We start from the raw sequence: 57,671 nt of genomic DNA on the forward strand, positions 1-57,671 counted from the left end.
GCAGGGAAAGGGCCAGGTCTTGCGTTAACACATTCCCTCTGGGCTGAGAGGATGCTTGAAGGTAAGACCTGACATTCTCGATTCATCTCCTATATCGCCAACCCTAAACGTCGGTCAAGCTCTCTTCGCCGATCATACGGCGAGCGGCGATCAGCGCCCGTGAACTGCAGGACCTTGTGCCGCCTATCGTACTGAGACCCTTTGTCCAGAGACTTTGGGAATGTCCGTCCATGCCGATATTTGATGGAAACCTTTTCCCAAAAGGACCTGGCCGTTATCGAGGCTGACGAGAGGTGTTTCAGGATCAGGACCTTCGCGGGGTCATCCCCGGCCATGGAAGCGAGCTTAATGCAGCTATCATCATCGGGAAGCTCTTCGCCCTGGCACCACCTTGAGACCCTTTGCTCGTCTATATTAAGCCGCGCGGCCAGCTCTCCGTTGTTCCGGATATTTAATTGTTCTTTCAAACTCTGAAGGTATGCGGAAAGATCCTGCATGGCCATGACGTCCTCCTCAAAAATGGTTAGAGCTTCAGTTTGTCCTGCGGCTTGATCCCTTCATTTTCCTTTTTGCGTCATCCTAAGAATACGCCAGAACCCCCGGAAAATCAATCCGCGGATCTTGAAATAAGGGGGTGGGTTTTTGAATCCGAAAAGGAAACTCGGACAGGCCGATTTTCTAATATGTAATCCGGAAAATGGAAAAGACAACGCAGCCAGTCCCCTTTTTTGGCACTGGACGCGCGTGAAGGCGATCTCCATGATCTCCGGCTTCTTCCCGGGCGCGGCTCTTGTCCCGTGCCGGACGATCTTGTCTTTTCCATCGAAGGTGATCGAAAGGGCATGCATGTGGTCTTCCTTGGCCGGCTTGATTGAGGGATTTTGGGCCGCACGTGCGCGGGGCTTTGACACGACCGGCTTATATTGGTTAAAATGAACCCGAGTTGGAAAGAATGACATGACTTCATCAACGGCTTTCAGATGCCATCGTTCCACATGGATAGCCAGCCTGGCGTTCGCGGCGGTGCTCATCCTGTATACGCCGGACATCGGAGCCCAGGTCAAACCGTTCCAGCCGATGCCGCCCGTCCAACCGCCCGAACCCATGCAGCCGGCGCCGGTTGAACCCCTGGGACCGATCCCTCCCGTCCAAGCGCCGGAGCCGATGCAGCCGATGCCTCCCCTCCAACCCTTTCAACCGCTGCCGCCCGCTCAAGCGCCCCAGCCGGTTGATCCGTCCCCTTCCGCGCCGGGTTGAGAGGGTCTTCCGCTGAAAGAACAGGCACGTCAGTGGCCCATCGGAGCCCCGCCGCCCTTGCCCGCCCGCAAAAAGAGAAGAATCGGCAGACAGGCCAGGAACAAAAGGGCCAGCGCTTTGAAAGCGTCCAAATAACTCAACAGCGTCGCCTGTTGCACCGCGTCCTGATAGAGGCCCGCGAGCGTCGGGAGCGAACGGGCCCCGCCGCCGACCAGGGCGCCGAAATGGTTGGCGTAGTCGGGATAGGCCGGGTTCATCGACTGCAGGGATTCGACGAGGCGGCTCTGGTGAAACTGCTCGCGGCGCGTGATCAGGGTCGAGGCGAAGGAGATGCCGATGCTGCCCCCGAAGTTGCGCGCCAGGTTGACCAGCGCCGAGGCGTCGTTGATCTGGTGAGGGCGGACGCTGCGGAAGGCGATGGTGTTGATCGGAATGAACAGGAACGGCAAGGACGCGGCCTGCACCACACGGGCCAGCATGACCACCTCGAACGAAACCCCCAGGTAAAAGTTGGTCATCCACCACAGGCTGGCCCCGCCGACGGTCAGGCCGATGGCGATGAGCAGGCGCAGATCGACCCGGTTGACGAGCTGACCGACGATCGGCAGGATGAGTATGACGCCGAAGCCGCCGGGCGTGATGACCATGCCCGCGGAGACGGCCGGGTAACCCAACAGGCTCTGCACGAAGGCCGGAATGATGTAGGTGCTCCCCAGGAGGGTGAAGCCGAGCATCAACATCAGGCCGAAGGCGGCCGCGAAATCCGGGTTGCGCATCAGGCGCAGGTTGACCATCGAATAAGGATGGCGCAGTTCCCACCAGACCATCAGCACGAACGCCACCGCGGAAATCGACGCCAGCCCCGTGATGAAGCCGGAGGCGAACCAGTCGTCCTGCTGGCCGCGGTCGAGCACGATCTGCATGCAGCCGAGGGCGAGCGCGACGAAGCCCAGGCCCCAGCCGTCGACGGTGCGCGGGCCGGCGGCGGCCCGGGCGCGTTCGTGAATCAGGACCGAGATGAGGCCCACCAGAACGACGCCGACGGGCACGTTGATGAAAAAGATCCAGCGCCAGCTGTAGTTGTCGGTGATCCATCCGCCCAGGGTAGGACCGACGATCGGCGCGACCACCGTGGCGACCCCGTAAACGGCGGTGGCCATACCGCGCTTCTCGGGGGGAAAGGCGTCGGTGAGGATGGCCTGGCCGATCGGCTGCAGGCCGCCGCCGGCGGCGCCCTGCACGGCGCGAAGGAGGATCAGCGTCGCAAGATTGGGCGCCGCGCCGCAGAGGAAGGAACTGGCGGCGAAGCCGGAAATGCAGGCGAGGAAGAAGCGCTTGCGGCCGAAGCGGTTGGCCAGCCAGCCGGAGATCGGCATCACGATCGCGTTCGTCACCAGATAGCTGGTCAGCACCCAGGTCGATTCGTCCTGGCTGGAGGACAGTTCGCCGGCGATGTGCGGCAGCGAAACGTTGGCGATGGAGATGTCGAGGACCTCCATGAAGGCCGCCAGCGCCACCACCGGCGCGATGATCCAGGGGGATATCGCCCCCGCGCTCACGACGGGTTCCGGCCCCGGGTCCCGGCGGCGGGCCGCGCGGAGTCCGGCCGGTTGAGGTTCTCGGCCACGATTTTGCGGATCTCGGCGTCGACGCCGGCGTCCTGGGCCGCGTACACGTCGGTGTTCAAGGCCGTGTGCCAGGCCGGCTTCTGCGACAGCGCGGCGCCGGACGAGTCGCGAATGTCGACGTCGACCTTGGTCGAAAGCCCGAGGAACAGCGGATGCTGCGCCAACTCTTTCGGATCGAGGCCGATGCGGACGGTCAGGCGCTGCACGATCTTGATCCAGTTTCCGGAGGCGTTTTGCGCGGGCAGCACGGCCAGCGAGCTGCCGGTGCCGGCGGTGAGGCCCAGCACCCGGCCGTGGTAATCGGCACGGGAGCCGTACATATCGACCGACACGGCCGCCGGCTGCCCGATGCGCAGGCCGCCGAGCTGCGTCTCCTTGAAATTGGCGTTGATCCACATCGATTCCACCGATACGAGGGCCAGCATCTCGGTGCCCGGCGTCACCTGCTGGCCGAGCTGGACGGTGCGGCGCACGATGTACCCGGACACGGGGGCCACGACGCGCGTGCGCGCCGCGTCCAGCCAGGCGGAGCGCAACACGGCCTCCGCCTGTTTCACGCGCGGATGTGTTTCCGGCGTGGTGCCGGCGATCGCCGCGCGCGTGGCGGCGAGCGCCGCCTGCGCCTGTCCCAGGGCGGCGCGGGCGCTGCTCACCGCGTTTTCATCGTGCTGAAGTTCTTCTTCGGACACGCCGTGCGCGGCGACCAGCGATTGGTCGCGCGCCAGGTCCTGACCGGCCTGGCTCAACCTTGTCTCCTCCGCGCTCACCGTGGCCGCGTCGCGCCGGGCGTTGGCGAACAGCTGCGCCACGTCGCGCACCGTCTGTCCCAGGTTCGCCTCGGCTTCCGCCCGCGCGACCTCGGCGTCGCGCGGGTCGAGCTGGACCAGCAGCTGGCCCTGCCGCACGAATTGGGTCTCGTCGGCGTTGATGGCGACCACCGTCCCGCTCACCCGCGGCGTCAGGCGCACCAGGTCCCCGTTGACATAGGCGTCATCGGTCCCGACGTGGTAGCGGCCGACGGTCATCTGATAGACCCCGTAGCCCGCGCCGGCGATCAGCATGACGGCGAGCAGGACCAACGGCAGGCGGCCGCGTTTGGGCGGCGCCGGCTCCGGGTGTTCGAGTTCACTCATGGGAATTCTCCTGAGAGGTTGCGGCCGGGCCGGAGGCCTCGGGGGCTTTCGCCGGCTCGGAATCGGCCGCAGCCGTCGGCAGCCAAGAAGGGTCGCGGGGGGCGTTCCACCAGCCGCCGCCCAGCGCGCGGAACAACGCCGCGGTGTCGGTGAAGCGCTGAGCGTCGGCCTGCACCCGTGTCAGCGCGGCGTTTTGATATTGCGCTTCGGCGGCCAGGACCTGCAGCCGGTTGATCTTGCCGGCGCGGAATTGCGCCGCCGCCAGGTCGCGGTTGGCGCCCGCGGCCTCCAGCGCGCGCGTGTACGCGGCGTAGCCTTCGGCATCGCGCTGCAGCGCCTGCAACGCGTCGGCCACCTCGACGAAGGCGAGAATCACCGTCCCCCGGTAGATCGCCTGCGCCTGCCGGTAGCGCTCCTTCGCCTCGTCCGCGCGCGCCGCGCGCGTGCCGCCGTTAAGCAAGGGCCCCGTGACGTCGAGACCGAGGGACCAGATGCCGCCCGGCCGGGTGAACAGATCATTGAGCCTGGACGCCTCCTGCGCGTACTGGGCGGAAAGCGTCAGCGAAGGGAAACGGGCGGCCACGGCCACGCCGATCTGCGCGCTGGCCTGGTGCAGGTTGTCCTCGGCCGCGAGAATGTCCGGCCGCTGCCGCACCAGCGCGGACGGCAGCGACACCGGCAGCTCCGCCGGCAGGGTGAAGTCCTTGAGCGTGAGCGCGGGCGCGGCGAATTGATCCGGCGTTTGGCCGACGAGCTGCGCCAGGGCGTTGCGGTACGCGTCCCGTTGCCGTTCGAGCTGCGGTAACGAGGCGTGGGCCGACTCCCATTGGGCCTGCGCCTGCAGCGTGTCCCGGCGCGCGATCTTGCCGGCGGCCTCCAGTTTTTGGGTGAGATCGAGTTGCGCCTGAAAATCGTCGACGAGCGCGCGCGCGACCTCGATATCCGCCTCGCTGGCGGCGTAGTCGAAGGCGGTAACGACCACCCGGTCGACCATCGTGACGTAGGTGTTGAGCGCCTGGTCGCGCGCGCTCGCCGCGGCCGACGCCTGCGACTCGATGGAGCGGCGCACGCCGCCGAACACGTCGAGGTTGTAGGCCAGGTTCAAACCGACGTTGAGCTGGTTGCCGGTGACGTTAAGCGCGCCCACCGGTTCGTAAAGGAAACTCCCGTTGATGTGAGCCCGGGACATCTTGGCGCCGGCATCCAGTTCCGGAAGCCGCGCGCCGGACACCGCCCGAAGCTCGTCCTGCGCCGCGAGCAGGCCGTGGCGCGCGGCTTCCAGGTCGGGATTGTCGGCGAGCGCTTCTCGCACCAGGCCGTTCAGCGCCTCGGAACGGAACAAGCGATACCAGTCGTCGGCCACCTCGGCGCCGTAAACGGCGCTTTGCGCCGCTTCGGCGGGCCTTGTCTTCAGGCCATAGTCCGCGGAGGCCGGCGGCGCCGGGGGCCTGAAATCGGGGCCCAGCGCGGCGCAGGCGGCAAGCGCCAAAGCGGCGGAGGCCGACATGAACGAACGCGCTGCGCCCCTGAATCGGCTCCTCATCGGTCCGTAGGCTCCACGACCGTGTCGATTTTCATCTCACGGCCGTCGGAAGGATCGAGGCCGGGATGGGAAATCCGGGGCCCGGCAAGGTCGGCGTGAACGACCCGCGCTCAGGGTGGATGGAAGGCGCATCTCTTCGATCGGCGCGAGGCGGGACGGGCGAAACCGCGCGTTCGAGCGGCGCACGCCGAAAACGGTACCGGATATTTTCGCCTTTACAATACATGCGGCGGTCTCGCGGCGGTGCCAGGAAATTCTTAAAATGATTCGAGATTCGGCAGGACCGAACGGAAAAAGTTTACTAAAAAACACTCTCATGGGCAAGAAGAATTTTACGGGAAGGCCCGGAGGCGAGACCGCGGACTCAAACCCCGCAGGGGCTCAGGCCCGCCTCTTGGCCACAACGATGACTCCGGGCGTCAGAATGAATTGATGAAAGGTTGCGACGGCGAGCAGGCCGGCCAGCCGGTGGACGATTTTTTCCATCCGGCCTCTTTCAAAGAAGTGAACGCCTTTCAAATTGAAGCCTGTTTTATTCAAGGCCCGTGTGATGCTTTTAATGCTGTAGGAATGGGTCGTATCCCCCAAAACACTCAAATCGCGTCGTTTCAACAACGTCCATCGCAATCCCGCCAGCCAGTTGCGGTTCGTCAGCCGCAGCAACAGGATTCCATCCTCCTTCAAAAGTTCGTTGCACCGGTTCAAAACGTCCAGGGGATTCTCAAAGTAGAAAAAAGAATCGATGAAGGTGATCGCGTCGTACCTTTCGGGAACCTCGAACAGATCTTTGTAAACGCGGAACCCTTTTGTCTCGAGCTTTTCGCGAAGCGCCCCGTTGATCTCCACCCCTTCCGCATCCATCCCCTTCTCGGCCGCCGCCATCATGAGATGGCCGTAGGAACAGCCGACGTCCAACATCGTCGGATTGTTCTTATACCTCAAAACGAGCGACACGATGAATTTGAAAAATTCATTCTTTTTCCGATAATAGGCCCGCTCATTATTCGGAAGCGCATACGCGGCGGCCTTAAGGTGACTCTTAAGCAAGTCGCGGGGCAATGCCTTCGAAAAGAGGTCGCAGGCTTTGCAATAGAAAACGGGCACCGTCACAAAATTTTGAACGCCGTCGAGATATTTCGCGTATCCGCGTTCGGCCATGGGACCCGTACAAACCGGGCAGACCCCCCCGGCCATCAACCGCCCCTCCGAACGCTTCGATCCCCCATCATCCCCGTTTCCGAGCTTCCCGTCCGACAACTCGTGAGCAAGGCCCCTATAAGTATCTTATCTTCCGACCGGATGTCAAGTGAGGAAACCGAAGCGGTCCCCTCCGTCGGCCGGCCGCGGGACGTGCGAAGAAGGCGGCCTCCGGAACGACCGGGTTCATTCGCGGGATCCATGGAACCCCATGGTCCGTGGTCGCCGGCGCTACAGCGAGCGCAGGAAGTTCAGGAGGTCCTGCTTCTGGCTCTCGCCGAGCCGGTTGAAGTTGTCCACGACCGCGTTGGCTTCGGATGGATGGAATTTCTTGTTGCCCCCGCTCTTGTGCGCCCGGATCGCCGCGATCAGGTCGGTGGTGCGGCCGTCATGCAGAAGATAGATGCGCTGGCCCAGGCCCCACAGCGGCGCCGTTCGGAACTCGTCCGGGCCGGCCTGAGCCTGGACGATGTCGTCGGCCAGCCCGGGCCCCATGTTGTGGAGCAACAGGTCCGAGAAGAGGTCGACGTTCTGGTTGGCCAGCGCCGCGACGGCGGTGTCGCCCGTCCGGAGTTGCGGCGTGTGGCAGAGCGCGCAGCCGACGCTCTGAAAGAGGGACCGGCCGCCGGCGATCGAAGAAGCGCCGCCCGGGGTGTCGAGAGACGGTGTCGGCGGGGCCAGGAAGCGCATGAAGGCCGCGAACTTTTCGATGTCGCTGAGGGCATCGACGCCCGCGGCGCCGTCGGCATGGGTGATGTCGTTCGGCACGGGGGCGAACTGGCATTCCGGCGTTTCGTCGCGCTCGGTCTGGAACAGCTCGTTGCTGATCCCCATCTCGACGTTGTACGCCTCCCCCGAGAAAAGCAGCAACGACTTGTTCTGCGCCTTCCACCCGAAGCGCGCGATGGTGCCGTCGTTTCCGTTCGCGTTCGTGGTGCCGTTATCGATGCGGACGCGATGCGGCCGGCCATGGATGCCGAGCGCCGATTTTTGCTGCTCTTCGGCGGCCTGGTTGGCCACGATGGCGCTGTCGGGAATCTGCTCGATCAACCCGGCCCCGAAGGTGGGGGTTGGAATCCGGAAGACCAGGTTGCCTTTCTTGGAGGGGGTCATGAAATCTTCCTGCACAATATCGCAACCGCGCGCGTTGCCGGTCGCATCCATCCGGCCGCTGATGACGAACAGCGCATGCACCCCGCCGTCACGCGTCCCGTCGGGATTGTACTTGAACCGGGCCTCTCGCACCGGTCCGTGGTCCTTCAGGAAGAACGGGACGGAATTGTCGGCGTCGAGGGCCGTTGCCAGGGCCACCTGCGGATTCACGGCCGGACTCGTTCCACCGACATCCGGCTGCGCGTGGCAGCCGGCGCAGCTGTCCAGATTAAAGCGCGGTCCCAGTCCGTCGCCGATGTTTTCCGTTTCCTCGAAATCGGTCTTGCCGGCCTGGAACAGCGCCAATTCAGAGACCGTCAGGCCGGGCAGCGGGCCGCCGCCCGCCGGGGATCCACCTCGGACCCCGGGATCCGCGGCCTTAAAATTCGCGTAGGGAACGCCCTCCAGACTCACCCCCAGCAGAACGGACAGGACCGCAAGCGCCCACTTGGCTCTTCGGATATGCGTCCCCTGACTTCCACTCACGACGGCCGCCGGCCCCGTATGACGCCCGGTCCGGAGTTTTTTCAACAGGTCGTGTGCCATGTTAATACCTCCTTTTGAATAAAAAAAGCCGCCAAAGCGTTTCCCTTTGGCGGCTCGGCGGGCATGGCCCAGGCGATGGGCTGGCTTCGCCAGCCCGAGCGCCTAATCGGCGGTAGCCCCGTCGCTCTGCGTCCCAGGGTTTCCCCTGGTTTGCTCTGAGCAAAGGATAGCCGGGTGTTTTAACGTCCGGCTTCACTCAACGGTTCCAAAAGCATAAAACTTGCCAGACGGATCGGACACGGCCGGAAGACATGCAACTTCCTGAATCTGTTTCGTGTTTATGGAGGGTCTTGGAAAAACCCGGTGAGGGGAAAGGGCTTGAAAATTTTAAAAACTTGAAATGTGATTTTAAAGATTCGAAATCCGCGGACCCGGCCGTGGGTTCGGATCATATGTTGTTGCGTTATCCCCGGGTCGTCGGGACCGGATGAGCCTTCAGGACGGAACGGTCGTACTCCTTCAGAACACGCGCGATGATCCGGTCGGCCGCCGGCTTCAGCTCAAAGTAAGCCAGCCATTTATTCAAGGGGCCTTCGACATCGAAGATGCTTTTGAAGGTGATCCGGGTCTTTCCGGGCCCGTCCGGATCAAATTCAACCCGATCCGTAACATGCTCGACCGGAAGAGGCCTTCCGTCCAGCCAGTCGCCGAGATGCCGATCGGCATAAAGGCGCCCTTCCGTGAAATCGGTGACGAGGATATCGCACACCAGCGTTTGGCCGCCCGGAGCATGAACGATCACCCGACGCCGGGCCCCGATGCCTGTCGTTGCTTCAGAGCCCACGTCAAGCGTTTGAACCATGGGGAAGCGTCGCGACCAGCGCTCCGGTTTCACGAACCACATCCAGGCGCGCTCCGAGGACCGCGAAACCGTGACTTGGGTCCCGAAGCGGTATTCTCCGGGCAAGAACACGAGACCGCCGAGGAAAACGAGGATCGCCCCTCCGGCCAGAACAACCCCCAACCACATCCAGAGTTCCTTCCGCGCGGATGAACGCAACATCATGCCGCCGTCTCAGGGGGCGTCCGCCGAACCGATAATATGGCCCCGACGGTTTTGCCGGTAGCAGGCTTCGGTATGTTCCGTGCAAAACGGTTTCTCTTTGCCGTAACTGATCGTTTTCAGCCGTCCGGGGTCGACCCCGAGCGCGGCCAAATAGTGCTTCACCGCTTCGGCCCGGCGGTTTCCCAAAACCAAATTGTATTCATCCGTTCCCCGTTCATCGCAGTAGCCGCCGATCGTGACCGTCATCGCCCTGTGGGTCTGGAGAACTTTGGCGTCTTCCTGTAACGACTGTTTCGCGTCCTCCCGGATGAGCGCTTTCTCGAAATCGAAGAAGGCGTCTTGGAACCGCGTCGGCAGCGCGACGGTCTGCGCGGACGCCGCCGGGGTCGGGACCGACGGTGCCGGAGAAGCCACCGGACCCGTCTCGGTTCGAGCCGGCGAAACGTCGCCTTTGGCCGCGGTCGTGGTGTGGGCGCACGCGGACACGAGCAGGGCCGCGAACAACGCGAAATTCGCAAAGAAGAATGGCCGTGCGTGAATCATCGAAATCCTCCTTTCCATTACGTCACCGTTTAACGCTTGCCCCGGGGCACTCGAACGATCATCCCGCATATTAATTTGTACACAAAACATCGTATTGAGCATATCAATACATGTCCGCGATGTCAATACCCATTCCGTTCCCGAACTCGAAAACAATGTTTGGGGTGGCACTTTCCCTACTTCTCACTTCCACCCCGTGCGTTTAGGACCGCTTTCAGCAGGGAAGCGCTGTGGCCCAATTGGACATACGCCTCTCCCCTGGTCAGGTCCCGGTTTTCCGCTTTGAGTTTCAGGCCCAGACGGTGCGAGAGGTTGGCGATTCTCGCGACTTCTCTGGCCAGATCTTCCTCAAAACGATCCGGCCTCAAGCGGATTTCATACATGTTCCTTTGAATCTCGCCGATTTGATCCAGGACCTCTCCTTCGACAATGCCGTCATTGACGGAATGATGCGCTTTGTTGAACTCGTCATGGGGAGTATTGTGCAGGGGTTGCGACAAATCGCCGATATAGTGGACGGCAAACGCCATGGGGTACTCCGCGTATTTTCCGGCCGATCGGGTGTTTCGGTATTCCCTCAACGAAGAAATAATCGCCCCGTATAAATGGCCTTCCTCGTCAATAGGATCATTATACCGATCGGCCTGCTCCAGCACGATTTTGGACGTAACATCGGCGTCATGATTATTGTTGAAAAAATGGTTTTTGTCTTCGATCGCCCCGGCTTTTATTTTCGTGACATCGGCGGCCGCGGCGTTGTACCAGTTCGGATAACCCGCGGCCTTGGCGACGGCCAGGTGGGTCTTGTCATGCCAGGCCCAGGATGTCCCGGTCATGAAGTGAAGGGTAAGCCCCAAGAAAAGAAGGCGACGGATACGAAGATTACCCATCCGCAACCGCTCCCCCTTTGTACGATTCGTTATACCGGACCGGCCGGGGAACCCGGCGGGGGTTTCGCATGATCACTCCTTACGCAGCGCCGTGATCGGATCGAGCCGCGCGGCTCTCCGCGCCGGATAGAAACCGAAGAAGACGCCGACGGCGACGGCAAACGAGACGGCGAGCAGCGCCGCCTGCGGAGACGTGGACAAGGGCCAGCCGAGCATCCTCTCGATGAAGAAATCGCCGACGAGGCTGAGGAAGACGCCCAGGACGCCGCCGAAGAGGCTCAGCATGACGGCCTCGCCGAGGAACTGCGTCTGGACCGCCCACGGCGTCGCGCCCACGGCGACGCGCAGGCCGATCTCCGGGGTCCGCTGCGCCACGGAGGCCAGCATCACGTTCATGATCCCGATGCCCCCCACGAGAAGCGAAATCGACGCCACGCAGACCAGCAGCAGCTCCAGCGTCCGGCTTTGCCGGATCCGCGCCTGGATCACTTCATCCGGACGGCGGATGTTGAAGTCGTCCTCCTCGCCGGGCCGGATGTGGTGCCGTTGGCGGATCAACGCCGTAACGGCCCCGATCGCCGGGGCGACGTCCTCCCGGGACACCGCCGAGCACAGGATATCGTCCAGCCACGTGATGCCCTGGCCGTCGATCTTTCTCTGGGCGGTGGTCCAGGGCATCATGACGACGTCGTCCTGATCCGGATCCTTCGCCGCCAACACGCCGATGACCTTGAATAAAGAATCCTGCATCCGGACGATGCGGCCGGTCGGGTCCGCTGCGCCGAACAGCTCCCGGCGCACGGTCTCGCCGAGGACCACGACGCTTTCGATGCGCTTCACCTGGTCCTGCGTGATGAACGAGCCCTCCGCGACCCGCCAGACCTTGATGTCCTGATAGTCGGGAGACACGCCGCGAAAACGGGTGTTCCAGTTGCGGTTGCGGTAGACAACCTGCAGCCGGCCGTCGACATTCTCGGAGACGCGATTGACCCGCGGGATCTCGCGTCGAATGGCTTCCGCGTCCTCAGGCGTGAGCGTGGTCGTTCCGTGGCTGCCGTTGCGCACCCCGTTGATGTTGCGGGAGCCCGCCTCGATCCAGATCGGGTTCTTTCCAAGCTTTTGCAGTTCCGCCTCCGTGCGCTCCGTGCCGGCCCGGCCGATGGCCACCACCCAGATCACGGCCGAGACGCCGACCATCACGCCGAGCGCGGTCAGCCCCGTCCGCATCTTGTGGCGGGCGAGCGCCCGAACGGCCTCCGCGAAGAACAGCCTGGCCCAAAGTCGCAGCCGGATTCCCATGGCGATTCCGAAACTTTATCCTCTCCCCTTCTCGCTTGTCAATGCTTCGACGACTTGAAGCCCGCCGGCTTGGATGACGCTTGGGACGAACGGCGGCCCCGCTCGGGTATTTCGATTCCGAACACTACTTCACAACGAGGCCGCCCGGAGAGCTGAATTGGCGGATGTCGGCGCCCAAGGTGCCGAGCGCGGTCGCGTTTGAACCGCTCATGTCATCCACCCGCACGATGCGGTTGCCCCCGAAATCGGCAATGTAGATCCGGCCGCGCGTGTCTACGAAAATACCCGGCGCCAGGATAGACGGATCAGACCCGCTCCCGTCGCCGAGAGAGGTCCAGCCCGCGCCGGTCATGTCGTCCATCGCCACGATCCGCTTGTTGCCGAAGTCGGCCGCATAAATCTTCCCGGCGGCGGTCACGAACACGCCGCTCGGACCGTTGAACTCGTCGGTCCCGCTGCCGGCGGCGCCCAGGGCGGTCCAATTCGCGCCCGTCATGTCGTCCATTCGCACGATCCGGTCGTTGCCGTAGTCCGCCACATAGATCCTCCCGGCCGCGTCCACAAAAACGCCCTCCGGAAAATTAAACTGGTTCGTCCCGCCGCCGACGGTCCCCAGCGCCGTCCAGCCCGCGCCCGTCATGTCGTCCATCCGCACGATCCGGTTGTTGCCGTAGTCCGCGATGTAGACCTTGCCGGCTCGGTCGACGAAGACACCCTCCGGAAAATTAAACTGATTCGTCCCGCCGCCGACGGTCCCCAGCGCCGTCCAGCCCGCGCCCGTCATGTCGTCCATCCGCACGATCCGGTTGTTGCCGCTATCGGTCACGTAAATCCGCGGCGAGGCGCCGCCTCCGTGGTCGTGGCCGCCGCCCCCTCCGCAACCGGACAACAACCCCATGCCCAGAAGAACACCCAGCAGCCGGACAGCATCCGAACGTTTTATCATCAAGGGAATGGGCCCATCATAATCAGGACACGAGGGGATCAGGACAAATTATTTTATTCTAGGGTTTCCGTCCGGGATTGTTTGAATCCTTCAAAAGATCGATCAAGGCCTCTACAATCTTCGGATCGAACTGGGTCCCGGCGTTTTTCCTCAATTCCGAAACGGCCTCTTCATGGGTCATTCGGGGCTGGTACGGACGGACCGAAATCAGGGCCAGGTAGGCGTCGATCACGCTGAGCACGCGCGCCAGGAAGGGGATTTCTTCCCCCCGCAACCCGTTGGGATATCCTTGACCGTCATACCGCTCATGATGATGAAGCACGACGGGAATGGCGGATTCAAAACGGGCCGATCCTCTGAAGAGCAGCTCGGCGAGGTGGGGATGGGCCCGGATGGCTTCCTGTTCCTCGAACGTCAACGGCCCCCATTTGTTGAGGATGGATTCCGGGACGCTCGCCATCCCGATGTCGTGGAAGAGGCTGGCCCACTGTAAGTTCCGTATATCCTGCTCGCTCAGGTTCAAAGCTTCCGCCATCTTGAGACCCAGTTGAAGGATCTTCTGGCTGTGGTCGCGGAAGTAGGGGGTTCGGGCGTCGATTCGGGCGGCTAAATCGGCCAGGCTCTTCAATATCGGATCCTGTAGGAGGGTTTCCAACCGGGCCTGATCTCTCTGGATCAACGAGACGGGCGTCTCATTGTAGAGGCAACATTGGTTCCGTCCGCCCCCTTTCGCCGTGAAGAGCGCTTGATCCGCCGCATTGATAAGGCCCGAGCGCGTGTTCGCATCGTGGGGGAAGGAGGCAATCCCGATGCTGACCGACAGATGAACCGGTTGCCCCTGCGGGGTCGAAAATTGGGCTTGGTCAACGGCCGTGCGGATCCGCTCGGCCACCAACCGGGCGGCCTCCCGGTTCGTTTCCGGAAGAACAACCGAGAATTCCTCCCCGCCGTAACGCGCCAGCAGATCCACCGGCCGGATGAGTCCGTGAATGACGGTGACCAGGCTTTTCAACATGAGATCCCCCGCGGGATGACCATGGGCGTCGTTGATGAACTTGAAGTGATCCACATCGATCATGAGGAGGGAGAAATCCTTGCCGTAACGGCTGGCCCGACCCACCTCCTGATCCAAATGGCCCTGGAGCTCTCGGTGGTTGAGACAGCCCGTCAGACCGTCGGTGGAGGCGTACTTTTCCATCTCGATCACAAACCGCGCGTTATCGATCGCCGCGGCCGCGTGCACCGACAGGGTCAAAAGGGTATCCACATCTTCGGATGAAAACGGCTTCCCGTTCCGTTTGTTCCCCACCGTTAAAACCCCTCCGATGCGATCCCCGGGCTGGATGAGCGGAACGGAGAGAATTTGGCGGATGGGCGGCTCGTGCGCCGGCGTGGATCTCCAGAGAGGATGTTGATCCGCCGCCTCGATCACCATCGGCTTTTTTTCGATGTAGGCCAAGCCAAACACCCCCGCCAGGGAAACCGGGCCCTTGAGGGCATCGGTTTGAAGATCGATCCCTTCCGAAAAAGCCTGGTGGATTTCGGACGTTTCGGGATGGATCAGTATCAGAACCGCCCCCTGCGTCTCAAACAGTCGCTTGGCCCCGTAAACCAGCCGCTGGGCCAAGACCTCGATCTTTCGTTCCTTCGTGATGGATAGAGAAATCTCGTAGAGACGGCGGGTCCTCAACGAGGTCTCCCGCATATTGGTCTCCAGCCGGTACTTTTTAACGGCGTTCTCGACCACCGCCGGCAGGGTCTCGAAATAATTCTTGGTCTTGGTGATATAATCGGAGGCGCCGACCTTCATGGTCTCGACCGCGATCGATTCGTCGCCCTGGCCCGTGATCATGATCACGGGTGTATTGATCCCCTTTTCCCTCAACCGACGGAGAACATCGAGCCCCGTCATATGGGGAAGATTGTAATCCAGCAGCACGGCGTCAAACGGCGACCGCTCGAGGGCGTCGAGGCAAGCCTGTCCGTCCTGCACCGTCGTGATCCGTGATCCGGGATCTTTCCGACGAAAGGCTCGAAGGATCAACTCGGATTGATCGGGGCTGTCCTCCACCAACAGCAGTCGTATCGATTCCGACGGCATAACGGATTCCTCGGGTCTAGGATGTATGGGTTTCCGGACTCCGGTTCATCACCAACCAATAAAGCTTCAGGGACTGAATTTTGTCGGAGAAGTCTTTAAAATTTACGGGCTTCACGATGAAACTATTGGCCCCCATGCTGTAACTTTTTTGCACTTCTTCTCCGCGGTCCGAGGTGGTGAGCATGACGACCGGAATCATCCGCAGCTCCTCGTCCCCTTTGATTTTTTGAAGGACTTCGAGACCGTTCACTTTCGGGAGGTTGATGTCCAACAAGATCAGCCCGGGACGGGGCGCGTCCTTAAACACCTCCCGTCGGAACAGGAAATCAAGCGCTTCCTGCCCGTTTTTAACCCAGTGGACTTTATTGAGGACGCTTCCGTCCATCAGAACCCGACAGGTAAGCGCGGCGTGGTCCGGGTTGTCTTCAATTAGAAGAATTTCGACCGGCTCGTTCATCAATCAGGGCTCCGCCTCCGTAACGGGTTCTTGAGAAGGGATTCGAAAAAAGAAGGCGGCCCCTTTCCCCTTTTCGGATTCGATCCAGATCTTTCCCCGGGCCGAGTCGATGATCTTCTTGACGATCGCCAGTCCCACCCCCGTCCCCTCCACGTCCACCTCTCGAAGCCGTTGGAAGATGCCGAAAATCAGGTCATGGTAACGGGGATCGATCCCGATCCCGTTATCCTTCACGAAAAACTGGACATAACCGGCTCCCCGCTCTCCACCGATCTCGATGGACGGAGCGGCCGACGGGCCGATAAATTTAATCCCGTTCGTCACCAGGTTCAGAAAAACCTGTCTCAGCTGGATCGGGTCGAAGACCGCTCGCGGAAGCGGCGAATGGACCCTGACCAACGCCCCTTTCCGCTTGATCATTTCCTGGCATTGGCCCAGCACGTCCTCGATCAACCGTTCGGTATCGATGTTCTCGGGTCTCCGGACCCTGCGGCTCGTTCGGGATAGCGCCAGAAGATCTTCAATCAACTGTTCCATAAACGTGGCGTTGGCCATCACGCGCTGAAGATAATGCTTGCCTTGATCATCCAACTTCCCTGAATAGTCTTCCAGCAGAACCGAGGCCATCCCGTGAAGGGAGACGACCGGCGTCTTCAAGTCATGGGAAACGGTATAGACGAACGATTCCAGCTCGAGATTCTTTTCCTTCAATTGCGCCGTTCGTTCCTTGACGCGTGATTCGAGTTCCCGGGTGTAGTTGCGCAATTGTAAAACCATCTCCCTTAATGCGATCTGCAGGGCGGCCATCTCGCGCGGCATCCAGGAACCGGGCCGGGAAGGAAAATCGGAAAAATTTCCCCTCCCCACGGCCGTCGCGACGGCAGCGAGGCGTCGAACCGGCCGGGTGAGGCCGGCCGCCAGCATCGTGGCGAAAGCCAGTCCGGCCAGCAAAGCGACCGCGGCCACCCAAAACGCCTGCTTTCGTGCCGCTCCGGCCTGCTCCTCGAGCACGGACTCCGGCTGATAAACGATGACGGTCCAATTCAGGCCGTCGGACCGTATCCCCACAACGGCCGCACGCATCATGATTCCGTGACTGTCTTTCTCGGAACGATACACCACATCGGGGCCGGAACTGGGTTGGAACAATGGAAAGTTCAAAAGATTTTTCACGGAAAGTCGATACCCCTCATCGGGATGGGCGATGACACGCCCCTGGTCGTCCACCACCGCGACTTGCACCCCCGGCATGCCCTTGATAAATCGATCCGCTGCTTCTTGAATTCCGGTCAGGTCAAGGGACCCTTCCGCAAATCCCAGGATCTTTCCGGCCCCGTTCCGGATGGGCGAAACGATTTGAACATTCGGCACATGGGTGAGTTTCCCCACCTGGGCGCGGGAAATCGAAGTTTTTCCGGTCGTCATCAGTTTTTTATAATAATCCCGGTCGCTGTAGTCGGTACCGGCCGTCGGTCGCCCGTCCTCATCCAAGGGGGGCTCGGAAATCATGGAACGACCGTCACGATCGGCGATGTACATAAAGGAAAAATTTCCGAAAAGGGTTTTCTGCGGAGTGATTAAAGACCGGATCACTTTCGGATTCAATGTACCCAAGGCTTGCACCTGCCCGGCCAGCGTCTCGACCGCTTGAACATGGCTTCCGACATACTTCGATATCTCACGGGCCAGCGATTCCGCCGCGAACGTTCCTTCACTACCGATTTCTTCGAGTTGGACCTTTCTTAAGCGCTGAGCCTCGTTGATGCCCAGGATGAGAACCGGGACGGCCGCGACAATTCCGAAACAAACAAACAGATAGCCCCAAAGCCCGAACCGCCTCTTTTCTTTTTCTCCGGACCGGTCATGGACGGGACCCGACCCGCCGCTCGGCGGACCGGGAAGGTCATCCGATCCGGGTTCCGTGGTGCGGCCGACAAGTTCGACCTCCGTTTCGGGGTTGTTCCCATCCATCTGGTTTTGGGTTTTCATCAAGACAGCACAAGTTAAATCTATCATTTTTCAGCGGATTGTCAACCTTTGGATGCGATCGGCGAAGCCGGCTCCGGGCCTTGAAGCGGCGGCCTTACAAGGACCGTTCGCCGGTATACTCAAACCGGTGAAATTGAATCGATCTAAACCGAATACTGTGCGAAGAGTCCGTTGAGGCCTTGGGGCTTGAAAAACGGACGATGTTTCTTTGAAACTTGGCGCCTCCTATGCTACTATTCTAAGAATCAGGGCGTGGGTCCTCATTTGACGATGGCGTCACTGGCCAGATATCCGGATCGATTTTTTAAATCCCGGGGATTTCACAACCATGAAAAACAGCCGTAATATTCTTCTCATAGCCTTCGGTTTTTTGGTGGTTAGTCTTGCGGCCGGCCGACGGGCTCAGGCGACGCTCGGCGAATCGTCCGACTCGATCGCGTCGGACCAAAAGGCCCTTTCGGCCGTGCAACGGGCTACAACAGCCCGCAAAGATTATACGGTTCAGGAGATTCAGTCGGATTCGACCTTCATTAGGGAATACATCTCGCCGACCGGCGTCGTATTCGGTATCGCATGGAACGGGCTGACCCGTCCCGATCTGACATCGCTCCTGGGCTCCTATGCCGCAGAGTACAAGGAAGCCTTACGGCAGACACCCCGCAAGCCCGGCCACCGCAGGTCCTCCGTGGTACACACGAACCGGATCATTGTGGAGCAATGGGGACATATACGGAACATGCAGGGGCGCGCCTACGCACCGGCCTTAATTCCTCCGGGATTGAGCGTTGATGAAATCAAATAAAATACTGCTTCTTCCGTTGATCCTAATGCTGGTGACGAACTGTGGAGGCGGCGGTTCGGGCGGAGGATCGGGTAGCTCATCGGGATCGGGAAATGGCGTGGGCGTCCTCCCGACAGGGAACAACGTCCTTTCTCTCACCGTAAACGGTTCGCTCTGCTCGAGCAACCCTGCCAATAATTATATCAACGAGCCGTGCGTCAGCGTCACGGTCTGCAGTCCCGGCACATCGACCTGTCAGACGATCGACGACATCCTTCTGGATACCGGAGACGTCGGGCTGCGGATATTCAAGCAGGTTCTGACCGTTCCTCTTACGGCGGTCACCGAGGGCGCCAACCCGATTGCGGAGTGTGTCCCTTACTTGGACACCACTTCGAATTGGGGGCCCATCGAGACGGCGGACGTCGTCCTCGGAAATGAGCCGGCCGTTTCGGTCCCGATCCAGGTGATCGACTCCACATTCCCCGGCGCCCCCACGGCATGTCAGAACCCAAACCAAGATCCGACCGACGCCGGATTCAACGGAAGCCTGGGGCTTGATTTCATTCTTCAGGACTGTGGCTTGGGATGTGTAAATAGTATTCCATCACCTCCTTGGTATTACTCCTGCAATGGATCGAGCTGCAGTGGAACCACGGTCGCGCTTGCCGACCAGGTTCAAAACCCCGTGGCGCTTCTGCCTGAGGATAACAACGGTGTTATCGTAGAGATTCCTGGCATCTCTTCTGGCGGGACTCCTTCCGTCAACGGCGCACTGGTGCTCGGAATCGGCACGCAGTCCAACAATACGCCTTCCGGGGTGACGGCATATGATGCCGACCCGGGCTCAGGGGATTTCATCACAGTGATCGGCAACGTCGCTTACGGCAGTTTCATCGACAGCGGTTCAAACGGCCTGTTTTTTCCTCCACCCTCTTCAACCTCGCTTCCAACCTGCGCCTCACCCGATTCAGACTGGTTCTGTCCTTCGTCCACCAAGACCCTTTCCGCCACAAACATCGGAGCCTCCGGCTCACCGAGCGGCACGGTCTCATTTCAGATAGGCAACTTCGACAGCCTTTTGAACTCACCCAACAATGTCTTCGCCGATATCGGCGGACCCAACCCGGGTGAATTCGACTGGGGGCTTCCCTTCTTCTTCGGACGAAAAGTCTACATAGGCATCGAAGGACTCAAATCCGGCCTGGGCACCGGCCCCTATTGGGCCTATTAAGAAGCCGTTGGCGGGATGGTCCCTCGTTCGGTAAAAACGGATCGTTGTTTCCGTTTTCAAAAAAGCGCGGGCCCTGACGATCCGTCAGAGCCCGCGGGATGTATGGTACGGTATGAGGCTTGCGCCGGTCAGCGATGGGCCTTTCTATTGACGACGGGTTGACCGGTAGCCGGATCAAGAAATAGGATCTTGGCCGTTTGATCGTGCCCGAAGTTGAACATGTTGAGCAGGGAGCCGGCCTTTTCATCGAGCGAGCCGTTTCCGATCCGGCCGGTCTGCCAGTTGTCCTCGATGAAGCGAAGAACCGAGGTCTGATCGGTGACGGCGTGGTCGACGAAGTTCGGCTTCGCGTACGGTGAGACCACCAAAAGCGGCTGGCGCGGACCGTAGCCGCAACGATCCGGATAGCCGCCCGAGATCATTCCCTCGTTCGTTCCGCAGTCCGTCCCTCGCAGCGCGTCGTGCGCGCTGTCGTTCGACTGGTTCACGATCGGGCTCATCTGATGGTCGTACCAGCCGTCCGAGTCGTCATAGAGGATGATGACCGCCGTGTCGTCCCAGTACTCGGTCTTCTCAAGCCGGTTGATCGTGTTCACGAGAAACTGCTGCTCGTCAAGCGGGTCGGAATAACCGGCATGGCCGTCCTGGTAGGCGGCCGCTTTGAGAAAACTGACGGCGGGCATGTGATGCGCGTCGACCGCGTCCCAGAAATCCGGCAGGTCGTACTGATGATTCGCCTGGTCGGTCCGGCCGATCATGGACACGGAACTCGGCGGCAGGTGCTGCAAATTCGCCGTCGAGGCGAAGAACTGGAACGGCTGATGGTGCGGGATGTAATCCTTGCTGGTCTGGTTGCCGACATTGGTATGGGACGCGTTGCAGTCCGCGAAACCGCCCTCGAACCAGCCCCACGTGATCCCCTTTGCGTTCAACAGGTCGCCGATGTTTTTGTTGTTCGGATCGATCGAGGTCGTGTTGTCGCGAGTGTCGCAGATGTCGCCGGTCGGTTGCGGATCGCCGATCACGGTGTTGTTGGCGGTGACCGCGCTGCTCGTAGTCGCGAAGCCGTGCGTCTGGCCCGAAATAAGATTAAGAGCGCCCGGCGCGGACGGCCCGAACCCCGCGTCGTAGGAGTTGTCGCTCATCGCGAAGTTCTGGGCGTAGTTCCAGAGCGCGGTAACAGTATTGCCGTCATAATAGCCCATAACCAGCCCCGGTCCGTAGCCGTAGTCGACGCAGGTTCCGGCCCCGCGGCCGACCGTCTCGACGAATTTATCCATCAGGCCGTGGTCGAAGGCCTTCTGCTCGTCCGTATACCCGTGATCCTGATCGCAGGTCTCGGCCTGGTCATGCGACAATCGGAAGGGCTGAACCGAGTTCGGGTTGTTCGGCGCGAGCAGCGGCTCGTTAAGACCGTTCACCGCTGGCGTGCCGGACTTGGGCGTGAAGGTCGAGCCGTCCGTGTTCGCCGCGTTCGGATAGGTCGCAAAATAATGATCGAACGAGACGTTCTCCTGAAAAATAACCACCACGTGATTGATGGGGGTGGTGGTTTCGGATTCGTGATGGCCGGTGTCCGCCTGGACGGCTTCGCAGAGACCGACGGCCGCCAAAAGCGCCAAGGCCAGCTTGGCCCATTTCTTGACAAGATGCCCTTGCATGGTTTTATCCTCCTTGTTGGGATGTTAACGCAACCAGTTTAACGGACGATTGTAAATTCTCCCTCAAGAGATCATTAATAGGATGTTAAATCTGATCGAAGCGGGCGGTTGATAAAATCGGCCTATCCATGTATCCTACGCCATATTAAATTATTTCCATGTGAGAAACCGGGAATGGACCAGAAAATCGGCGTTTTATTGATGGCCTACGGAGCGGCCGGCTCGCTGGACGAGATCGAGCCGTATTTGAACGATATTCGTGGCGGACGGCCCACGAGCCCGCAGTTGGTGGAGGAGGTCAAGCACCGCTACCGACTCATGGGCGGGAAATCGCCGTTGCTCGAAATCACGAAACAACAGGCGGCCGCACTGGAGAAAACGCTCAACGGGAATCGCCCGCGCTTCAAAGTCTATATCGGGATGCGCCACTGGCATCCTTATATAAAGGATACGGTGGCGGCCATGGCGGCGGACGGCCTGCTGGAGATCGTCGGCCTTTGCCTGACCCCCTACTATTCGAAAATGAGCGTGGGAGCGTACTATCAAAAATTGGATGACGCGGCCGCGGCGGCCGGCGCGCCGTTTAAAATCCGACGCATCGAAAGTTGGAACGATCATCCCAAGCTGATCGAGGCGATCGCCGAAAAGATCACCCGGGCCCTGGAACGGTTTCCGGTCGGCGTTCGGGAAAAAGTCCCCTTGCTTTTCTCGGCGCACAGCCTGCCGGAACGAATCCTGGCCGAAAAGGATCCGTATCCGGAGGAGCTCCACGAAACGATCGAGTTGGTGATGAAAAAGGTCGGGGCGTACGCCTGGCGCTTCGCCTACCAGAGCCGGGGCCGAACCCCCGAGCCCTGGCTGGGCCCGGACGCGGGCGCGGTGATCGATGAGCTTCTCGCGCAGGGGCACCGCCGCCTCCTGATGGCCCCGATCGGGTTCATCTCGGACCACATGGAAACGCTCTACGACGTGGACGTGATGTACCGCGAGCAGTGTCAGGCGAAGGGGATGCAACTGGAACGCGCGGAATCCCTCAACGCCTCGCCCGCGTTTATCGAGACGCTGGCGGCCGTCGTCCTGGAGAATCTTTAAACAAGCCACGGTCATCATTTGGCACCCACTCCACGACCACCATGACATCCATACAGAAAAAAGTCATCATTATCGGCGGCGGGATCACCGGCCTGGCCGCGGCCTATGCCCTCCAGGAACGGGCCCGCAAAAACCGGGCGCCGATTTCCTTTACCCTCCTCGAAGGCCAGTCCCGTCTGGGCGGCAAAATCCTGACCGACACCGAAAACGGCCTCGTGATGGAAGGCGGACCGGACTCGTTTATCTCACAAAAACCCTGGGCGCTGGAACTCTGCCGGCAACTGGGGCTTGAAAATCGATTGACCAAGACCAGTCCGGATCAGACCGCCACTTACATTCTGCACAACGGGCGACTGGTAAACCTTCCGGAAGGAATCATGCTTCTGGTGCCGACACGCCTCGGCCCCTTCCTCACGACCCCGCTCTTCTCCCCGCTCGGAAAATTACGGATGGGGATGGACTGGATCATCCCTCGAAAGCAAACCGCCGAAGATGAAAGTCTTGCCGCCTTCGTCCGACGCCGGCTGGGGCGGGAAGCGGTGGACCGGCTGGCCGAGCCGCTCCTGGCCGGAATTTACGCCGGCGACGCCGAACGGATGAGCCTGGCCGCCACTTTTCCGCAATTCCAGGAGTTGGAAAACCGCTACGGCAGCCTGATCCGTGGAATGCTGGCCCGAAGACGCGAACGGCCAAGGCCAGTTGCGCTCGGCAAAGAACCGCCGGCGAAAACGGCTCCCCTCACGATGTTCATGACGCTCAAAGGCGGGCTGACCGAGATGGTCACGGCCGTCGTCTCAAAACTGGATCGGGACGCTTTGACCGTCGGCACGGAGGCGGAACGTATCCATTGGAGAGCCGGTCTCTCGACCTATCGGGTCCGATTGAAGAACGGAACGACGATGACGGCCTCGGCCGTCATCGTCACCTCCCCGGCCTACGTCACGGCCGGACTCCTCGAAGAAACGGACGCCACACTCGTCCGGACGCTCCGCGAAATCCCGTATGTTTCGACCGCCACCGTCTCGTTGGCCTACCGCAAGGACCTGTTTCGACACCCGCTGAACGGTTTCGGCTTTGTCGTCCCGCGGCGCGAAGGACGCAGCATCATGGCCTGCACCTGGACCTCGAGCAAGTTTCCGCACCGCGCGCCGGCGGACCGGGTGCTGCTGCGCTGTTTCGTGGGCGGGGCCGGGAGAGAAGAAGTCGTGAGCCTGCCCGACAAGAACCTGGTGGGCCGCGTCCGCGACGATCTCCGCGCAACCATGGGCGTCGTGGAGGAGCCGATCCTCAGCCGGGTCTACCGCTGGGAAAAAGCCAATCCGCAATACCCGGTCGGCCATCTCGACCGCCTGGCCGAGATCGACGACCGCCTGACTCGATTCCCGGGACTGTTTTTTGCGGGCGCGGCCTACCGCGGCGTGGGCGTGCCGGATTGCATCCGCCAGGGAAATGAGGCGGCGGAACGGGCTTTCAAATTCCTTACCTCAAATCCATCCCCGTAGCCTTTCTATTCTTCTGCTAAAATAAGAGAGTGTCTATACCCGGATCTGTTAAGCATTCGGGTGAACTTATTGGCGTGTTCTCTTCCTCGCATTGCACAGGGGGTTATTCAGCGAGCAAGGCGAGCGAGAGGGGGAGACTCCATCCGGCTTGGCCGGCCTGCACTCGGCGGCTTGCAGCCGATGTGTGGAGGGAGCGACGCGAGCCCCTACAAATAAAAGGAGGACGCTTATGGCCGGCTGGATCCTGCTGGGTATTGTCGTTTTCTTATTCTTGTGGCTGGTGATCGTATACAACGGGCTGGTGTCGCTTCGAAATCAGGTTCAGAACGCCTGGAGGCAGATCGACGTTCAACTCAAACGGAGGCATGATCTCATCCCGAACCTGGTCTCGACCGTCAAGGGCGCGATGGCCTTTGAACAGGATACGCTTGAAAAGGTGATCACCGCCCGGGCCAAGGCCGTCTCGGCCACGAACCTGCAGGACAAGGCCGCATCCGAAAACATGCTGACGCAGGCCCTCGGAAAACTTTTCGCCGTGATGGAAAACTACCCCCAGCTCAAATCGAACGAAAACATCATGCAGCTGCAGGAGGAATTGACCTCCACCGAAAACCGCATCGGCTTCGCCCGGCAATTCTACAACGATCTGGTCGCTTCCTACCGAACCAGACAGCAGATCTTCCCGAACAACTTCCTCGTCAACCTGTCCGGAGGTTTCAAGCCGGAAGATTACTTCGAGGCGGAGCGGGCCGACCGCGACGCGCCCATGGCGGATCTGAGCCTCCGGACACGATAAACCATGCCGTTCACCTTCATCGAGATCGAGGAGCGGAAAACGTGGAGGATCTGGCTCTTCATTCTCGTTCTCCTTCTTCTCTACTTGGCCGTCCTGGCGACACTCACGGTCGCGGTGGCCCAGACGGTCTTTATACCGTATCACGCCTTGCTCAACCCGCGGTTCCTGCTGCTCCTTGTCGCGACTTCGCTGACGGCCGCCGTCACCCATTTCTGTTTTTCAACTTTGGGCGTGGTCGATTTTATCCGGGACAATCTCGGGGCGCTCGAACCCGATCCCGAGGACGGCATCCACAAACGCCTGCTGAACATTCTGCGGGAGATCGAGGTGGTCACCGGAAACCGGAGAAAGATCGAGGGCCGGGTGATCCCGACGCTCGCAATGAACGCCCTCGCCGTCGTGAACCTCCGGGGAAACGCCACGATCGCGGTCACCGAAGGCCTGCTTTCAAGACTCACGCGGCCGCAGTTGGAGGCGGTCATGGCCCACGAGGCCTATCACATCATCTCGGGAGATTGTCTGGAGACAACGGTGGCCGCCAGCCTTTTCGGACTGCCGTCCTCCGCGTTCGAAAAGTTTTCGAGAACCATGACCGCATCGGCCCGTCTGTCTCCGGTGCTTCTCTTGGTCTGGTGTCTGCTGAAGCTCAGCCAGATTTTCAATATGCTCATCTCCCGGGAACGGGAGTATCGGGCCGACGCCGGCGCGGTGCGTATGACGCGCAACCCGTTGGCGCTGGCCGAAGCCCTTCAATTATTGTCGCGGAATTGGAGAGGCACCGGTTTCATCGGCAACGGCTTCGAGATGCTCTGTATCGTGAATCCCGTGGCGAAGGCCCTGGACGAGACGGAAGGCCGGTGGGCCGATCTGATGTCGACCCATCCCCCGATTCAGAAACGGATCGATATTCTATTGAAAATGGCCCATGCGGAGCTGTCGGAACAGATCGTAAAAGCGGCGTCCGCAGCCGGCGCCGCTACCGCCAAGCCTTCCGAATCGGTCTTCCACGCCTTGGATCCCCAACACCAATGGCAGGGGCCTTTTACACTGCCGGAACTTTACGCCCTGCCCTGGATTTCCCCGCTCACGTGGATCAACGACGGAGGCCCGGCGATCGAGCGGGCTTGGAAGATGCCGCAGATCGATCCGGCGATTTTCACAAAACGTCTGGCCGAGGAGGCGTCGCCGGTCAGCCGGTTCCTCTGCCCTTCCTGCCATCAGCCTTTGCTGGAAATCACCTATGAACGGACGCAGATCGATCAATGCCACTTCTGCGGCGGGGCCTTGGTTGAAAGCGACCGGATACCGCGGATTATCGCACGGACCGAAAACCCGGCCACGGACCGGATCCAGTCGTTGTCAAAAGCGGCGATGCAGGAAAGCCAGCTCCGAGGAATCGGACGGCAAATGGAGCAAAGCGACCGGAAAGCGATCCCGCTCCGCAATTGCCCCAAATGCAGCCATCCGATGATGAGGACGTTTTACACGCTCGCCTATCCGGTCCAGATCGACCGGTGCAGCTCCTGCAGTGTAACCTGGTTCGATCCGGACGAGCTCGAGATGCTCCAATGCATGATCGCCAACAAAATGGCTGCGGAGCCGCTGGGTTCCACTCCCGACGCCGAAAATCCCGAAAAAGTTTTAACCCCATGATACGCCGGGATCCTCAACATAAAAAGATCGGTGCTGTTTCACTGCAATTGATGCAATCCGGTTATTTCAGCACAAGTCTCACTGCACCGTCACGGTGGCGCCGGAGCAGAAGGTGTTGTTCCCTTCGTCCGTCTCGACCACGGCATTGAGCGAATCGGCCATGGCACAGACATAGTAAGTGCCCACCGGTACCGTGCTTGGTATCGATAGACTCGTGGTGGCCGAACTGCTCGCCCCTGCTGCTAATAATGTCACCGATCGGATCGTCGAGATCACTACATCATCCGAATCGCCATAAATATTATTCACCGATAGCCTAAAGCCGATCCGGAACGCGGTGCTGGCGATCAACCCCTGGTTTTGGACCGTGTTGCCCACCGAAAGCGTTGACCTGCGATTGACCGTGGCCGCATTCGGCGTCACGGCCGTCATCTCCAGATCCGCACGCGTGACCTGGACCGGCGTGGCCGTGCAATTCGCGTTGTTGTTCTCATTCCCTTCCGCGACCGTGTTGCCGCTGTCGGCCATCGCGCAGACGTAGTAAAACCCAGGAGGCGTGCTGGACGGAACAGTCAGCGTGTTTGTAGCTGTGCTGCTCGCCCCAATGGCCAAGGCTGTTAAGGATCGAGTCAACGCCATCGCAATGTCGTCTGCCCCGCTATACGTCGCATCCGATGAGAAATGGAAAGCGATCGTAAAAGCCCCGGCTTTTGATCCTCCCTGGTTCTTCACCGTGTTGGAAAGCGTGAAAGTCTTGCCCGGCGCCACCGCCGTCGCCGTGGCAGAGACCGCGGTCATAGTCAGATCCGCGGCCGGCACAGTAACCGTGCCTGAGCCGCATAACGTGTTATTGGTCTCGTCCGTCTCGACCACGGCGTTCACGGGATTTCCACCATTGTCGCTCAAATCTTTCACAAAGGGTGCCTGTGCCAAGGCCCACCTTTGGAGCTGAGTGACCTGAATGCTCAGGGAACCGGTGCACCGTGTATTGTTGGTCTCGTCGGATTCGGCTACGCTATTCGCGTTGTCAGCCTTCGCGCACACAACGTAGCTTCCCGGAGGAGTTGTGGAAGGAAAAGTGAGCGTCGTCGTAGCCGTGCTGCTCGCCCCCGCCGCTAATGAACCGACTGATCGGGTGGCCGTGAAAGCAATATCATCGGCATCCCCATAGACCGTGTTGGTCGAAAGATGAAACGCCACAACCAACGATCCAGTCGAGGTGGTTTCCTGATTTGTAACTGTGTTTGAGACAGAACGTGCCGGGCAATCATTCGGAGATTCTCTTTTTGAGGAAATTGATGAGGAGTTCTCCCGATATGAGTTAAAAATCTCTCTTTTAGTTGCTGGATTCGATCAAAATGGACATGGTCACATTTTTAGTATAGAAAGTTGCGAACCGATGTTTATATTTTACAATATGGAAAGCATCCAATTAAATTGCATGAAAAAGATATTGATGATGATGTTCTTGCTAAAATCTGCGGAGTACTTCATCCTGAATAATTTGCCTCACCACAGATAGATAAGCTAAATAAAATACCTGAATTAAGTCGGTTTCCTAAGATAGTAAAAAAACAAAAAAAGAAATGACCAGTTTCAGATTTATTTATTTTTCTTTTTCCACCGTGCCATTGCTGCTTTTTTTGCAATTTGTTTCCGCTTAAAAGAAGGGAGAGATGCGGCCCGTGCTTTTCCACCCTTTAGCCCTCCGAGTCGTCCAAGTGCTACTGCCGCGGGATTTTTCGGTTTCTCTGACCCTTCTGTAGCTGCTTTGAGGATTTCGAAGCAGTTACGTTTTCATCTTTGCTTGATCGCTTAGGCATGATGTGATTACGCCATGCCATATTGTAGAAATCAATAGGCCAGAAAATCAAACTGACCCACTACCAAAGTGGGGGTTTTAGCTACGGGTTTGATAAAGTGGAGGGAGCAATTTTTTATAGCGCGCTTCCATCAGGAGAGGCTGCTACTCGGGCGCGTTCTTTTTGACAAACGCGTTAATGGCCTGTAGATATTTTGGGATGTCTCTTAGGGCAAACTGAAGTCCTTCATAAACCTTCCGTTCATCAATCTCATCATATTCATGTACGATTCGGTTCCGTAGCCCGGATGCCCCCGCCAGTGTTCGCGCAAAGATGGGTTCCAGAACGCCGAGCCGTCCCAGTTCTACAAAGGATTCAAAATAGTCTTTGGGCGGCGGATGTCCGAGTTCAGTGACAATATGGTAATTGATATCAATCATCCGGCCTATTATGCGTTCAAGGTAACGCTCGGCCAGGACTTCGTAAGTGGGATTTTAAAGATAAGCATCCAATGAAAATTCGGCGTAAGGCTCCAGGGCCTTGAGGTCTTTGCCGATGAGGCTTATCTTTCGGATCACCAGGGTGCGGTCGATCACGAAGCCATCCCGGTTCTCTTTAGAAGTTGCTCAACGTATTGCCGTTCCATCTCAAAATAGCGGCGGTGGTCTTGATACCGTTTGAAGGTATAGATTTTAAGTTCCATCAGCCTACCAGGCGCGCCGTAAAGGAGGCGGCAGTTTTCGGTGATCTTTTTCAGAATGAGAGGATCGGCATGGTTGATGATACTGAGGTCAACGGGCTGATCGGGGAAAATTTTCTGGAAACCATGGACGAGCTCGGAATATTCCGGACTGGTGGGGCTGCGTTCTTTCCGGAACAGCACCGCGATATCAAGGTCGCTTCCGGCATGCCGCTTGCCGGTCAGGGCCGATCCAAAAAGCAGAATCAAACTGATCCCATGTCGATCGGCAATCCGGTTTAATTTTTTTCTTTCCTCGACGGCGAGTTCCACGATCGGGATCCTTACGGGTTGTTTAAACCCATGGTCGGATTATACCGGCATCGAGACGGTCCGTCAAGGAGATGTATGCGTTTGCCTTCATTCAACCCGTTGGGCTGACTTATTGAAGAACCCCGCCCTCACAGGCGGGGATTACGCTCGCTACACGGATCAAACAGGAAGGGAAGAAACGATGACTCAAGCCGACTTCGAACTGAGATGCCGCGCGAACCATCGGGCCGCAAGGCGGGCCACTTCCTCCAGAGCGCCGGGTTCTTCAAACAGATGGGTCGCCCCCGGAATGACGGCCAACTCCTTCTCCCCCTTGAGCCGATCATAGGCCTGCTGATTGAGTTCGATGACGACGTCGTCATCGCCCCCGACGATCAGCAGGGTCGGCGTCTTCACGCGATCGAGAACGGGCCCGGCCAGATCGGGACGCCCTCCCCGCGAGACAACCGCCCGCACCGTCGGGCCCAGAGCGGCAGCCGCCTCGAGCGCCGCGGCGGCGCCCGTGCTGGCCCCAAAATAGCCGACCTTCAACTTCTTTGTTTCCGACCGCCCCGTCAGCCATCGCGTGGCCGCGGTCAAGCGATCCGTCAGCAGAGAGATGTCGAAGCGCGTTTCATAGACGGCGTCTTCCGGCTCGGTGAGAAGATCGAACAACAGGGTTCCGATGCCGTTTTCGCGCAATACCCTCGCGACATAATTATTCCGGGGACTGCGGCGGCTGCTGCCGCTGCCGTGCGCGAACAGCACCACGCCCTGCGCCCCGGCGGGAATCGCAAGCATTCCCTCCAGGTTCACGGCATCCGCTCGGATGCGCACAAGATGCTCGGGACTTTCCTTCGCCATGGCCTGTCTCCTCTTTTAGGGGGCTTGCTGATGGCCATCTACGCATCGCAAGGATTTTATGTTATCATTGATTGCGTCAGGAATGCAAAAGGGCCGGAAGGCGGTCTGCAACGGAGGCGATCGTCATGAAGGATCGCGGTGTGTTCGAAACAAGCGAACGGGATTTTGACAAGCAGGTAATTGAGCAGTCGAAAACCGCGCCGGTCCTTGTCGATTTCTGGGCCCCCTGGTGCGGCCCCTGCCGGATCCTCGGGCCGATATTGGAAGAAGCGGTCGAGGAACGTCAAGGCGAGGTTCGTCTGGCCAAGGTCAACAGCGACGAGAATCCGAATCTCGCCGCGCGCTACGGCATCCAAAGCATCCCCACCGTTCTCGCGTTCATCAACGGCGATCCCGTGAACGGATTCATGGGGGCATTGCCAAAGGAAGCGATCCGCCAATTCATTGAAGAACTGATTCCCAAGGAGACGGATAAACTCGCCCGGAGAGCCGGAGAACTCGAACTGAAACAACGATGGGACGAAGCCCTGCAGTGCTATCGGGAGGCGCTCCAATCGGACCCGAACCATCCGGCTTCGCTGATCGGGCGGCTGGGGATCCTGATCCGCCTCGAGCGATGGGCGGAGGCGGAGGAGGCCTATCAACGCATGCCGGGGACCGTCCAGATGGATGACGAGGTCCAGCGTCTGAAAACCCGCTTGGATCTCGGCCGCGCGCTATCCGTCGGCCCGTCGATTCCGGATCTCCAGAAAAAATTGCAGGCCGAGCCGGCCGATCTCGAAGCCCGCGATCAACTCGCAGCGCTCTATGCCGCGAAGCGACAGTATCGCGAAGCCCTGGAGGAATGGCTGACGATCGTCAAGCGGGACCGGCGCTTCAAGGACGACGGCGCGCGAAAAAGGATGCTCCAGATTTTTGAACTGATCGATCCCCGCAGCCCGCTGGCCGAGGAATACCGCGAGAAACTCGCCCGCGCGATCTATCGGTGATCCGGCCGGATTGGAGAAGGAAAAGGTGTCGTGGTGACCTCAGGCAGAGTTGAGAGAATTCACGCATCGGTGCCGGGGAGGGCTCGATTTCATGTCCCGGCGCTCCGGCGGTCAAACGCGCTCAAGCGCTGGCTGGAAAGCGAACTCATCGGATCGTCCGGAATCGAGCGCGCTTCCGCCAGTCCCGCAACGGGCAACGTCCTCGTTTATTACAATCCCCCCGTGGGTCCGCAGAACGTCGCGGACCACATCCGCGACATTCTCGAAAGGTTCCCGGCGGCCGCGCGTTCAATGCCGGTTTTGGATCCCGCAACGGGCTCGTCCCCCGCCCCGCCGGTTCCGGCGTCGCGGCGTCCCGAATCCCCGGCTGAAACGTGGCATCGGCTTTCCGCGAGCGCGGCGCTGTCGGCGCTTGAGGCGAATCCGGCGGGCCTGGCCGCCGACGAAATCGCCGAACGGCTCAGGCGGCACGGGAGGAACATCCTTCCCGGAGCGGAGCCCGCCTCGGCGCTCGGCACCTTTGTCGATCAGTTCAGATCGCTGCCCGCCGCACTGCTGGTGGGCGGAGCGGCGCTTTCCTTTCTGACCGCGGGCGCGGCCGAGGCCTTTGTGATCCTGGGGGCCGTGGGGCTCAACGCCGTGATCGGATTCATGATCGAGCGTCGGGCCGAGACGACGATCCGATCGCTCAGGAGCCTCGTGCGTCCCCCCGCGTGGGTCATCCGCGACGGCGAAATCCGATCGATTGACGCGGAGCAGGTGGTCCCCGGCGACATCCTCGTTCTGAAGCGCGGGGCGCTGGTGCCGGCGGACGGGCGGATCATCGACGCGAACCGGCTGCGCCTGAACGAGGCGGCCCTGACGGGCGAGAGCATGCCGGTTCCCAAACAAGCGGAGGTTCTCCTAGGCCCCGAAACGCCCGTCACCGAGCGCTTAAACATGGTGTACCGGGGAACGTGGGTGAGCGGCGGCAGCGGTCTGGCGGTGGCGGCCACAACGGGAAAATCCACCGAGCTGGGGCGCATCCACGGGTTGGTCCTCCAGGCGGAGGAACAGGCCACTCCGCTGGAGCGCACGCTGGATCGCTTGGCCCGTCAGCTGGTCTTGATCAGCGGGGTGGTCTGCGGCTTCTCACTTCTCACCGGCCTTCTGCGAGGGTACGGACTGTTGGAGATACTCCAGGCCTCCCTCTCGATGGCGGTCGCGGCCATTCCCGAGGGTTTGCCGACGATCACGACCACGACCCTGGCCCTGGGCATTCAGAACATGCGCCGCCACCGCGTGATGATTCACCGCCTGGAAGCGGTCGAGGCGCTCGGTTCCATTCAGATCATCTGCTTTGATAAAACCGGCACGATCACGCTGAACCAAGTCACGGCGCTCGCGATTCACTCGGGGATGCGACGGATCGATGTGGTCCGCGGAAGCCTCACGGCCCGGGGAGCCCCGATCGATCCGCTCGAATGCGAGGAGGTGCTCCGATTGATGCAGATCGGCGCCCTCTGCAGCGATACCGACGTTCGCCGCGAAGGCGGTGAATGGGTTGTGAACGGTCCGCCGATGGACAACGCCTTGGTGAACCTGGCCCTCCGTGCGGGCGTGGATGTCCTTGAACTCCGCAGGAGCCATCCCGTTGTGGCGGTGCGACGGGGCTCCGCGCATCGGAAATACATGATGAGCGTCCACGTCAGCGGGGAAGCGGGATCCGACGGAGCCGGCCTGATCACCGTGAAGGGCAGACCGTCGGCGATCCTGACCCGGTGCGGCTGGCAGATCAAAGCGGGCAAGAGACAGCCCCTCGACGAGGAGGACCGGCGTCAGATCGGGATCGAAGCGGATCGCTTTTCGGCCGACGGCATGCGCATCGTGGGTCTCGCCTACCGGGAAGTCGATTCTCCAAGCCATCTTCCCGAAAAGGATCCGTCCGACCTCACGTGGGTTGGAGCGGTCGGTTTCGCCGACCCCATCCGGGACGGCGCCAAGGAGCTCATCAACGCCTTTCATGAGGCCGGCATCGCCACGGTCATGATCACGGGCGATCGGAGCGCCGCCGCTTATTCCATCGCCAAAGAAATCGGCCTCGCCGGCCGGGATCAGATCGAGATCCTGGACTCCACGCACCTTCGCAATCTTGAGCCGGAGGTATTAAGCGGGCTCACCGAGCGGGTGCATGTGTTCGCCCGACTCAGCCCGACACAAAAGCGGGAGATCGTTCTGGCGCTGCAGCGCAGGGGAAAAGTGGTGGCCATGACGGGGGACGGAATCAACGACGCGCCGGCGCTGAAGGCCGCCGACATCGGCATTGCCATGGGAAAAAGCGGCACCGCCCTGGCCCGCGAGGTCGCGGACGTCGTCCTGGAGGACGATCGACTTGAATCGATGATCATCGCCGTGCGGCAGGGACGCACCCTCTACGACAACATCCGCAAATCCGCCCGCTATCTCCTGGCCACGACGGTCGGGGAAATCATCGTGAGGTTCGCGGGAATCGCCCTGAATTTCGAACACCCCGCGCCGTTTCTGTGGGTCAATCCGATTTTCCCGGCGATGGCTTTGGCGCTGGAACCGTCGGAGCCCGACGTGTTGAAGCGTCCGCCCCGACCCTCGCAGCAGCCGATCATCGGGCCGGACGATCTAAAGAGAACCGCCTTCGAAGGGGGAATGATGTCGCTGGGGGTGCTGGGCGCCTACGGTTATGGATTGGCCCGCTACGGCCCCGGTGCTCAGGCCGGAACACTCGCCTTCCTGGGACTGTCTACGGCCCAACTCCTCCATGCGTTGAGCTGTCGTTCCGATCACAGCCGATTGTTCCTGACGGGCGTCGGGGGAGGACACCCACCCCTTCCCCCGAACCCTTATTTATGGCTCTCGATCGGCGGGACCCTGCTCCTGCAGGGTATCGGGCTGCTCATTCCAGGCGTGCGGAGTTTGCTCGGCTTCACCCCCATTTCGCTTCTTGACGGAGCGGTGATCGGCGCCGGCGCGGTGCTGCCGCTCCTGATCAACGACGCCGCCAAAGGAACGCCTCATAAGCGGCCTTCTTCATCCGAAGCCGTGATTCCCGGACCGGCCTTCGCACGATCGACGGTCAACCCAAACGGGGCGAATGGTTAAGGAGCGGGTCAAATTACGGGGAGATCAAGATCGGTTTAAACCTTGTAAATTTTGACCAGCGGTTGAAGAGCCGATCAAGAGGGAGGGATAAATTTGACGACGATTTTCCTGGACATGCCCGTGGGAGGAGGCCGAAGTTTCTTGAGTTCGGAAATGGCTTGAAGGGCGGACTGATCGAATTTTGGGTTGCCCGACGAATCCAAGAGCTGATATTTCAGGAGCTTCCCTTCATCGTCCACCTGAAGCTGAAAGACAACGGCCAGAGCCAAGTTCGACGGTAGATCGGGGGGTTGCTTATACAAACGCTGGATTTCGCTTGTTATCAGATCGACATATCCTGAAAACTTCCCTCCCGTTCCATTTCCGGAGGCAAAGGGATTTCCGAACCCGGGCAGTTGGACCGGCGCGGCGTGTTCCACGGGCGGAGGAGGAGCGCTTTTCGCCTCTTCCACCGGCGGAGGAGCAGCCTCGGGCTCGGCGGGCGGGGGCGGCGGTGGCTCGGGTTTGGGGGGTTCGGGCTCCGGCGGCTTGGGCTTCGGCGGCTCCGGTTCCCTCACATTCCGGATGTTGATTTTATAAATCGCCAAGAGTTCCTGTCCGAGCGACGTGGTGGCCAGCCAGACCAGCCCTCCCGCCAAAAGCAGGTGAAAACCGGCCACGATGATCAAGGTGGTCCCCAGCCTGCTTTTTTTCTTCTTGAAGCCGGCGTATCCGGGCACAGGGTCAGCTCCCCGGGTCGCTCAGGAGTTTGGTGGCCAGACCCACGTCTTCGATGGGCACTTTCTGCAACGCGTCCAATACCGCGACGACGTATTTGTACTCGACGTGCTCGTCCCCGCGGATGATGACGGGGAATTCACTCCCCTTGGCCTTCTTGAGGTCCCGTAAAATTCCCTCGAGCTCTCCGACCTCCACTTTTTGGTCGTCGAGATATATATCCCCCGTTTTTTTGATCGAAATCGCCCGCACCTTGTGCTCGTCGATGGTGGTGTCGTTCGGCGAGGATTCCGGAAGCTGCACCTCGATCCCCTGCAGCGCCGCCGTTGTCGTCAGGATGAAGACCACCAGTAACACCCAGGCCAGATCGAGCAGCGGCGTGATATTCAACTCGGCCACCGCGCCGTGAGTGGATTTGGAAAATCGTTTCATAATCGTCCTCCTCCCCGTTCCACGACGGACTATCTACACGGTTCCCGGGTGCGCGGTGCCGGTCAGGGGATAGGCTCCCTGCTGACCCGTTTGCGAATCCACACCGGGCATCGTTCCCGTTGAAAGCGGCGCATCCGTAATCTTATGGCTCAAATATTCGGTGGCCAATACATTGTCCAGGTGCGCGGCGAAATTATCCATCTCGATCGTGATCTCCCGGATCTTGGTGACGAGATAGTTGTAGCAAAAAAGAGAGGGAATCGCGATTGAAAGACCGACCACCGTGTTGATCAGGGCCGCCGATACGCCCGGCGCCATGGCCGTCAAGCTGGCCTGCTGGCTGCGCGCGATGCCCGCAAAGGTATCCATGACCCCCCAGACCGTTCCGAGCAATCCGACAAAAGGACCCCCGCTGATGGCCGTCGCCAAAATGATCATGCCCGATTCCAGGTTTACGGTGGTTTCCCCCATCCCGCGCTCGATGGCGATGCGGACCGCGCTCATTCCATGGAGAGGAATTTTGTTTCCGTATTTGTTCAACTGACGCTTCAGCTCGTCGCAGGCTTCCCGGTAGACATCGAAGAGGGATGATCCTTCCAGCGATTTTTCCTGGGTGGATATCTCCAGAGCGGAATTTCCGGCGGAGTAAAGAGACAGAAACTGGGCATTCCGTCTCCGCGTCTTTCTCAGCTGCCGGAACTTATTAATGATGACCGTCCAGCTCACCAATGAAAAGATCAAAAGGGCGATCATGATGATCTGCCCCTCGAGCGTCGAGTGCTTTAAACTGAAAGCAAGTCCTCCCAAATGTCCCATATCGATCTCTCCTAAGCGATTCCTGATGGTTTCGGGTTGTCCGGTCGAAGGATCCCGGACTCACAGCCGGGGATGCGCTCGGTTCGGATTCAATTCTGATTTTCATCGACATCCACTTCAATGGTGACGCCCTTCTTAAAGCTAAGGGTCTCGAAAACATTCCGACCCCGCTTCCCCTTCCGGCCGTCGTCCCGCTTCTTGCCGTTATCCGCCTCCTCCTGCGACCCCGCCGTCGCCGCGGCTTCCGTCACGGTATCCTGGGCCGATGCGACCGCCGTCGAGGTCGCCGCCGTCGAGGTCGTCGAGATCGATCCGGTGGAGCCGGTGAGACCGCCCAAACCGGTGTTCGCCCCCGATGGAACGGTCGGAACCGCGGTCGGCGGGGGGGTTGGAACAATGACGGGGGGCGGAGAGGAAACAAGCGTATTCCCGCCCACACTCCCTCCGACCGGTCCCGTAATCGCGGTTTGATCCCCCACGATTTGATCGACGTTGACCGTCACGACGCCCTGGACCGTCCCGCCCTGAAGGTCCAGGTTTTTCGCGTCGATCGTAATCGTCCTGCCCCGTATGCCGGCGGGCGGGACGATCACGTTTCCCGAAGGCGCGTCGAGGACGATGTCGCCGAGTTTCAAGTCCTTGATATAATCGGCCTTGATATTTTCGTACTCCGCCGTCGCCGCCTGGACGGCTTTTCCGACCTGGGTAGTATAGTCCGCGTTGAGTTGATCCACAATTTTGTCGACCATGGCCTGGTACTGTTGAACCTGGGCCTGGTATTCAGCCTTGTATTCGGCCTTGTATTCCGCTTCGAGGACGGACGTGTCGTGTCCGAGAATCGTTTGTTTTGAGATCTCCGTCTGGAGCGACTCCAGACCGAGTGTCATCGTAAACGTAAACGGCGGCACGACCAGAGTCGGAGGAAGAGGAATGACCGGGGCGGGCGGAGGCGGGAAGGGAGGCAGCGGGTTTGGATCCAAGGGACTGAACGTAAATATCCCGCTCCCGGGAACCTTGTAATCCAAGTATGTTTTGATGACGTTCCCCTGATCATCCGTCAGTTCATCCACAAAGATGAACTCCACCAGTTCGTCCTTGCCGCCGCTCCCGGCGTTGATGTTTCCTTCCGTCGAAGTGATATGGATGTCTCCGCCGCCGAACGTGGCCACTCTCGATTTATTGACGTTGACGTCGCCCGTCGCGGTAATATCGATCTCTCCTCCTCGAAGGGTCATCAAGCCCAGATACGTGCCAAACGGGGAAACCCCGGACGATTGGTTGGTGCCGATGTCGACGCTACCGCCGACGGGGCTGTCCGGCCCGTTGAGCCCGTGGACCTGGATCGCCGCTCCGTTGTAGGTGACGATCCGGGACTGGGTCATTTCAAGGTTCCCGCCCACCGCGATTTCCAGCAGACCCTTTGGAACAATATCGTCGGTCGGGATGTTGGTGTACCTCTGGTCGATGCCCTGACTATCCGCCAGATTAATGTTCCCGCCGGCCGACACAAACCCGCCGCCCGTCCCGATGAAATGCAGCCCGCTGACACTCCCCCCGGTCGGCGTCATATCGATGTTCCCCGCGGCGCCGACCGTCGCCTGGACGCCGTCGGGAACCGAGAGCGTCGCGACGAAATTGGTGATGTCGGCTCCCGATTGCACTGTCACCTGTTTTCGCAGGGTCGGGCTGTAAAAATCCAGAGTGAGATTATTGATATCCCCGGTCGCCGTCTTGAATGAAACCGGAATCACATCGTTCGAAACATTCGGGGCGGGCGTGTTCAACAGCGGGGTCAGCTCACCGACCTGCAGGCCGAGCAGGGCGTTCGGATCGGCCGGAACCAGTTTCAGGGTGGGAGGAATGCCATTGACCGGGATGCCCTGAATCGTATCTTGCGCAAAGAAGTCAAGGCCGCCGGTCGGAGAAGGCCAGAACGTGAGACCGGCTTCGACAAAGATGCTCCCTTGAGGCGCGGTCGCACTGAATGAAGCGGGATAATATTGTCTCAACTGAACCAGTTCCGGGCTTTTTTCTCCGTCGGTGACGAGGGGCCGCAGATGGATGTCCCCGTTCGTCGCGGTAAGGCTCACCGCATTGCTTGGATCGGCCGTTAACGCCCGGTTCCCATAGTTTCCATCGACTCCTTCGGACAGACCCTTGTCCTGGACAAGCCCAAGATAAACCGACTGGCCTGCGGTCACATCCACCTCCCCCTTCCCGAGCGTCAGGTTTACATAGTTATCGGCCGCGCCGAAATTTCCGCCCACGGTGACATGGGCCTGACCGTTCGACATAAGAAACCCGCCCAGGAAATCGCCGCCGGCCCTGATCGTCAAGGTACCGGGTACATCCGTGTCCAAACGAAAACCGCTGTATAACAGAAAAGAGTTGTCAAAGGTGCTCGGCGCGATGATATTCCGGCCCGCCTGAATCGTCATGCTGCCCCCGTATCCCGTCCCCACGGTCGAGTTGGAAAGAACAATATCCCTTCCGGCCGTCGCCGAGATGTTCCAGGGGGCTCCGCCGTTCAGCCCGGAAGGATCATTGATGATGAGCGTATCGTTGAATCGGAGGTCGTTCCCCGCGGTGAAGGTGATTTTTCCCCGCGACCCGGGCGCGACGGACCAGCCGCTCAGATCCGTGAGGACGCCCGTCACGTTGATGTCGTGATCGGCCTGGAAATCCAGTTCCGTCAAACCGCTGAAGGGGTCGAAGTCATCCTGTGTCACCGTGAGATCATAAGGGTCCAGAAGAAACTTGCCCCCGCCGTATCCCGGAATCGCTCCGCCGCGAACGCTTCCTCCCAGCGTCAGGTCGTGACCGCTCAGTTCGGCCGAGCCGCCGTCCCCCCCTCCCGCGCCGCCGGAAACATCGATGACGGCGCCCGGATCGAACCGCGACGTTCCGTGACTTTTGTCCGACGTCGCGACGATCGTGCCCCCGTTTGATACCCCCTCGTCGGATCCTTTCGCCGATGTGACGCTGCCGTCGGACAGAGTCAACTCATCGCTTGCAAAAAGTTCGATCCGCCCTTCCTTTTCACGAACGCTGTCGGCCTGGATGAGCCCTTCCTGGTTGATGACGCGGGCATAGATGTTAACGTTCCCTCCGTCGGCAATCAGGTCTTCGAGGTTGACCGCCTCCCCGGTCGGATTTTTGACCTGGACCAGAAATCCCCGACCGTCCGGGCGGTCCGTCAGATAGGCCACCGTTCCGGCCGCCAGGACGATCTGTCCCTCCGGGCTCCGGATGAGACCGTTGTTCTCCACGTTCGGCGCGAAAAGATAGACGTACCCTCCCGAACCGGTTTCGATCGTCCCCGCGTTCTTCACCGATCCGGCGGCGGCCGTTCCGTTGAAGAGATATTTTCCCGCGAGAAAATTCCCATCGCTCAGGTTCAGAGAAGACGCGACCAAGCCGTTCACGTTGACCTGAGCGCTCGGGCCGAACATCACACCGTTGGGATTAAGAAGAATGACGGAGCCGTTGGCCTGAAGCGATCCGAAGATCTGGCTCGGATTTGCGTCGAAGATCCGGTTCAACGCGATGGACTGGGCCGTCGGCTGAATGAAGCGGGTGACCTCATTGGGCGCGATATTGAACTGCTGCCAGCTCAGAATTGCTTTGGGGGTTGTCTGATTGATGGTCACGACCGAAGTCCCGACGCCTGAAACTGCGGCCCCGCCGTTCACCACGGTCGGCCCCAAGGGATTCGCAAGGGTCGTTTCGGGAAAAAGCAGGGATGCGCATAGAAGGAAGACGAGGATCCAGTTTTCGGACATGGCCGTACGTCTAAAATCCACATTTTGCATTCCCCTCATGGCGAAGACCCCCACGTGTTAAAACATCACTTTGAGAGAAAAATGAATAAAATAATCCCCGGCCCGGGTAACGGAGGCATCCTTGAGCGCCCGGGCAAAATCCACGCGTCCCTGAAAATAGTCGGTCACTTTCAACCGAACGCCAAAACCCGCGCCGGCAAGCTGTTGACGGTTGAGTTGACCGGGAGGGGGCTTCAGGGTACGGAGGTAGGCCTCATCGTAGAATACGGTAAACATCAGGCTCTCCTTATAAGGATTGGGACGGACGATCGGAAATGTTGGAGAAAGAAATTCCAATGTCCAGCGGAAGCCATCGTCTCCCAAGGCCTCGCTTTCCAGATAACCGCGCACCGAGTCCACGCCTCCCGCAAAATATTCTTCGGCCGGTATCAAGGGCCCGTTCGCCCACTGCCCGTCGGCCTTCAAGGACAGAGCGGATCCCTTTGGGAGATCCTGCAACCGCTCCAGACCTCCCTGAAGGATGAGAAAAGTCCCGGTCGAACCCTCGCGGTTGCCGGGATGGTTGATGCGATCCGATGGATCGCCTCCGAAATCCTCATTGCCTCCCCCCGGCACCATCCCCGCCACATATCCTTTGGCCGTTAAGGAAATCTTCATCGTTCCCACATCGTCAGGATAAACCAGCGTATCGTTGATCGAGAGGGGCGCATAATTGACCCGATCGCTTACGACCGCCGTCCCCAACCCACCAGGAAAGCTGGCCGTGCTCTTATCCAAATGTTTATAATCAAGACCCAGGATGATTTGCTCGGACAATTTTGTGCCGGTATCGAGTGGAATGACATACCGGGTCCCCCCGATGTCGGCATTCCCGGGGATGTTGATATTTCCCGATGAGGTTGACACGGTTCCGGCGGATAACTGCGACTTGCTTTGGGAGAGTGCGCCATAAAAAACAGCCGTTCGACCGGACTGTTTCAATGGTACGACATAGCTCAATCCGTAAACCCGAACCCGTCCCCAATCCTGGGGCGTTTGAGTCGTCTGAAAGGTCAGGATCTGGTCCCGGTTAAAGAGGTTCGTATATTGGATCGCGCCGTTCAGGCGCTGTTCCGGCGTGTCGGGCGTCCCCTGATTGTTCCATTCAATACTTTCATGAAGCGGAAGCCGATCCTTGACCGCCAATTCGAGATCGACGGTTCCGGGTTTCTGCCCGAGCACGAGAGCCGGTGTGATTTGCAGGTCCGGATTGGAGTTGGCCATATTCAATTCCCTCAGGAACGTCGGCTCATAAATCAAGATGTTCTCTTTTAAAGAGGGCAGCCTCTCGAAAATCGTCTTCTTGGAAAAATACCGGTTCCCGACCACACGAATCTCGCCCAGCCTGCTTTCGATCACCGTGAGACGAACGACCCCGTTTTCGATGGTCTGCTGCGGGACGGTCACGATCACGGTGGGGTACCCGGCTTCGCGATAAGCCTTCTCCAGCGCGGAACGGGCCGATTCCACATCCATCATGCGCTGTTTCGGCCCCAAATAATTCGAAACGATCGCTTTGACTCTCTCCGAAGGCAGAACCGAATTGCCATCGACCTGATAGTCGGTAACGGCAAAGGTGATCTCCGCGGGATTTTGGACCGGGGGTGCCTGTGCCGCCGGCTCATTGGGCGCCTGTCCTTGCGTCTCTTGCGGCGGTTTGGGCGCTTCCTGGGGCGCGGGCGCCGCTTCCCCCGTCCCCTCGTCCGCGCACCATGCCGAATGGGATCCGGAGAAGAGGAAACAAAGCAACCAAATGATCGGCAGGAGACCTTTCAACCTCCGGTCTCTCCGTCGGAAGGCCCGGCCTCCGCGCCTGGAAGATTGTCGGTCTCTTGGAGTTCTTTGAGAATCTGCATCGCTTCGGGATCCGCCTCGACCACGGGTTTCAGCCAGGCGATCAGGATACGGCGGGTCTCCGGATCCGGTTCGTTTAAAATTCTATTCAAAACCTCTTGCCGTTGAGACCGCTCCTCGTCCCGGTGATCGGCGGCGTCACCCGGACTGTTCAGATCCGACAGGTACGGGGCATGACGCAAAAGAATCTGTTGGACGGCCGCGGATGGAGGAATCGCGCTGTCTTGATTCCGGGCATACCCGTCCGGAACGGGACCCGCCGGCCCGGAATTCTGCCGGCCCCCGGCCGATGGTGAAAGCGCGCCGCGTTGATCCTGGGCATACCCGCCCGGATTGCGCCCTACTCGGACGGAATCCTGTCGGACGACGGCACCGGAGGGAACTTGTTCATCGGAGCCGCACCCACCCAGGGGGAAAAACAGCGCGCAGCAGGCCGCCAGCGAAACGGCGGCGAGGATCGTTTTAGTGAACATTTTTCCCCTTCTCCCTTTTATACTCGAGCCCGTTTCCGAATGGCGGAATCGTGCTCTCTTTAGATTATCTGGATATCAAGAATTGATTAAATTTCTGTAAACTCCCGTTGAAGATCGCAAGAAGAGCGCGCGCGAGCCCTTTCAGCCGCTTCCGGAATCGCACGAGCCGGGATTGACGAAGCGTCATGGATTCCGTCAACCGCTCGATGCGGTCGGCCACATCGCCAAAACCGCGTTCCATGAATCGCACCCGCTGAAAACAATCCAGAGCTTCTTCGATCTTCCCCTGCTCTTCCAGAACGCATCCCATTTCATAACGCACACGAATGACCTCCCGGCCGGGCGCGGAATAATCCGACAAGGCTCTTCTGAATAATTTCAGGGCCTCGTCGCTTCGACCCGCCTCCCGGTGGCAAAGGCCGGCCAGGAACGAGGCCTTCATCCAATAGGCCGGGTCCTCCGCGGCTTTTTCAAAGAAGGGAACGGCCTCGTCCCGCCGGCCCGCTTCCTTCAATTCCATCCCTTTTTGGTAGGCCATGCCGGAAGCTTTTCCCGAAGCCTCGGCCGACCCGGACCGTTCCGACCGATGAGTCGGCCATTCGCCGTTCCCCTCCTGATCCCGAACCGGGCGCTCTCTTCCATTCAGAAAGGAGGTTAGACCGCTATCTTTGACAAAGGGAATGATTCTCCCCGCGATCCGGTCCGAAGCCGCCTCGGCCACCAGCCGGGCCGAAATCCTCTCGGCCTGTTCCGCGAATCCGTAAACAAGAGAACGTTCGCAGGCCTGATTGATCAAGCGAGGAACGCCCCCCGAAATGCGATAGATCAGGGAAAACGCCTCCTCTTCGAACAGCGGAATTTCTCTCCCGGCGGTTTTCACGCGATGATGGATATACCGATCGGTTTCTTCCGCATTCATCGGTTCCAGGTGATACTCCGCGTCGATCCGCTGAGCGAACTGGATCATGTCGGACCGGCGCAAGAGATCCCGGAGGCCGGGCTGCCCGGAAAGAACGATCTGCAGAATCGGGTCCTTGCCGGAATTCATGTTCGACAACAGCCTCAGTTCCTCCAGCATGGAGGGTTCCAGATTCTGAGCCTCGTCCACGACCAGGACCACCCGGCGTTTCAGGGCATGTTCCCGGTCCAAGAACTCCGCAAATTTTCGGTGGACGGATGCCTGATCCCGGCTCCGGGGCCGCAGATTAAAGATCCCCATCATCCACGGCATCAGGCTCTGAAAGTTGCCATGGGTGTTCGAGATCAGACCGATGGTGAGCTCCTGTCCGGCTTCGCCCATCATCTTGCGCAACAGCAGGCTTTTGCCGGTCCCGATCTCGCCGGTAATGACGATGAACCCGGATCGATTAAAGAGGCCGTATTCCAACAAACTCAGAGCCGCGCGATGGTTGGAACTGCGGTAAAAGAACTCGGGATCCGGAATAAGAGAAAACGGTTTCTCGCGAAATCCGTAAAACGATTCGTACATAATCCTCCTGACCTCGGGAACGCATGGATGGACAACCGGGCCACATCCCGTTGGTTGTTCCTAGCTTTTATTCAAGACCGTTCCGATCAAGGGAACTTCTTTGATCAGATGCAATGCTTTTTCGATTTCCTCCCTCTTGGTCCGCCCCGCCTCGACGACCAACAACAAGGCGTCGAGGTAGGGAGAAAAGGCCAACACATCGGCCGACCGGAGGAGCGGGGGGAGATCGAAGAGGACCAGCCTTTCCGGGTAGCGGTGCTTTAACTCCGCCACCAGGGCGGTCATCTTCGGCGACGTGAGCCGTTCGGTCGAATCATGAATTTTCCGCCCCCCCGGGAGGAGAACGAGACGTCCGAGACCCGGATGGACCAGGAGCGACTCGACGGGAATATCGTCCAGCAGATATTCGGCCAGCCCCCGGTCCGGCCCGATTCCGAGGACGCCGTGCACGCCCGGGTTTCGCAAATCCGCGTCGACCAGGAGAACCGTCTGACCCGCCTCCATCGCCAGACTGATCGCCAGGTTGATCGCCGTCACCGTTTTCCCTTCGCCCTCTCCCGGACTCGTCACCCCGAGCATACTCCAGCCGTTTTCCCGCATCCGATGAAGGACCTGTGTCCGAAGAATTTTATAGGCATGGACAAACTCGTTCTCTTCAAAGGCCGCGAGGATCCGCCGCTCCCGCATATGGGAGAGCGGCACCTCCACCGAACGCGTCCGGGTATAGATGATGCGTTCCGAGGATCTTACCGGCGAATACGGGGGGCCGGTAAGGGTCGAGGGCCCCTCTTTTTCTCGTTTCTCTTTCACTCGATCGAGTGCGAGCTGTATCTTGTCCATATTCACTCCGATGCCTTTATCCGACCCCAAGCTTCCGCAGAACGACGAACCAGAGGACATCCAGGGGAACCCATAGGAGATGAATCGTCATCAACGAAATAACCAGAAGACCGATGCTTCCTCCGATCAGCCGTCTTTTGATCCGAAGGGACCGTTTCCGGTCTTCCGTATTGGGCATGTAGGGAATGACCGCCAGCGGGGGCGCCTGACTTACCGTGCCCAGCGTCTGCGCGGTATGGACGGAATGGTCGAGACTTTCCGCCGCCGCTCCGTAGCCGATGCCGCCGGCGGCGGCCAGCACGAGACTGAGAAAAACGATGACGGGCCGTTTCGGCTTTTCCGGTTTTTCGGGAAGGGCCGGGGGATCGATCAGGGAAAAACGCTCCCCTTTGCGCTGGTCTTCCAAAACCTCCGAGACCTGGGCTTCCACCAATTTGGACCGGATCTCACGGTATTTCTCGACGGAGTTATCCCGGTCGCGGGTCAGGTCCAGGTACACCTGCTCGATCATGGGAGTTTCCTCCAGCCGATGCGAAAGTTCCTGGGCGCGGGCTTTCATTTCCGCCCGCGTGGCCTTCATCGCGTCCAAATCGTGTATGGCCGATGAAAGTTGGGATTGGGTCAGGATGTAGGCCGGGTTTTCGGGCGGAACCGCCGCCGGTTCTTCCGGCGTCGTCTTCGCCTGGGCGATCTCTTTTTCAAGGGAGGCGATGATCTTTCGGTAGCGGACGACATCGGGATGGTCTTCCCCATACCGCTCCAAAAGGCCGGACAGGTTCGCACGGGCGTCGGTGATCTGTTTGGAAAGTTCGTCCGCGTCGCTTCCCTTTCCGACCTCTTTCTCGAGCGCATCGATCTCCCGCTTCATCTTGATCACATCGGGATGCTGCGCCGATAAATAGGACGCGCTGCTCGCATACTGAGCCCGCAGGGCTTTAAGCCTTTCTTCCCGGTCCAGGATGCGTTCCCCGGAGGCGGTGATGATCGGCGTGTTGGGTTTCAGGGTCGCCAATTGTCCTTCGAGAGAAATCTTCTTTTCTTCGAGCGAACGGACTTGTTGATCCACATTGATCAGCTCCTGGTCGACCTGATTCAACAACTGCATGTTCAGCTGCGTCAGTTCGGGCAAGGCCCCCTGGGCGCGCTCCTTGAAGACCGAAATCTTTTTTTCCAGTTCCTTAATATGGCCGGAGAGTCGTTGGGCCTGGCCTTTGAGAAACACCGTCGTTTCCTGGGCGTTGCGTTCACGGGTTTTCAGATTCTCGGACAAGAAAAGACTGGTCAGCTCGTTGGCGACCTTCTGGGCCAATTCCGGGGTTTCCCCGTCATACGCCAGGGTGAACGCGATGGTGGCGTGCGTCGGCTGGCCGGTGCGGCGGTCCACGACCTCCGCGCTGATCACCTCGATTTTGATGTCGTCCACGAAACGCTCCAGCACGTCTTCCGTCGTGCTGCGCCGGCGCAGGCCGGAATAAAGCCCGTATTGTTCCACGATCTTCCAGAGGTTGGAGCGGGTCATGACTTGGTGTTTGATGGTTTCGATGCGCTGATCGGCATAGCTGGTTACGGTGGATCGCACCAGATCCGTGGGGACCTCCTGTTCCTCGATCAGAATGGTGGCCGTGGAGCGATAGGCGGACGGCAAAAGGAACGCCACCAGGATGCCCAGGATAAAGAGCACCGCCGTGGGCGCTAAAATTTGAATTTTTCTCCTCTGAAAAAGGTCCAGATATTCTCGGAGGTCTTTCTTCTGATCATCCATCGAACGTAAACCCTTTCATGCTCTTTTCACCGGACTGCGTCAGGGCCCTGTCCTTACCGGGAAATCGCCATCCGAGGCCCGTTGTACGTCGTGATCAGAAAAACGGCATTGGAAATCGCCCGGCCGGGCGCGTTATAAACCGCCTGTTCGGCATAACGGTAAGAAACCCCCGAGGACCAGCGTTCGGCCCACTGCCAATCCCAGCGTTGCTCGATCTTATCGTAGCGGCTGTTCGGGACCAGCCGATCCGTCCGAAGCGGCCGGCTCAGGTAAGAGTCGACGGCCAAAGAGGCGGTCAGTTTTGTCGTCATCGTTTTTCTAAACAAAAAATTAAGATGATTGACTTCGACCAGGTATCCGATGCCGCTCGGGTGGGTTTCCCGGCTGAACCCGCTTTGAACATGGACGGTCTCGAATTCCTTCTCAAGATCGATCTGGCCCACCCATCCCCGTCCGCGATCCCGCCGTTCGGAAAGGGTTGTTTGATAGATCGATGTCGTGCTGCGGATCCCCGCCGTCGCGTCCCCGTGAAACGTCTCGGAAAAACGATGCGTCAAACCCGCCTTGGCGCCGTATTCCAACGACCGGAAGTCCGCCGTCAGCGCCTGGTAGGTCGAATAATAAGAACTCACGGTGGCTTGATCCCGCTCGGAGCTCTGGTACACCGCCTGGACCGTTCCCAGGTGGGTCTGGTAGTCGACCAGACTCGGACTCGCGTAAAGGGCGTCGGAGAAATCGTACTCGGCATGGAGCGTGAAATTTTCAGTCAGGGAACCGATCCATTTGGGATTCAAGGTGAACAGGTCGCGTCGCGACCGATTGAGCACCTGGCCGGTTTCGATCAGTTCGCTCGTCAAGGTCAGATCGCGCGTGTACGAACTTTGTAATTCCAAGCTGTTTCGCTCCATTTGATAACGGCTTGAGACGGTGTAGTACTGATCGGTCGTGTCCAAATCCTTTTGTGTAAAATAGCGCGTGAGATTCACCAAAAGATTCCCTTGAAGCTCGAACGGCTCCGTGCGCACCCCGAGATTTAAACTTGGGGATAACGTGCTCCCCGTCGCCGGATGACGAACGGGAAGCAACAGGGGGTTATCGTCGTATGCCCCGTTCAGGCTCACCGAGGGTTCCATCGACCATTCGGCCGCGGCCGCCTCCTTAGAAAAAACAAGCAAAACCGCCAGAACCCATCCACCCGATCTTCTCCAGAGCGGCCGCATGATGAATTAAGAACCGGGCGTCGTGCCATCCGGTGTTCTCCTCGACTTCTTCACGGCACCACGATCACGTCCCCCCTTTGAAGGAGGATGTTCTGCTCCAAGTGCTTCCCTTTCTTGATGTCGCCGTAGCGGAAGGAAAAAGTCCGCTGCCCCCCCGGTTCCGAGTGGAGGACCTCGATCCCGTTTTCCGAGGCGAACGGCGTCATGCCCCCCGCCAGACTGAGGGCCTGCATGACATTGGTGTAATGACCGACCAGGTATTCCCCGGGGCGATTTACTTTTCCGACCACGTATATTTTATAGCTGTTCACCTTGGTCACGGCGACCGAGACGGTCGGGTCGGGGATGAACGGTGAAAGACGCTCCCGGATATCCTTTTGGAGTTCCTCGGCGGTCCTTCCCTCGGCCTGCACCTCCCCGATGAGCGGAAACGAAATCATCCCGTCCGGCCGAACCAGCGCCTCCCGGGTCAGGCTTTCGTCCTTCCAAACGGAAATCTGCAGCACATCCTCCGGTCCCAGGCGGTACTCCGATTTTGCGGAAACCACCCCCGCATCCGATTCGGCGCCCGCCAGGATCGGAAGAAGGCTCAACGCCACCGATGCAACGATGACCCCTATGGTTTCCAGCCCTCTCAAACGTCACTCCCCCGCTTTGTCCTCATCCTTTGATCTGGGCCAGCGTCGTCCGGGCCTCCTCGATGCCGGGAAAAGACCGGGCGGCATGAACCGCCTTGGCCAGATACCGCTTGGCTTTATCCTCATTTCCCGCTTTGTAATACGCCATCCCGAGATGGTAATAGAGGATCGGACGATCGGGCATCCTTGTTTCGATCTTTTGAAACACCCGTACTCCGTCCTCAACCCGGCCCATTTTCACGTAGACCCATCCCAAGGTATCCAAAAAAAGCGGATTGGGGGCATTCTTCTCGAAGTCCCGGCTTAATGCGAGCGCGCGATCCAGACTCTGAGAGTCTCCGCGGCGCTCCGTCAGCAACGAGGCCAAATTGTTGGCGGCCACCAGGGCTTTGGGGTTCTTTTCCAGGACTTTTTCGTAGAGTTGAATCGCCCGGTCGGTTTGTCCGATCTGCGTTTGGGCCGAAGCGAGGAGCACTTGGAGCTGTTCCGATTTCGGATTCGCTTGAAGACCTTTTTCCAGGACCTGCGCCGCCTCGGACGGCCGGGCTTGAAGAAGCTTCAAGTTCGACAGGTCGATCCAAGGGGTGACCCAATCCGGTTTGATCCGGATCCCTTCTAAAAACTCGTGCTCCGCTCCGGTCTGATCCTTCTGCAACACTAAAATCTCACCCAACATTCCATGGGCGTAGGGTTGTTCGGGATGAGCGGAAATCAACTTCCGAAGTCGATCGATGCCTTCTTGCTTTTTCCCCTGGGCCAGCTCGACCTGCATCCGTGCAAACAAAGGTTCGGGTGCGTCCGGTCGAAGGCTCATGGCGCGTTCATAGGCCTTGGTCGCTCTCTCCCATTGCTTGCGCGCCTGGCCAAGATTTCCCTCCGCCATGTCCCCCGGGAAAGGGTCGCCGCCGGCCGCTTGAATCCGGGTGAGTGTCGCCTCGGCGCCGCGCCATTCCTGGTCCCCCATTTGCAGGGTCAACATCATTCCCAAGGTTTCAATGTCGTTCGGAAGCTCTTTGAGGATCGCTTCCAGGCGTCCGCGGGCGGCCTCGCGGTTTCCCTCTGCGGCATCCAAGCGGGCCAGGGCCCGACGGGCGTCAAACTGCCGGCCATCCAATGCAACGCCTTTCTCCAAGCTTTCACGGCCCAGGTGCTCCTCGCCCGCCAGCAGGTAGGCCTGTCCTAACAAGACATGGACATCCGCCCTTTCGGGCTGATCCTTGAGCACGCTCCGGAAGGCCTGAACGGCGTCCCGGCCTTCTCCGTCGAGCAGCGAGATCTTGCCTTCCAAAAGCAGGGCGTCAGATGAGCGGGTATTTTTCTTCAACACTTCCTGCAGGCGCTTATCCGCCGCGTCCCGTTTTCCTTCGGCGAAATCCAATTCGGCCAGTTTCACCCGGGCGTCGAGCCCTTGGGGACGATCTTCCTGGTCGTCCGCGATCCGTTCGTAGACTTTCCGGGCTTCATCGGGCTCATGGGCTTTTTGGTATAGCTGTCCCAAGGCAAACTGAAACTTGGCGGCCTCGCCCGATTTTTTGATCGCTTCCAGAAGAACCGCTTCGCCTTCTTTGATCCCTTTGTGGGCGGTCACAAACTCGGCAAGGCCCAGCCAGCCCTGATCGTTGTCCGGATCCAGACGGATCGCTTTTCTCAAGGTCGTTTCGGCCTTGTCCAACTCATGGTATTGTTCGTAGAACCCCGCCAGTCTTAAGCGGTGTTCAAAAACATGCGGTTCCACCTCGACCATTCTTTGAAAAAGAGGCTCCGCCTCGTCTTTTTTATCCAGATGGACCAGGATGTTCCCAAGGTTGCTGAGCAGGACGATGTTGTTGGGATTCGCTTCAACCGCCCTTCGTAAAATTTTCTCGGCCTCTTCCGGCCGCTGTTGACGGGCATAGAGGGCCGCCAACAGGCTGGCCGCATCCGGCTCCTTGGGATGAAGCCGCAGCACGTCTTCGGTCGCCCTGATCGCCTCCCCCACCTTCCCGTCGCGCACCATAAGAGCCGCTTTCAGGATCTCGGCCTGGGCATCGCCGGGATATTTTTTCAACACCCTATCCGCCATCTCCGCGACCTTGTCCGACATTCCGGCATCCAGATAGTATCGCCCCAGTTGGATCAAGGTCTCGCGGTGATCCGGATTGATTTCCACGACCCGGAGATAGTAGCCGAACGCCTCCTGCCAGTTTTTTTCTTTTTCTTCCACCTGGGCATACATGAAATAGGCGTCGGGATCCTTGGGATCAATCTTTAAGACATTGCGCAGCGCCACGCGGGCCTTCGGCCAGTTTCCATCCTGCATGTACTGCTTCGCCCGCGCCGTGTATTCGGCCTTTCGGGCCTCCGGGCTGCCGCACCCGACGACAGCCGCCAGGATCAGCAGCGGGACCGCCGTCCAGATTTTCATTCGCATCGTCTCGCTCCCTCGTTCCACAAAATACGCCACACCCAATCCCCTTCTACGTTGCCCAGGCCCGGACCCCAAGAATCATCAGAGACCAGAGCACCACCATGCCCAACAGGTTCAACCGATTCGAAAGCTTGACCAGAAGCAGCTCATACGCAAAAAAAAGGACGACAAGTTTCAACACGAGCAGGCCGAGAAGGATCTCGCCCAGGCGCATATCGGAGAGGCTCGGGATGATCATCGCGACCAGCAAGACGAGAAAATCGAGCGGCGTGACCCGGAAAGAGGCCTCCCGATTCAGTTGAATGGCGATCAGGACCGACACCGCCATCAACACGAAGAAAAGGTTCACCGTCGTATGGAGCGAGCGGCCGGCGGCGGGGAAACCCCGCTCGCTCAGGTAAATCAAAAATGAACCCACCACATACAAGCCCAGACGGATCAGAAGCGGGATCGCCCGGCGGAAGGTCAGGAAGCCGCCGAGTAAAAGGCCGAACAACAGGACCGCAAATAATCCGAAATCGGCCGGGATCTGATGGGGGACAAAAGCGCCCAATCCCAAAAAAAGAAGCACCCCCGTCCCCAAAAACCAAAAGGAGATTTCCGCCAGAAAACGCGACTCCTTGATTCGTCGCATCAGGAGCACCGAAATCGAACGGTCCCGGGCCGGCCGCCCCCAATGGAGTCGACCGCGTGCCACCAGCGCGGAAAAAACAAAAACAAGCACCGCAAAAAAACCATACACGGCCAACAACTCGGCGTCGTCATGCCAGCGCATCAGGTAGGCCAGGCCGATCATCGTCGCCTGAAGGACGTAAATAATCACGACGGCCTCGTGATGGAAAAATCCGACCGATAAAAGCTTGTGGTGGATATGATTTTTATCCGGGAGAAAGGGGGACCGACCCGCGGCAAGGCGGTGGCCCATCACCATGAGCGTATCCAGCACCGGCAAACCGATAATGAGAAGGGCCAGAACCGGGCTGAACGGCGATCGAGAGGGATCGCTCAGCATAACGGCGGAAACGCCCGCGGAAAACCCGAGGAATTGACTCCCGCCGTCCCCCATGAAAATCTGCGCCGGATAGGTATTGAAGCGCAAAAATCCCAGAACGCTGCCGAGCACGGAGAACGAAATGATCATCACAACGGGGTCTCCCGAAAGGTAGGCCAGGTAGGCCAGCCCCGCGAAGCTGAGGAGACAAAGTCCCCCGGCCAGGCCGTCCAGTCCGTCCGACAGATTGATGGCGTTCGTGATGCCCAGCAACGCCACGACCGTCAACGGGGCGGCCAGCCACGGCAGGAAACCCGTCCCATCCAGAAAAGGGATGCTTTTCAACCGGATGCCTCCGTATCCCACCGCGATCAGGATCGCCAACAGTTGCACCAGAAACTTCGACTTGAAACCGAGACTCGCGCGGTCGTCCCACACCCCGAAAAAAAGAATGACCACCGCGCCCATCAGATACGAAAAAGCCTCCCGATCCATCGGCGCAAAGATAAGAATCGATGTCAAGGCGCCGGCGGCAAACGCAATCCCCCCCACCCGCACGACCGGCGCGTCGTGCATCTTCCGATCGCCGGGCATGTCCAGTAGATGAAAGGGGCCCGCCCATCGCATGAGCGGGGGGATCAACGCGATGCAGATCAGCAACGAACTCACGAAAGCGTAAAAGAGCGTCATTTCCATTTTCAATGCGGAATGAACCGGCCCAAAAGCGGACGGATCTCCCGCGTAAATTCCGCGAGAAGATGGTCGGCGTCCGAGTCGCTCGTCCCTTTGGCTACGGGAGCCGTCAAACGGATCAGGGCCCCGTCGGTTCTGTTTTTCGTTAAGGCATCCCAGAAAAGATAGAACTTGACCCGATACTCGTCGGTCAGAATTCTTCCCCGCTGCTGAAACCAGTAATAAACGACCTGCTTCTCGGTTCCCCTTTGGATGACCGCGCGGTTGACCGTCAAATTTTCCCCCGCCCGCGCCGCATCGATCCTCCTCTCCTCCAAGGCGGTAATCTCCCAGCCCCCTCCGGGAATGCAGGTCCGGGGGGAATGGGCCGATTGACCTTTCTTCTGCGATCGATAGTAAGCGATGTAAAGATTAACGGGCGGACCGACGGGGCCCCGATAGTCCGCGAGGAGGTAGTCGTCAAACCGGAGGGCTTTTACGTATTCCTCCTCCATCGGGTAACTGTTTCCCGCCCAGCTTCCCAATTTCATCGGGAAGTCGGAAAACGTCGCCCGAGAAGGCGGAATCTCTTCTCCCGACACGAGCTGGGTCGAGGCCATGATCACCGGCACGAAAAGAGCCAGGGACACGAGGTAGGCGGGGGAGGACAACAACGAGACCGGCGTCCGGGAAAGCGCGCCCTCTTTTCCGACGGCTTCCGCTTTCACCGGCGGAGGACCGAACCACTCGGCCAGGGAACGCCGTTTCCCCCGCGCGCCGATCCGGCCGAGGATCCACATTTCACCGAACAGAATCAGAAGACTGCAGACAAAGAGGAGCCAACCCGAGAAACTGTGGAAAAATCCTTCCGCAGGACCTCGTCCATAATGATCGACCAGCAGACCGGTCACGCCGATTCGAAACCCGTTAAGAAAAATAGCGATCGGAAAACTCGACAAAAAAAGGAACGCCCGCTTCCAGCGGGTCTCCCGGTAGAGATAGGCGCAGACCAAGGCCAGCGTGGACAGAGGGAAAAGATATCTCAAACCGCTGCAGGCCTCCGCAACCTGCAGCTGAATCGGTCCGAGGTCGATCACGTTTCCTTCCCGAAAGGCCGTCACTCCCATCAGTTTTAATATTCCCACCCCGAGTCCGGAAGAGATCAGCTGCAAGCGGGCTGAAAAACCCTGGTAGAGGAAGTCGGGAAGAGGAATCATGGTCAGGAGAAAAAAAACGGGGAAGGCGATCTCTTTCACGCCGCGTCCCCCGAGGGTCGAGAGCAACAGCCCGATCACAACCAAAAAAAGCGAAAGGTGGACCAGAACATAGAGGGTGGAAAGTTCCCCGATAAAATAAAGCCCCAAACCGGCCAGCACGAGCGGGAGCCCCCACCAGGTTCCGACCCGGCCCATCGTCCGCAGCCTCTCGCGCCGTTGCCAGATCAGGTAGAGGGAGATCAGCGGAACAAAGAAGCCGTAGCCGTAATTTTCATCGACGTACCACATTTTCACCATATAAGCGATTCCCTGGTGATAGATAATCCCCAGCAGGAGAACGGGAAGAGCCGCCATCGGCCAAAACCGGCGCTTGAACAGGATTTCCGCAACGCTGGTCGATACGAATTCCATCGTCCGTCCGTCACCCGATCACAAATTGCCAGAACACCCGCGCGGCGAATCGGGGCAGCGCGGTCTGCCGCAACAGACGCCTCGGTTCGGAGAGCAAGCGATAAAGCCATTCGAGGTGCATCTTACGGATGAACATGGGCGCGCGCTTCACCCGTCCGGACAGCACGTCGAACGTTCCGCCCACTCCCTGGCACACTTTGACCTTGAGCCGGGGGAGATATTGCTCCAGCCAAAGCTCTTGCTTGGGGCTGCCCAAGGCGATGAAAAGCACATCCGCTCCCGAAGCATTGATGCGATCGATCAAGAAGGGCATCTCGTTCTCTTTGAGATAGCCGTGCTGCCCCCCTACAATCCGAAGGCCCGGAAAGCGCCGACGCAGCGCCTCCATCACGTCCCGGTTGACCTCCGGGCCGGCCCCGAAAAGAAAAATCCGATACTGTTTTCGCGCGGCCCGCTCGCAGATGGCCGGCATCAACTCGGAACCCGGCACCCGTTCCATCTTCCCCAAGCCCAGAAGGCGCGCCGCCATCACCACGCCGATCCCGTCCGGAATCAACAGGCGGGCCTCCCGAAGCTGGGCCAGGAGCGCCGGATTCTTTCTCGCCTTGATCACCTTCTCGGGATTCACCGCGACCACCATCCCGGGCCGATCGTCCCGCATCATCTCCTCCACGGCGCTTAAGGCCTGCGACATGTTAACGCAGTCCACCGGCACGCCGAGCAACTCGATTCGTTTGGGCTTCATCCATCCACCCTTCGATCAATGAACGTTCCGCCTTCGACGGCATCGAAGGCTCCGATCCCGTCCGGATCTGCGTCATGAAGCCGTGGGGAAGCCCCCCGTGGTATCGCGCCCTCAGGGTCGTGATCGGCTCTTTGCTTCCGTATCGGTCCGATTTCCAACCCGAGACCGGATCCTCTTCTCCGGAATGAAGCGAAATTTCCCCGCCTTCGACGACGAGACTGAAATCCCGACCGCGGGCGGTCAAAAGGAACCCGTCGCCATATGGGACCGGCAAAATCCCGCAGTGCCAGCGGAGGTCCAGAGTGTGGACCCCTTCGCCGGTCAGACGGTCGACGATCAGCCACAAACCCGGGGGACGATGGATCACCGCGCGCCGGTGTTCAACGCCCCATTTCAGCCGATGATAACCGTCGTGAGAGGCCAACAGGCGAATTTCTCCGTCCCCGGCCTTCTCTCGGCGGATCAATCGGCTTTGAAAAGGGTGAGACCACATAAAAGGGGTTTCCTGAACCGCCTGATCCAACCCGTCCACCGTCACGGTGTTATGGGCGCTTGTCCCGCGAAAATACGACCTCCAGCGCGTGTCGCCGGTGTAGGTATACGTCCCGGAGTCGGCCAGGATTTCCTGCTTCCCCGACCGGAACAGGACGGACAGGGCGTCGGCGTGGCCATGTCCGTAGGAAGGAGGCATCCCCAGCGGCCCGTGGTCAAAGATGAGAAGCGCTTGCTCCTCCGCACCGCTCCGAATGACGGAATAGCCCGCCTCCTCAAAAGTGGTGAGGACCGGCGGCCTTTGCCTTTCCTCGCAGGGCGGCTGCAAGAGGGGAGAAAGCGCATACCCGTTGTCTCCGTCTCCAATCGAGGGCCAAGGATCGGAAGTTTCCGCAAAAGCGTTGAGAAACGATCGGCCGCGCCGGTGCGCATCCCGGACCGCCGGAGGAACGGCTTGCTTGAAGTGTTGCAACAACCCGATCACGATCCCGTAGAGATCGACGATAAAGCGTTGATACCCGAACGCCTGCTCGATTCCGCCCCCGTCCGGCAGGATTTGACGATCGGCCTCCCGCTCCAAAATCGAGAGTCCCTGTTTCTTCCAGGCTTGGGCTCCTCGGAACTCGGGGAAGAGAACCCCCGCATAAACGAGCGCGGCCGACTCCGCGATCGTATGGTTTCCCGACGAGGAATAAAGGGAGGGCCTCTGGAAAATCAATCCCGCATGTCCCTTCACCAGATCCAACAGCGCCGGCCAGACGCGATCGGGCTGGCTCAGCTTCCGCCGGCCGATATCCAGCGCATGACAGGCCGCCAGAATCCGCAGGCCGCATTCCATGCTGGAAATATAGTGGATCCCTTTCATGAAAGGATTGGCCTCGACCCAGGAGAGGAATTGTTCCTCGAGGAGGCGGGCCGCTCGATCTCCGATTTCGGGCTCGGCACGGTCGGCCAGCAGCGCCAAGGGAATAAGATGCTGCAAGCGGGAAGGTTCCCAAGCGATGCGGACGTCTCCATAAGGGTTCCCGCTCCTGTAGGGAATGGATCCGAAAAAGGTCTGCGGCCAGATTCGTCCCGTGTCCGGGGCCTCATGCCAGACATCGGCTCCCGGCCGCCAGGTCCAGTCAAAGCCCGACGCCTTTACTTTTCCGTCCAGAAAATCTCCCGCTTCTTGCGGATCGTCCCCAACCGGCCGTGAGAATTCGGAAGACAGCGGAAGCCTTGATTCAGAGCCTTTGCAAAACTCAAATCGTTTCCAGTCATCATCAGGATGTCCGGCGGCCGGCCGCCGGCGATATTGGACCTGCAACCGTTTCAGAGACCATTGTTCCCCAAATCGGTGGACGATTTCGGACGCGTCCATCACTCTGAATCGCCGGATGTACCACTGGAGATCCATTCAGGTATCATCCCCCGCTGAATTCGCATCGGTCGCCGAGCGCCGGACCGCGTAAACCCGCCCCGTGCTCTGGCTCTTCATCGCCAAGAAGCAGGCCCGGGTGACGGCCTCGATCTCTTCGAAGGAGATCGCCGGACGGTCTCCCTGAAGAATAGCCCGGACAAAGCGGCTCATTTCCGATCGGAACCCTTTATCGCAGCGGCCCGTTTTGAAAACGGTTTTTCGGCCGGCGGCATAATATTCCGAGAGCCTGAAATCATCCAGGACCAGGGACCGTCCGTCCCCGAACGCTTCAAACCGTTCCTTCGCCAACGCCGCGTCTCCGCCCGCGGCATAGACGACCGTGCCGATCGAGCCGTCTTCGAAGGCCAACGACAGATGGGTTTGATCCGCCGTGATGCCGGAGCGATGCTCCGCGATTCTACGGGCATGGACGGAGATCGGCCGCGCGCCGCAAAGGAACTGGAGGACGTCGATAAAATGGCAGGCCTCTCCTATGACGCGGCCTCCTCCCGCGGCCGGATCCTGACTCCAGTGTTCCGCGGGAAGGAGTCCGGCATTCACGCGGTAGAGCATCACGAGCGGGTTCCGTCGATCCCGGAAGAATTGCCTGGCTTCATCCAGATGGGCGGAGAAACGCCGGTTGAATCCAACGAACAAATGGAGCCCCTCTTGGGCCCGCTCGGCATAAACCGAAGCAATGATCTCCAACTCCTCCTCGGTCAGGCAAAGAGGTTTTTCCACGAAAACATGCTTCCCCGCCCGGAGCGCTTCCACCACCATCCGGCCGTGGCTGTCGTGCCGCGTTCCGATCAACACGGCGTTGATCGACGGATCCTTGCACACCTCCCGATAATCGGTCGTGCAATAAGTCGCTTGAATCTTCTCGGTCAGGACCTTTCCGTGGAGGCCCGTCGCCGTGCAGACCGCGCGGACCGCGACCTCTTTCATGGACAGGAGATGGGGAAGGAGACGATCCCGGACATGGTTCCCCGCCCCGATGAGCCCGAGGTTCAGTCGGCTCAGAGGCTGATTCGGAGCGACCTGAATAATTCGCGCCGGCTGGGACGCGCCGGCCGAGGGATAGGAGACAAGGATCCCGAGATAAG

At 59.5% G+C, this 57,671-nt stretch carries 47 protein-coding genes and 1 riboswitch (1 of these 48 running past the window's edge); of the genes, 9 read left to right on the top strand and 38 right to left on the bottom strand.

Annotation, left to right across the window (positions count from 1 at the left end; all coding sequences use genetic code 11):
* Positions 1-89: 89 nt before the first annotated feature.
* The gene (locus VLY20_05805) at positions 90-503 is read right to left on the bottom strand and encodes a helix-turn-helix transcriptional regulator (GenBank protein HUK56154.1); all 414 of its coding nucleotides are present in this window, start codon (positions 501-503) and stop codon (positions 90-92) included.
* A gap of 54 nt (positions 504-557) precedes the next feature.
* Positions 558-848: a hypothetical protein gene (locus VLY20_05810; protein ID HUK56155.1), complete on the bottom strand. Its 291-nt coding sequence runs from the start codon at positions 846-848 to the stop codon at positions 558-560.
* A gap of 109 nt (positions 849-957) precedes the next feature.
* Between VLY20_05810 and VLY20_05815 the strand changes: the two genes are divergently transcribed.
* The gene (locus VLY20_05815; GenBank protein HUK56156.1) at positions 958-1,257 is read left to right on the top strand and encodes a hypothetical protein; all 300 of its coding nucleotides are present in this window, start codon (positions 958-960) and stop codon (positions 1,255-1,257) included.
* Between the two features lie 29 nt (positions 1,258-1,286).
* Here the strand turns inward: VLY20_05815 and VLY20_05820 are convergent, their stop codons facing one another.
* The 13 genes from VLY20_05820 to VLY20_05880 all read right to left on the bottom strand — a co-directional run bounded on the left by VLY20_05820 (position 1,287) and on the right by VLY20_05880 (position 17,687).
* A complete protein-coding gene (locus VLY20_05820) occupies positions 1,287-2,816 on the bottom strand; it encodes a DHA2 family efflux MFS transporter permease subunit (protein HUK56157.1) in 1,530 nt (509 codons plus the stop codon).
* Positions 2,813-4,018 carry an efflux RND transporter periplasmic adaptor subunit gene (locus VLY20_05825; protein ID HUK56158.1) on the bottom strand — a complete coding sequence of 402 codons (1,206 nt, stop codon included), beginning with the start codon at positions 4,016-4,018 and terminating at the stop codon, positions 2,813-2,815. The genes VLY20_05820 and VLY20_05825 overlap by 4 nt, the downstream gene beginning before the upstream one ends.
* Positions 4,011-5,525: an efflux transporter outer membrane subunit gene (locus VLY20_05830; protein ID HUK56159.1), complete on the bottom strand. Its 1,515-nt coding sequence runs from the start codon at positions 5,523-5,525 to the stop codon at positions 4,011-4,013. The genes VLY20_05825 and VLY20_05830 overlap by 8 nt, the downstream gene beginning before the upstream one ends.
* A gap of 417 nt (positions 5,526-5,942) precedes the next feature.
* Positions 5,943-6,755, bottom strand: coding sequence for a class I SAM-dependent methyltransferase (locus tag VLY20_05835; GenBank protein ID HUK56160.1), 813 nt, complete (start codon positions 6,753-6,755; stop codon positions 5,943-5,945).
* Between the two features lie 234 nt (positions 6,756-6,989).
* Positions 6,990-8,456, bottom strand: coding sequence for a di-heme oxidoredictase family protein (locus VLY20_05840; GenBank protein ID HUK56161.1), 1,467 nt, complete (start codon positions 8,454-8,456; stop codon positions 6,990-6,992).
* Between the two features lie 45 nt (positions 8,457-8,501).
* A riboswitch (cyclic di-GMP riboswitch) is annotated at positions 8,502-8,621 on the bottom strand.
* A 238-nt stretch (positions 8,622-8,859) separates the two neighbouring features.
* The gene (locus VLY20_05845; GenBank protein HUK56162.1) at positions 8,860-9,462 is read right to left on the bottom strand and encodes an SRPBCC family protein; all 603 of its coding nucleotides are present in this window, start codon (positions 9,460-9,462) and stop codon (positions 8,860-8,862) included.
* Between the two features lie 9 nt (positions 9,463-9,471).
* Complete coding sequence (pal, locus tag VLY20_05850) at positions 9,472-10,005, bottom strand: peptidoglycan-associated lipoprotein Pal (GenBank protein HUK56163.1); 534 nt, start codon at positions 10,003-10,005, stop codon at positions 9,472-9,474.
* 176 nt (positions 10,006-10,181) lie between these two features.
* Positions 10,182-10,895, bottom strand: coding sequence for a hypothetical protein (locus VLY20_05855; protein ID HUK56164.1), 714 nt, complete (start codon positions 10,893-10,895; stop codon positions 10,182-10,184).
* A 72-nt stretch (positions 10,896-10,967) separates the two neighbouring features.
* A complete protein-coding gene (locus VLY20_05860) occupies positions 10,968-12,194 on the bottom strand; it encodes an ABC transporter permease (GenBank protein HUK56165.1) in 1,227 nt (408 codons plus the stop codon).
* A gap of 124 nt (positions 12,195-12,318) precedes the next feature.
* On the bottom strand, positions 12,319-13,140 hold the full coding sequence (locus tag VLY20_05865; GenBank protein ID HUK56166.1) for an NHL repeat-containing protein: 822 nt from the start codon (positions 13,138-13,140) through the stop codon (positions 12,319-12,321).
* A 58-nt stretch (positions 13,141-13,198) separates the two neighbouring features.
* Positions 13,199-15,241, bottom strand: coding sequence for a diguanylate cyclase (locus VLY20_05870; protein ID HUK56167.1), 2,043 nt, complete (start codon positions 15,239-15,241; stop codon positions 13,199-13,201).
* A 16-nt stretch (positions 15,242-15,257) separates the two neighbouring features.
* A complete protein-coding gene (locus VLY20_05875) occupies positions 15,258-15,698 on the bottom strand; it encodes a response regulator (protein ID HUK56168.1) in 441 nt (146 codons plus the stop codon).
* A 3-nt stretch (positions 15,699-15,701) separates the two neighbouring features.
* The gene (locus tag VLY20_05880) at positions 15,702-17,687 is read right to left on the bottom strand and encodes an ATP-binding protein (protein HUK56169.1); all 1,986 of its coding nucleotides are present in this window, start codon (positions 17,685-17,687) and stop codon (positions 15,702-15,704) included.
* 328 nt (positions 17,688-18,015) lie between these two features.
* Between VLY20_05880 and VLY20_05885 the strand changes: the two genes are divergently transcribed.
* Both VLY20_05885 and VLY20_05890 read left to right on the top strand, forming a co-directional pair.
* A complete protein-coding gene (locus VLY20_05885; protein HUK56170.1) occupies positions 18,016-18,489 on the top strand; it encodes a DUF2844 domain-containing protein in 474 nt (157 codons plus the stop codon).
* Positions 18,476-19,702 (top strand): DUF3443 domain-containing protein, encoded by a 1,227-nt coding sequence (locus VLY20_05890; protein ID HUK56171.1) that lies wholly within the window; start codon positions 18,476-18,478, stop codon positions 19,700-19,702. The genes VLY20_05885 and VLY20_05890 overlap by 14 nt, the downstream gene beginning before the upstream one ends.
* A 128-nt stretch (positions 19,703-19,830) precedes the next feature.
* Here VLY20_05890 and VLY20_05895 read toward each other — a convergent pair whose 3' ends face one another.
* The gene (locus VLY20_05895) at positions 19,831-21,363 is read right to left on the bottom strand and encodes an alkaline phosphatase family protein (GenBank protein ID HUK56172.1); all 1,533 of its coding nucleotides are present in this window, start codon (positions 21,361-21,363) and stop codon (positions 19,831-19,833) included.
* 174 nt (positions 21,364-21,537) lie between these two features.
* Between VLY20_05895 and hemH the strand changes: the two genes are divergently transcribed.
* The 4 genes from hemH to VLY20_05915 all read left to right on the top strand — a co-directional run bounded on the left by hemH (position 21,538) and on the right by VLY20_05915 (position 26,406).
* Positions 21,538-22,455 (top strand): ferrochelatase, encoded by a 918-nt coding sequence (hemH, locus tag VLY20_05900; GenBank protein ID HUK56173.1) that lies wholly within the window; start codon positions 21,538-21,540, stop codon positions 22,453-22,455.
* A gap of 41 nt (positions 22,456-22,496) precedes the next feature.
* Positions 22,497-23,957, top strand: a complete 1,461-nt coding sequence (gene hemG, locus VLY20_05905; protein ID HUK56174.1) for a protoporphyrinogen oxidase — start codon at positions 22,497-22,499, stop codon at positions 23,955-23,957.
* 229 nt (positions 23,958-24,186) lie between these two features.
* The gene (locus VLY20_05910; GenBank protein ID HUK56175.1) at positions 24,187-24,753 is read left to right on the top strand and encodes a LemA family protein; all 567 of its coding nucleotides are present in this window, start codon (positions 24,187-24,189) and stop codon (positions 24,751-24,753) included.
* A gap of 3 nt (positions 24,754-24,756) precedes the next feature.
* Positions 24,757-26,406 (top strand): zinc metalloprotease HtpX, encoded by a 1,650-nt coding sequence (locus tag VLY20_05915; protein ID HUK56176.1) that lies wholly within the window; start codon positions 24,757-24,759, stop codon positions 26,404-26,406.
* A 78-nt stretch (positions 26,407-26,484) separates the two neighbouring features.
* On the opposite strand, the gene VLY20_05920 is transcribed toward VLY20_05915, so the two are convergent.
* The 5 genes from VLY20_05920 to VLY20_05940 form a co-directional block, all read right to left on the bottom strand.
* Positions 26,485-27,339, bottom strand: coding sequence for a CARDB domain-containing protein (locus VLY20_05920; GenBank protein HUK56177.1), 855 nt, complete (start codon positions 27,337-27,339; stop codon positions 26,485-26,487).
* 557 nt (positions 27,340-27,896) lie between these two features.
* The gene (locus VLY20_05925) at positions 27,897-28,103 is read right to left on the bottom strand and encodes a hypothetical protein (GenBank protein HUK56178.1); all 207 of its coding nucleotides are present in this window, start codon (positions 28,101-28,103) and stop codon (positions 27,897-27,899) included.
* Between the two features lie 269 nt (positions 28,104-28,372).
* The gene (locus tag VLY20_05930; GenBank protein ID HUK56179.1) at positions 28,373-28,684 is read right to left on the bottom strand and encodes a HepT-like ribonuclease domain-containing protein; all 312 of its coding nucleotides are present in this window, start codon (positions 28,682-28,684) and stop codon (positions 28,373-28,375) included.
* A 116-nt stretch (positions 28,685-28,800) separates the two neighbouring features.
* Entirely contained in the window at positions 28,801-29,220 is a 420-nt protein-coding gene (locus VLY20_05935) for a nucleotidyltransferase domain-containing protein (protein ID HUK56180.1), read from the bottom strand.
* A 186-nt stretch (positions 29,221-29,406) separates the two neighbouring features.
* Positions 29,407-30,063 carry a dienelactone hydrolase family protein gene (locus VLY20_05940; protein HUK56181.1) on the bottom strand — a complete coding sequence of 219 codons (657 nt, stop codon included), beginning with the start codon at positions 30,061-30,063 and terminating at the stop codon, positions 29,407-29,409.
* 125 nt (positions 30,064-30,188) lie between these two features.
* Between VLY20_05940 and trxA the strand changes: the two genes are divergently transcribed.
* Both trxA and VLY20_05950 read left to right on the top strand, forming a co-directional pair.
* The gene (gene trxA / locus VLY20_05945; protein ID HUK56182.1) at positions 30,189-31,052 is read left to right on the top strand and encodes a thioredoxin; all 864 of its coding nucleotides are present in this window, start codon (positions 30,189-30,191) and stop codon (positions 31,050-31,052) included.
* A 30-nt stretch (positions 31,053-31,082) separates the two neighbouring features.
* Entirely contained in the window at positions 31,083-34,166 is a 3,084-nt protein-coding gene (locus VLY20_05950; GenBank protein HUK56183.1) for an HAD-IC family P-type ATPase, read from the top strand.
* A gap of 74 nt (positions 34,167-34,240) precedes the next feature.
* On the opposite strand, the gene VLY20_05955 is transcribed toward VLY20_05950, so the two are convergent.
* The 17 genes from VLY20_05955 to VLY20_06035 form a co-directional block, all read right to left on the bottom strand.
* Positions 34,241-34,885, bottom strand: a complete 645-nt coding sequence (locus VLY20_05955) for a TonB family protein (protein HUK56184.1) — start codon at positions 34,883-34,885, stop codon at positions 34,241-34,243.
* Positions 34,886-34,889: 4 nt separating this feature from the next.
* Positions 34,890-35,315, bottom strand: coding sequence for a biopolymer transporter ExbD (locus VLY20_05960; GenBank protein ID HUK56185.1), 426 nt, complete (start codon positions 35,313-35,315; stop codon positions 34,890-34,892).
* A gap of 33 nt (positions 35,316-35,348) precedes the next feature.
* Entirely contained in the window at positions 35,349-36,131 is a 783-nt protein-coding gene (locus VLY20_05965) for a MotA/TolQ/ExbB proton channel family protein (protein HUK56186.1), read from the bottom strand.
* Positions 36,132-36,220: 89 nt separating this feature from the next.
* Positions 36,221-39,913 (bottom strand): filamentous hemagglutinin N-terminal domain-containing protein, encoded by a 3,693-nt coding sequence (locus VLY20_05970; GenBank protein ID HUK56187.1) that lies wholly within the window; start codon positions 39,911-39,913, stop codon positions 36,221-36,223.
* Positions 39,914-39,970: 57 nt separating this feature from the next.
* Entirely contained in the window at positions 39,971-41,728 is a 1,758-nt protein-coding gene (locus tag VLY20_05975; GenBank protein HUK56188.1) for a POTRA domain-containing protein, read from the bottom strand.
* Positions 41,725-42,279 carry a hypothetical protein gene (locus tag VLY20_05980; protein ID HUK56189.1) on the bottom strand — a complete coding sequence of 185 codons (555 nt, stop codon included), beginning with the start codon at positions 42,277-42,279 and terminating at the stop codon, positions 41,725-41,727. The genes VLY20_05975 and VLY20_05980 overlap by 4 nt, the downstream gene beginning before the upstream one ends.
* A gap of 64 nt (positions 42,280-42,343) precedes the next feature.
* Positions 42,344-43,768, bottom strand: coding sequence for an AAA family ATPase (locus tag VLY20_05985; GenBank protein HUK56190.1), 1,425 nt, complete (start codon positions 43,766-43,768; stop codon positions 42,344-42,346).
* Between the two features lie 60 nt (positions 43,769-43,828).
* Positions 43,829-44,608: a CpsD/CapB family tyrosine-protein kinase gene (locus VLY20_05990; GenBank protein ID HUK56191.1), complete on the bottom strand. Its 780-nt coding sequence runs from the start codon at positions 44,606-44,608 to the stop codon at positions 43,829-43,831.
* A 16-nt stretch (positions 44,609-44,624) separates the two neighbouring features.
* Complete coding sequence (locus VLY20_05995) at positions 44,625-46,370, bottom strand: Wzz/FepE/Etk N-terminal domain-containing protein (protein HUK56192.1); 1,746 nt, start codon at positions 46,368-46,370, stop codon at positions 44,625-44,627.
* 53 nt (positions 46,371-46,423) lie between these two features.
* Entirely contained in the window at positions 46,424-47,545 is a 1,122-nt protein-coding gene (locus tag VLY20_06000; GenBank protein HUK56193.1) for a hypothetical protein, read from the bottom strand.
* Between the two features lie 95 nt (positions 47,546-47,640).
* Positions 47,641-48,228, bottom strand: a complete 588-nt coding sequence (locus VLY20_06005; GenBank protein HUK56194.1) for a polysaccharide biosynthesis/export family protein — start codon at positions 48,226-48,228, stop codon at positions 47,641-47,643.
* A 22-nt stretch (positions 48,229-48,250) separates the two neighbouring features.
* Positions 48,251-50,638, bottom strand: coding sequence for a tetratricopeptide repeat protein (locus tag VLY20_06010; protein HUK56195.1), 2,388 nt, complete (start codon positions 50,636-50,638; stop codon positions 48,251-48,253).
* A 46-nt stretch (positions 50,639-50,684) separates the two neighbouring features.
* Positions 50,685-52,316 (bottom strand): MraY family glycosyltransferase, encoded by a 1,632-nt coding sequence (locus VLY20_06015; GenBank protein HUK56196.1) that lies wholly within the window; start codon positions 52,314-52,316, stop codon positions 50,685-50,687.
* Between the two features lie 8 nt (positions 52,317-52,324).
* Positions 52,325-53,926 (bottom strand): VPLPA-CTERM-specific exosortase XrtD, encoded by a 1,602-nt coding sequence (gene xrtD, locus VLY20_06020; protein HUK56197.1) that lies wholly within the window; start codon positions 53,924-53,926, stop codon positions 52,325-52,327.
* Positions 53,927-53,936: 10 nt separating this feature from the next.
* Positions 53,937-54,671, bottom strand: coding sequence for a WecB/TagA/CpsF family glycosyltransferase (locus tag VLY20_06025; protein HUK56198.1), 735 nt, complete (start codon positions 54,669-54,671; stop codon positions 53,937-53,939).
* Entirely contained in the window at positions 54,622-56,562 is a 1,941-nt protein-coding gene (locus VLY20_06030; GenBank protein ID HUK56199.1) for an alginate lyase family protein, read from the bottom strand. Before VLY20_06030 ends, VLY20_06025 begins: the two co-directional genes overlap by 50 nt.
* Positions 56,563-57,671: the 3' portion of a bi-domain-containing oxidoreductase gene (locus VLY20_06035; protein ID HUK56200.1), read on the bottom strand. 1,084 nt of this gene lie beyond the right edge of the window; the window shows 1,109 of its 2,193 coding nt (coding positions 1,085-2,193); the start codon falls outside the window, past its right edge; the stop codon is at positions 56,563-56,565.

Source organism: Nitrospiria bacterium, from assembly GCA_035517655.1.
Taxonomy (GTDB): domain Bacteria; phylum Nitrospirota; class Nitrospiria; order JACQBZ01; family JACQBZ01; genus JACQBZ01.

Bases quoted from the DNA above. Each gene is read 5' to 3' on its own strand.
- VLY20_05805 (HUK56154.1), bottom strand. From the start codon at position 503: ATGGCCATGCAGGATCTTTCCGCATACCTTCAGAGTTTGAAAGAACAA.
- VLY20_05810 (HUK56155.1), bottom strand. From the start codon at position 848: ATGCATGCCCTTTCGATCACCTTCGATGGAAAAGACAAGATCGTCCGG.
- VLY20_05815 (HUK56156.1), top strand. From the start codon at position 958: ATGACTTCATCAACGGCTTTCAGATGCCATCGTTCCACATGGATAGCC.
- VLY20_05825 (HUK56158.1), bottom strand. From the start codon at position 4,018: ATGAGTGAACTCGAACACCCGGAGCCGGCGCCGCCCAAACGCGGCCGC.
- VLY20_05830 (HUK56159.1), bottom strand. From the start codon at position 5,525: ATGTCGGCCTCCGCCGCTTTGGCGCTTGCCGCCTGCGCCGCGCTGGGC.
- VLY20_05835 (HUK56160.1), bottom strand. From the start codon at position 6,755: ATGGCCGGGGGGGTCTGCCCGGTTTGTACGGGTCCCATGGCCGAACGC.
- VLY20_05840 (HUK56161.1), bottom strand. From the start codon at position 8,456: ATGGCACACGACCTGTTGAAAAAACTCCGGACCGGGCGTCATACGGGG.
- VLY20_05845 (HUK56162.1), bottom strand. From the start codon at position 9,462: ATGATGTTGCGTTCATCCGCGCGGAAGGAACTCTGGATGTGGTTGGGG.
- pal (HUK56163.1), bottom strand. From the start codon at position 10,005: ATGATTCACGCACGGCCATTCTTCTTTGCGAATTTCGCGTTGTTCGCG.
- VLY20_05855 (HUK56164.1), bottom strand. From the start codon at position 10,895: ATGGGTAATCTTCGTATCCGTCGCCTTCTTTTCTTGGGGCTTACCCTT.
- VLY20_05860 (HUK56165.1), bottom strand. From the start codon at position 12,194: ATGGGAATCCGGCTGCGACTTTGGGCCAGGCTGTTCTTCGCGGAGGCC.
- VLY20_05865 (HUK56166.1), bottom strand. From the start codon at position 13,140: ATGATAAAACGTTCGGATGCTGTCCGGCTGCTGGGTGTTCTTCTGGGC.
- VLY20_05870 (HUK56167.1), bottom strand. From the start codon at position 15,241: ATGCCGTCGGAATCGATACGACTGCTGTTGGTGGAGGACAGCCCCGAT.
- VLY20_05875 (HUK56168.1), bottom strand. From the start codon at position 15,698: ATGAACGAGCCGGTCGAAATTCTTCTAATTGAAGACAACCCGGACCAC.
- VLY20_05880 (HUK56169.1), bottom strand. From the start codon at position 17,687: ATGAAAACCCAAAACCAGATGGATGGGAACAACCCCGAAACGGAGGTC.
- VLY20_05885 (HUK56170.1), top strand. From the start codon at position 18,016: ATGAAAAACAGCCGTAATATTCTTCTCATAGCCTTCGGTTTTTTGGTG.
- VLY20_05890 (HUK56171.1), top strand. From the start codon at position 18,476: ATGAAATCAAATAAAATACTGCTTCTTCCGTTGATCCTAATGCTGGTG.
- VLY20_05895 (HUK56172.1), bottom strand. From the start codon at position 21,363: ATGCAAGGGCATCTTGTCAAGAAATGGGCCAAGCTGGCCTTGGCGCTT.
- hemH (HUK56173.1), top strand. From the start codon at position 21,538: ATGGACCAGAAAATCGGCGTTTTATTGATGGCCTACGGAGCGGCCGGC.
- hemG (HUK56174.1), top strand. From the start codon at position 22,497: ATGACATCCATACAGAAAAAAGTCATCATTATCGGCGGCGGGATCACC.
- VLY20_05910 (HUK56175.1), top strand. From the start codon at position 24,187: ATGGCCGGCTGGATCCTGCTGGGTATTGTCGTTTTCTTATTCTTGTGG.
- VLY20_05915 (HUK56176.1), top strand. From the start codon at position 24,757: ATGCCGTTCACCTTCATCGAGATCGAGGAGCGGAAAACGTGGAGGATC.
- VLY20_05940 (HUK56181.1), bottom strand. From the start codon at position 30,063: ATGGCGAAGGAAAGTCCCGAGCATCTTGTGCGCATCCGAGCGGATGCC.
- trxA (HUK56182.1), top strand. From the start codon at position 30,189: ATGAAGGATCGCGGTGTGTTCGAAACAAGCGAACGGGATTTTGACAAG.
- VLY20_05960 (HUK56185.1), bottom strand. From the start codon at position 35,315: ATGAAACGATTTTCCAAATCCACTCACGGCGCGGTGGCCGAGTTGAAT.
- VLY20_05965 (HUK56186.1), bottom strand. From the start codon at position 36,131: ATGGGACATTTGGGAGGACTTGCTTTCAGTTTAAAGCACTCGACGCTC.
- VLY20_05970 (HUK56187.1), bottom strand. From the start codon at position 39,913: ATGTCCGAAAACTGGATCCTCGTCTTCCTTCTATGCGCATCCCTGCTT.
- VLY20_05980 (HUK56189.1), bottom strand. From the start codon at position 42,279: ATGTTCACTAAAACGATCCTCGCCGCCGTTTCGCTGGCGGCCTGCTGC.
- VLY20_05985 (HUK56190.1), bottom strand. From the start codon at position 43,768: ATGTACGAATCGTTTTACGGATTTCGCGAGAAACCGTTTTCTCTTATT.
- VLY20_05990 (HUK56191.1), bottom strand. From the start codon at position 44,608: ATGGACAAGATACAGCTCGCACTCGATCGAGTGAAAGAGAAACGAGAA.
- VLY20_05995 (HUK56192.1), bottom strand. From the start codon at position 46,370: ATGGATGATCAGAAGAAAGACCTCCGAGAATATCTGGACCTTTTTCAG.
- VLY20_06010 (HUK56195.1), bottom strand. From the start codon at position 50,638: ATGCGAATGAAAATCTGGACGGCGGTCCCGCTGCTGATCCTGGCGGCT.
- VLY20_06015 (HUK56196.1), bottom strand. From the start codon at position 52,316: ATGACGCTCTTTTACGCTTTCGTGAGTTCGTTGCTGATCTGCATCGCG.
- xrtD (HUK56197.1), bottom strand. From the start codon at position 53,926: ATGGAATTCGTATCGACCAGCGTTGCGGAAATCCTGTTCAAGCGCCGG.
- VLY20_06025 (HUK56198.1), bottom strand. From the start codon at position 54,671: ATGAAGCCCAAACGAATCGAGTTGCTCGGCGTGCCGGTGGACTGCGTT.
- VLY20_06030 (HUK56199.1), bottom strand. From the start codon at position 56,562: ATGGATCTCCAGTGGTACATCCGGCGATTCAGAGTGATGGACGCGTCC.